Annotated in this window: 51 protein-coding genes and 1 pseudogene (2 of these 52 cut by a window edge); 23 read left to right on the top strand and 29 right to left on the bottom strand. The window is 60.7% G+C overall.

Going from position 1 to position 57,310, the window contains the following annotated elements; translation table 11 throughout:
* Positions 1–313: the 3' portion of a YbhB/YbcL family Raf kinase inhibitor-like protein gene (locus tag AFK65_RS11320; RefSeq protein WP_038857000.1), read on the top strand. Its footprint begins 236 nt before the window's first position; the window shows 313 of its 549 coding nt (coding positions 237–549); its start codon lies beyond the left edge, outside the window; the stop codon is at positions 311–313.
* Here AFK65_RS11320 and AFK65_RS11325 read toward each other — a convergent pair.
* From AFK65_RS11325 to AFK65_RS11350, 6 genes are all read right to left on the bottom strand, one after another.
* Positions 209–2,911 (bottom strand): nitrate reductase, encoded by a 2,703-nt coding sequence (locus AFK65_RS11325; protein WP_038856999.1) that lies wholly within the window; start codon positions 2,909–2,911, stop codon positions 209–211. The two genes, AFK65_RS11320 and AFK65_RS11325, sit on opposite strands and share 105 nt — an antisense overlap.
* Positions 2,908–6,975 carry a nitrite reductase large subunit NirB gene (gene nirB / locus AFK65_RS11330; RefSeq protein WP_081639380.1) on the bottom strand — a complete coding sequence of 1,356 codons (4,068 nt, stop codon included), beginning with the start codon at positions 6,973–6,975 and terminating at the stop codon, positions 2,908–2,910. The genes AFK65_RS11325 and nirB overlap by 4 nt, the downstream gene beginning before the upstream one ends.
* 9 nt (positions 6,976–6,984) lie before the next feature.
* The gene (locus AFK65_RS11335; protein WP_007794137.1) at positions 6,985–7,773 is read right to left on the bottom strand and encodes an ABC transporter ATP-binding protein; all 789 of its coding nucleotides are present in this window, start codon (positions 7,771–7,773) and stop codon (positions 6,985–6,987) included.
* A 9-nt stretch (positions 7,774–7,782) separates the two neighbouring features.
* On the bottom strand, positions 7,783–8,664 hold the full coding sequence (gene ntrB / locus AFK65_RS11340; RefSeq protein WP_038856997.1) for a nitrate ABC transporter permease: 882 nt from the start codon (positions 8,662–8,664) through the stop codon (positions 7,783–7,785).
* Positions 8,665–8,673: 9 nt separating this feature from the next.
* Positions 8,674–9,924 carry a CmpA/NrtA family ABC transporter substrate-binding protein gene (locus tag AFK65_RS11345; protein ID WP_038856995.1) on the bottom strand — a complete coding sequence of 417 codons (1,251 nt, stop codon included), beginning with the start codon at positions 9,922–9,924 and terminating at the stop codon, positions 8,674–8,676.
* A 701-nt stretch (positions 9,925–10,625) separates the two neighbouring features.
* Positions 10,626–11,831, bottom strand: coding sequence for a nitrate regulatory protein (locus AFK65_RS11350; RefSeq protein WP_038856994.1), 1,206 nt, complete (start codon positions 11,829–11,831; stop codon positions 10,626–10,628).
* Positions 11,832–11,902: 71 nt separating this feature from the next.
* Here AFK65_RS11350 and AFK65_RS11355 point away from each other — a divergent pair, with 71 nt between their 5' ends.
* The 3 genes from AFK65_RS11355 to AFK65_RS11365 all read left to right on the top strand — a co-directional run bounded on the left by AFK65_RS11355 (position 11,903) and on the right by AFK65_RS11365 (position 14,648).
* A complete protein-coding gene (locus AFK65_RS11355) occupies positions 11,903–12,256 on the top strand; it encodes a DsrE/DsrF/TusD sulfur relay family protein (RefSeq protein ID WP_007698555.1) in 354 nt (117 codons plus the stop codon).
* Between the two features lie 148 nt (positions 12,257–12,404).
* On the top strand, positions 12,405–14,192 hold the full coding sequence (locus tag AFK65_RS11360) for a methyl-accepting chemotaxis protein (protein ID WP_038856992.1): 1,788 nt from the start codon (positions 12,405–12,407) through the stop codon (positions 14,190–14,192).
* Positions 14,193–14,402: 210 nt separating this feature from the next.
* Positions 14,403–14,648, top strand: coding sequence for a DUF1883 domain-containing protein (locus tag AFK65_RS11365; RefSeq protein WP_007698561.1), 246 nt, complete (start codon positions 14,403–14,405; stop codon positions 14,646–14,648).
* Positions 14,649–14,678: 30 nt separating this feature from the next.
* On the opposite strand, the gene AFK65_RS11370 is transcribed toward AFK65_RS11365, so the two are convergent.
* Both AFK65_RS11370 and chaB read right to left on the bottom strand, forming a co-directional pair.
* Complete coding sequence (locus AFK65_RS11370) at positions 14,679–15,377, bottom strand: gamma-glutamylcyclotransferase (protein ID WP_038856989.1); 699 nt, start codon at positions 15,375–15,377, stop codon at positions 14,679–14,681.
* Between the two features lie 217 nt (positions 15,378–15,594).
* On the bottom strand, positions 15,595–15,825 hold the full coding sequence (gene chaB, locus AFK65_RS11375) for a putative cation transport regulator ChaB (RefSeq protein ID WP_007698566.1): 231 nt from the start codon (positions 15,823–15,825) through the stop codon (positions 15,595–15,597).
* Between the two features lie 298 nt (positions 15,826–16,123).
* On the opposite strand from chaB, the gene chaA reads away from it, so the two are divergent.
* Positions 16,124–17,203, top strand: a complete 1,080-nt coding sequence (gene chaA / locus AFK65_RS11380) for a sodium-potassium/proton antiporter ChaA (protein ID WP_236612727.1) — start codon at positions 16,124–16,126, stop codon at positions 17,201–17,203.
* 165 nt (positions 17,204–17,368) lie between these two features.
* Here chaA and kdsA read toward each other — a convergent pair whose 3' ends face one another.
* From kdsA to hemA, 6 genes are read right to left on the bottom strand one after another with little or no spacing between them, the layout of a single operon-like run.
* Positions 17,369–18,223 (bottom strand): 3-deoxy-8-phosphooctulonate synthase, encoded by an 855-nt coding sequence (kdsA, locus tag AFK65_RS11385; protein WP_038856988.1) that lies wholly within the window; start codon positions 18,221–18,223, stop codon positions 17,369–17,371.
* 40 nt (positions 18,224–18,263) lie between these two features.
* Positions 18,264–19,073, bottom strand: coding sequence for an invasion regulator SirB1 (gene sirB1, locus AFK65_RS11390; RefSeq protein WP_032804688.1), 810 nt, complete (start codon positions 19,071–19,073; stop codon positions 18,264–18,266).
* Positions 19,070–19,465 (bottom strand): invasion regulator SirB2, encoded by a 396-nt coding sequence (gene sirB2 / locus AFK65_RS11395; protein WP_004388050.1) that lies wholly within the window; start codon positions 19,463–19,465, stop codon positions 19,070–19,072. Before sirB2 ends, sirB1 begins: the two co-directional genes overlap by 4 nt.
* Before the next feature lie 6 nt (positions 19,466–19,471).
* The gene (prmC, locus tag AFK65_RS11400) at positions 19,472–20,329 is read right to left on the bottom strand and encodes a peptide chain release factor N(5)-glutamine methyltransferase (RefSeq protein WP_038856987.1); all 858 of its coding nucleotides are present in this window, start codon (positions 20,327–20,329) and stop codon (positions 19,472–19,474) included.
* Positions 20,329–21,411 (bottom strand): peptide chain release factor 1, encoded by a 1,083-nt coding sequence (prfA, locus tag AFK65_RS11405; protein ID WP_007762113.1) that lies wholly within the window; start codon positions 21,409–21,411, stop codon positions 20,329–20,331. Before prfA ends, prmC begins: the two co-directional genes overlap by 1 nt.
* Positions 21,412–21,448: 37 nt before the next feature.
* Positions 21,449–22,705, bottom strand: coding sequence for a glutamyl-tRNA reductase (gene hemA, locus AFK65_RS11410; RefSeq protein ID WP_032973751.1), 1,257 nt, complete (start codon positions 22,703–22,705; stop codon positions 21,449–21,451).
* Positions 22,706–22,904: 199 nt separating this feature from the next.
* Here hemA and lolB point away from each other — a divergent pair, with 199 nt between their 5' ends.
* The 4 genes from lolB to dauA all read left to right on the top strand — a co-directional run bounded on the left by lolB (position 22,905) and on the right by dauA (position 27,270).
* The gene (gene lolB, locus AFK65_RS11415) at positions 22,905–23,528 is read left to right on the top strand and encodes a lipoprotein insertase outer membrane protein LolB (protein ID WP_007698582.1); all 624 of its coding nucleotides are present in this window, start codon (positions 22,905–22,907) and stop codon (positions 23,526–23,528) included.
* Positions 23,525–24,394: a 4-(cytidine 5'-diphospho)-2-C-methyl-D-erythritol kinase gene (gene ispE, locus AFK65_RS11420; protein ID WP_032804689.1), complete on the top strand. Its 870-nt coding sequence runs from the start codon at positions 23,525–23,527 to the stop codon at positions 24,392–24,394. The genes lolB and ispE overlap by 4 nt, the downstream gene beginning before the upstream one ends.
* Before the next feature lie 127 nt (positions 24,395–24,521).
* Positions 24,522–25,469, top strand: a complete 948-nt coding sequence (gene prs / locus AFK65_RS11425) for a ribose-phosphate diphosphokinase (RefSeq protein WP_007698587.1) — start codon at positions 24,522–24,524, stop codon at positions 25,467–25,469.
* A 121-nt stretch (positions 25,470–25,590) separates the two neighbouring features.
* A complete protein-coding gene (gene dauA / locus AFK65_RS11430) occupies positions 25,591–27,270 on the top strand; it encodes a C4-dicarboxylic acid transporter DauA (protein WP_007698589.1) in 1,680 nt (559 codons plus the stop codon).
* A 1-nt stretch (position 27,271) separates the two neighbouring features.
* On the opposite strand, the gene AFK65_RS11435 is transcribed toward dauA, so the two are convergent.
* Positions 27,272–28,318 (bottom strand): MerR family transcriptional regulator, encoded by a 1,047-nt coding sequence (locus AFK65_RS11435; RefSeq protein WP_007698594.1) that lies wholly within the window; start codon positions 28,316–28,318, stop codon positions 27,272–27,274.
* A gap of 117 nt (positions 28,319–28,435) precedes the next feature.
* Positions 28,436–28,708, bottom strand: coding sequence for a stress-induced protein YchH (gene ychH, locus AFK65_RS11440; RefSeq protein ID WP_007698598.1), 273 nt, complete (start codon positions 28,706–28,708; stop codon positions 28,436–28,438).
* A gap of 267 nt (positions 28,709–28,975) precedes the next feature.
* Here ychH and pth point away from each other — a divergent pair, with 267 nt between their 5' ends.
* From pth to AFK65_RS11455, 3 genes are all read left to right on the top strand, one after another.
* The gene (gene pth / locus AFK65_RS11445) at positions 28,976–29,560 is read left to right on the top strand and encodes an aminoacyl-tRNA hydrolase (RefSeq protein WP_007698601.1); all 585 of its coding nucleotides are present in this window, start codon (positions 28,976–28,978) and stop codon (positions 29,558–29,560) included.
* Positions 29,561–29,699: 139 nt separating this feature from the next.
* Entirely contained in the window at positions 29,700–30,791 is a 1,092-nt protein-coding gene (ychF, locus tag AFK65_RS11450) for a redox-regulated ATPase YchF (protein WP_007698603.1), read from the top strand.
* 201 nt (positions 30,792–30,992) lie between these two features.
* Positions 30,993–31,661, top strand: a complete 669-nt coding sequence (locus AFK65_RS11455; protein WP_032805461.1) for a YecA/YgfB family protein — start codon at positions 30,993–30,995, stop codon at positions 31,659–31,661.
* Positions 31,662–31,773: 112 nt separating this feature from the next.
* Here AFK65_RS11455 and AFK65_RS11460 read toward each other — a convergent pair whose 3' ends face one another.
* Both AFK65_RS11460 and AFK65_RS11465 read right to left on the bottom strand, forming a co-directional pair.
* Positions 31,774–32,559, bottom strand: coding sequence for a DUF3750 domain-containing protein (locus AFK65_RS11460; protein WP_007698607.1), 786 nt, complete (start codon positions 32,557–32,559; stop codon positions 31,774–31,776).
* A gap of 162 nt (positions 32,560–32,721) precedes the next feature.
* Positions 32,722–33,309, bottom strand: coding sequence for a TetR/AcrR family transcriptional regulator (locus AFK65_RS11465; protein WP_007698609.1), 588 nt, complete (start codon positions 33,307–33,309; stop codon positions 32,722–32,724).
* A gap of 113 nt (positions 33,310–33,422) precedes the next feature.
* Here AFK65_RS11465 and AFK65_RS11470 point away from each other — a divergent pair, with 113 nt between their 5' ends.
* Positions 33,423–34,019, top strand: coding sequence for an NADPH-quinone reductase (locus AFK65_RS11470; protein ID WP_007698611.1), 597 nt, complete (start codon positions 33,423–33,425; stop codon positions 34,017–34,019).
* A 162-nt stretch (positions 34,020–34,181) separates the two neighbouring features.
* On the opposite strand, the gene AFK65_RS11475 is transcribed toward AFK65_RS11470, so the two are convergent.
* Entirely contained in the window at positions 34,182–34,889 is a 708-nt protein-coding gene (locus AFK65_RS11475) for a phage antirepressor KilAC domain-containing protein (RefSeq protein WP_038856985.1), read from the bottom strand.
* A 257-nt stretch (positions 34,890–35,146) separates the two neighbouring features.
* Complete coding sequence (locus tag AFK65_RS11480; protein ID WP_007698613.1) at positions 35,147–35,626, bottom strand: carboxymuconolactone decarboxylase family protein; 480 nt, start codon at positions 35,624–35,626, stop codon at positions 35,147–35,149.
* Between the two features lie 124 nt (positions 35,627–35,750).
* Here AFK65_RS11480 and pdxR point away from each other — a divergent pair, with 124 nt between their 5' ends.
* Complete coding sequence (gene pdxR / locus AFK65_RS11485; protein WP_038856982.1) at positions 35,751–37,148, top strand: MocR-like pyridoxine biosynthesis transcription factor PdxR; 1,398 nt, start codon at positions 35,751–35,753, stop codon at positions 37,146–37,148.
* A gap of 3 nt (positions 37,149–37,151) precedes the next feature.
* Here the strand turns inward: pdxR and AFK65_RS11490 are convergent, their stop codons facing one another.
* From AFK65_RS11490 to AFK65_RS11505, 4 genes are read right to left on the bottom strand one after another with little or no spacing between them, the layout of a single operon-like run.
* Positions 37,152–38,003: an ABC transporter permease gene (locus tag AFK65_RS11490; protein ID WP_369835004.1), complete on the bottom strand. Its 852-nt coding sequence runs from the start codon at positions 38,001–38,003 to the stop codon at positions 37,152–37,154.
* Between the two features lie 5 nt (positions 38,004–38,008).
* The gene (locus AFK65_RS11495) at positions 38,009–38,842 is read right to left on the bottom strand and encodes an ABC transporter permease (protein WP_007698618.1); all 834 of its coding nucleotides are present in this window, start codon (positions 38,840–38,842) and stop codon (positions 38,009–38,011) included.
* Between the two features lie 56 nt (positions 38,843–38,898).
* A complete protein-coding gene (locus AFK65_RS11500) occupies positions 38,899–40,044 on the bottom strand; it encodes an ABC transporter substrate-binding protein (protein WP_007698620.1) in 1,146 nt (381 codons plus the stop codon).
* A gap of 29 nt (positions 40,045–40,073) precedes the next feature.
* Positions 40,074–41,045: an ABC transporter ATP-binding protein gene (locus AFK65_RS11505; protein ID WP_038856981.1), complete on the bottom strand. Its 972-nt coding sequence runs from the start codon at positions 41,043–41,045 to the stop codon at positions 40,074–40,076.
* 154 nt (positions 41,046–41,199) lie between these two features.
* Between AFK65_RS11505 and AFK65_RS11510 the strand changes: the two genes are divergently transcribed.
* The 4 genes from AFK65_RS11510 (at position 41,200) to AFK65_RS11525 (ending at position 47,354) form a co-directional block, all read left to right on the top strand.
* Positions 41,200–41,937 (top strand): MBL fold metallo-hydrolase, encoded by a 738-nt coding sequence (locus tag AFK65_RS11510; protein ID WP_038856979.1) that lies wholly within the window; start codon positions 41,200–41,202, stop codon positions 41,935–41,937.
* Positions 41,934–42,953 (top strand): LacI family DNA-binding transcriptional regulator, encoded by a 1,020-nt coding sequence (locus AFK65_RS11515; protein ID WP_038856978.1) that lies wholly within the window; start codon positions 41,934–41,936, stop codon positions 42,951–42,953. Before AFK65_RS11510 ends, AFK65_RS11515 begins: the two co-directional genes overlap by 4 nt.
* Before the next feature lie 132 nt (positions 42,954–43,085).
* Positions 43,086–44,990: an alpha,alpha-trehalase gene (locus tag AFK65_RS11520; RefSeq protein WP_038856977.1), complete on the top strand. Its 1,905-nt coding sequence runs from the start codon at positions 43,086–43,088 to the stop codon at positions 44,988–44,990.
* 186 nt (positions 44,991–45,176) lie between these two features.
* On the top strand, positions 45,177–47,354 hold the full coding sequence (locus tag AFK65_RS11525; protein ID WP_007698634.1) for a TonB-dependent siderophore receptor: 2,178 nt from the start codon (positions 45,177–45,179) through the stop codon (positions 47,352–47,354).
* Between the two features lie 72 nt (positions 47,355–47,426).
* Here the strand turns inward: AFK65_RS11525 and AFK65_RS11530 are convergent, their stop codons facing one another.
* A complete protein-coding gene (locus tag AFK65_RS11530) occupies positions 47,427–47,681 on the bottom strand; it encodes a GlsB/YeaQ/YmgE family stress response membrane protein (protein WP_007698637.1) in 255 nt (84 codons plus the stop codon).
* 217 nt (positions 47,682–47,898) lie between these two features.
* On the opposite strand from AFK65_RS11530, the gene ycgR reads away from it, so the two are divergent.
* Positions 47,899–48,630 carry a flagellar brake protein YcgR gene (gene ycgR / locus AFK65_RS11535; protein WP_007698640.1) on the top strand — a complete coding sequence of 244 codons (732 nt, stop codon included), beginning with the start codon at positions 47,899–47,901 and terminating at the stop codon, positions 48,628–48,630.
* Here the strand turns inward: ycgR and emtA are convergent, their stop codons facing one another.
* Complete coding sequence (gene emtA / locus AFK65_RS11540; RefSeq protein WP_007698642.1) at positions 48,631–49,242, bottom strand: membrane-bound lytic murein transglycosylase EmtA; 612 nt, start codon at positions 49,240–49,242, stop codon at positions 48,631–48,633.
* A 129-nt stretch (positions 49,243–49,371) separates the two neighbouring features.
* Here emtA and ldcA point away from each other — a divergent pair, with 129 nt between their 5' ends.
* Both ldcA and AFK65_RS22370 read left to right on the top strand, forming a co-directional pair.
* Positions 49,372–50,304 carry a muramoyltetrapeptide carboxypeptidase gene (ldcA, locus tag AFK65_RS11545; protein ID WP_038856974.1) on the top strand — a complete coding sequence of 311 codons (933 nt, stop codon included), beginning with the start codon at positions 49,372–49,374 and terminating at the stop codon, positions 50,302–50,304.
* 855 nt (positions 50,305–51,159) lie between these two features.
* Positions 51,160–52,710 (top strand): methyl-accepting chemotaxis protein, encoded by a 1,551-nt coding sequence (locus AFK65_RS22370; protein WP_050569306.1) that lies wholly within the window; start codon positions 51,160–51,162, stop codon positions 52,708–52,710.
* A gap of 72 nt (positions 52,711–52,782) precedes the next feature.
* Here the strand turns inward: AFK65_RS22370 and AFK65_RS11555 are convergent, their stop codons facing one another.
* The 3 genes and pseudogenes from AFK65_RS11555 to AFK65_RS11565 all read right to left on the bottom strand — a co-directional run bounded on the left by AFK65_RS11555 (position 52,783) and on the right by AFK65_RS11565 (position 54,838).
* Positions 52,783–53,076 (bottom strand): DUF1330 domain-containing protein, encoded by a 294-nt coding sequence (locus tag AFK65_RS11555; RefSeq protein WP_007698648.1) that lies wholly within the window; start codon positions 53,074–53,076, stop codon positions 52,783–52,785.
* 69 nt (positions 53,077–53,145) lie between these two features.
* Positions 53,146–54,184 (bottom strand): annotated as a pseudogene (locus AFK65_RS11560) (aldo/keto reductase).
* Positions 54,185–54,247: 63 nt separating this feature from the next.
* Positions 54,248–54,838 (bottom strand): flavodoxin family protein, encoded by a 591-nt coding sequence (locus tag AFK65_RS11565; RefSeq protein WP_007698654.1) that lies wholly within the window; start codon positions 54,836–54,838, stop codon positions 54,248–54,250.
* A 115-nt stretch (positions 54,839–54,953) separates the two neighbouring features.
* Here AFK65_RS11565 and AFK65_RS11570 point away from each other — a divergent pair, with 115 nt between their 5' ends.
* Positions 54,954–55,859, top strand: coding sequence for a LysR substrate-binding domain-containing protein (locus tag AFK65_RS11570; protein ID WP_007698658.1), 906 nt, complete (start codon positions 54,954–54,956; stop codon positions 55,857–55,859).
* Positions 55,860–56,110: 251 nt separating this feature from the next.
* Positions 56,111–57,310, top strand: the 5' portion of a protein-coding gene (locus tag AFK65_RS11575; RefSeq protein WP_038856972.1) for a potassium/proton antiporter. Its footprint extends 531 nt past the window's final position; the window shows 1,200 of its 1,731 coding nt (coding positions 1–1,200); the start codon lies at positions 56,111–56,113; the stop codon falls past the right edge of the window.

The raw sequence follows: 57,310 nt of genomic DNA on the forward strand, positions 1-57,310 counted from the left end.
TCCGGAAGGCGCGAAGGGACTCGGCGTGACGCACCTGGTGGCCTATAACATTCCCGCCAGCACCACCGGCCTCGCCGCCAATGCGCTGACAGAGGGCAAAGGCTTCACCGGCGGGAAAAATACGCCGGGTACCCGCCTCTGGCACGGCCCCTGCCCGCCGCCCGGCAGCGGCGCGCACCATTATACTTTCACGCTTATCGCGACCGACCTACCGGCCGATCTCCCGCCCGGCCTGACGCGCGAGGAACTCTTCACGAAACTCAAGGGCCACGCGCTCGCCGCCACCGGTCTGATTGGCCGCTTCGGGCAGTGACGCCGTCTGCGCCAGCAGCGCTTTCAGCTCCGGAATGCACGAGCCGCAGTTCGTGCCGCAGCGCAGCGCATCGCCAAGCTTTCCGGGGCTGTCGCACCCGGCGCGAATAGCGGCACGGATGGCGTTTTCATCCACCCCAAAGCAGCTACAGATCGCGCGCCCCTTCGCGGGCGCATGGCGCGCGCCTTTTCCGGCCAGCAGCGCATGGCGCGCGGCGGCGCTGGCGGGCGGTTCGGCGAAGGCCGCCGCGATCGCCTCGCGCTGAACCGCCGGGCGTCGCGCCGCGCTGTAAAACGCCAGCATCAGCGCGCCGTCGCGCCACGCCAGCAGATGAAAGAATCCTTCGCCCTGCGCATACTGCAGTTGCCAGCTTTCGCGGGCGGCCAGCTCGCGCAGCCAGCGCTGCGGCGGTTCATCGCCCGCCAGCGTGAAGTGCAGACACCCGTCCAGCGCCCTGCGCCACCACAGCAGATCGGGCGCAAGCGTCAGAGGATCGCGGCAGAACAGTTCGCCCTGCCACCCGGTGCGGCGCGGTTGCAGGCGCACCGCGGTCTGTTTGCTTTCCGGCTGGCCGGAGTGCGGGCAGCAGACCGGGGCCACCAGCGTATTGACGCGTCCGTGGCTCGCGAACTGCGCGTTCCAGTGCATCGGGGCGAACAGCGCGCCGGGCGCCTGGGCGTCATCGAGCGCCGCCCAGCCCACCATAAAGCCTTGCGTGGAGGACACTTCCACCAGATCGCCTTCGCGCAAACCGTAGCGCGCCGCATCGTCAGGATGCATCGCCACCTGCGGCAGCGGCTGGTGCTGCATCAGCCGCGCCACGCGGCCGGTGCGGGTCATGGTGTGCCACTGATCGCGGATGCGCCCGGTATTGAGCCACAGCGGGTAACGCGCCTCGGGCCGCGCCTGCGGCAGCGCCGGAGAAACAGCAACCATATTCAGCCTGCCGCCGCGCCAGCCCGCGCCCGTCTCCAGCAGGCGCGGCGTGCCCTGCGGCTGTTTGACCGTTACCGGCCACTGCACCGGCGCGAGCGCGTCATACGCCTCGCGGGTGAGAGAGGCCAGCGCGCTGATATCAAACGCCCGCGCGCCGTCGTTCTCAAAGCCCGACAGCGCCGCGTGCTCGCAGAAAATCTCGTGCGCATTTTGCCAGCTAAACGCCTCGCCAAAGCCCAGGCGGCGCGCCATCTGCGCGACTATCCACCAGTCAGGGCGCGCTTCGCCGGGCGCGGGCAGAAAGGCGCGCTGGCGCGAGATCCGCCGCTCTGAATTGGTGACCGTGCCGTTTTTCTCCCCCCAGCCCAGCGCCGGAAAACGAAAATGCGCAAAACCGGCCGTGTCGGTCTGCGCGGTAATGTCGGACACCATCACCAGTTCGCAGCGCGCCAGCGCCTGGCGCACCGCGTCGCTGTCCGGCAGCGACACCGCCGGGTTGGTGCCCATTACCCAGACGGCTTTCACCTCGCCGCGCCCGATGGCGTCAAAGAGTTCCACCGCCATCAGGCCGGGCGTCTGCGCGATGCGCTCGCTGCCCCAGAACCGCCCGAGACGGGCGATATCCGCCGGATCAAAACCCATATGACAGGCGAGCTGATTAGCCAGCCCGCCCACTTCGCGACCGCCCATCGCGTTCGGCTGACCGGTCAGCGAAAACGGCCCGCAGCCGGGCCGGCCGATTTTTCCGCTCGCCAGATGCACGTTAATGATGGCGTTGCACTTATCGCTGCCGCTGGAGGACTGGTTAATGCCCATGGTGTAGAGCGTCATCGCCCTGGGCGCGCGCAAAAACCAGTCGTAAAAGCGCGTCACTTCCGCTTCTGACAGCCCGCAGAACTGCGCCACGCGCGCCACATTCCACGCCTGCGCGGCCGCGAGCGCCTGCCCCTGGCCGTCAAAGGTTTCGGGCGCGAGCGACGCTGAAAGCGCGTTCAGCAGCCCGACAAACAGCCCGGCGTCGCTGCCGGGCGCCAGCGCCAGATGGAGATCGGCGATATCGCAGGTCGCGGTACGCCGCGGATCGACGACGACGATTTTCATCGCCGGGCGCGCCTGTTTCGCGGCCGCGATGCGTTGATACAGCACCGGGTGCGCCCAGGCGGCGTTCGATCCGACGAAAACCAGCAGATCGGTCTGCTCCAGATCCGCATAGCTGCACGGCACCGCGTCAGCGCCAAAGGCCCGCTTGTAGCCCACCACGGCGGAAGACATGCAGAGCCGCGAGTTAGTATCGATATTCGCCGCGCCGATAAACCCTTTCATCAGCTTATTGGCGGCGTAGTAATCCTCGGTAAGCAACTGCCCGGAAGCGTAAAACGCCACCGCCTGCGGGCCATGTTGTTCGATAATCGCGCCAAGCCGCGAGGCCGCCGCGTCGAGCGCCGCTTCCCAGCTCGCCCGCTCGCCGTCGATTTCCGGGTAGAGCAGCCGTCCGTCATGGCCGGTCGTCTCGCCGAGCGCCGCGCCTTTAACGCACAGCCGCCCGACATTCGCCGGATGATTTTCATCGCCCCGCACGCTCACCGCGCCGCTGGCGTCGCGCTGCGCCACCACCCCGCAGCCGACCCCGCAATAGGGGCAGGTGGTCTTCACAGTGTTCATGACGCCTGCGCCTGTAACAGCAGCGCCTGACCGGCCACCCACACCTTCCCGCCCTCCACTTTCACCGGCCAGGCGCGCACCGCCTCGGCGAGCCCTTCCGCGAGCCGCCCGTCGCGCAGCCGGATGCGCTGTTTGTAGAGCGGTGAAATCACCACCGGTTCGCCGCCGACATCTCCCACCAGCCCGCGCGACAGCACGTTGGCGTCGCTGCCCGGCTCCAGATTGTCGAGCGCGTAAACGCGATCGCCGAAGCGGAACAGCGCAATCTGCATCTCGCCAAGCCGCGCGCCGATGCCCGCCTGCGGCGGAATATCATTGACCTCGCACACGGGCTGCCACGGGCGCTCCGGCGCGCGCGGCGTCACCGGCTGCACGACCTCCACCGGCTGCGGCTGGCCCCTCAGCTCGCGGCGCTGCACGGCTTCATCCGGTTTATCGCTGTTGACATAGGAGCGGAACAGCGCCAGCCGGTCGGGGCTCGCCAGCGTGGTCTGCCATTCGCACTGGTAGCTTTCGACCACCTGCGCCATTTCGCGCTCCAGCTCCTCGCCGATTCCGAGCGAATCCTCAAGAATGACCTCGCGCAGATACTCAATGCCGCCCTCCAGGTTATCCATCCAGGTGCTGGTGCGTTGCAGGCGGTCGGCGGTGCGGATGTAAAACATCAGAAAGCGGTCGATGGTGCGCAGCAGCGTCTCCCGGTCGAGATCGCTTGCGAAGAGATCCGCGTGGCGCGGCTTCATGCCGCCGTTGCCGCAGACGTAGAGATTCCAGCCTTTGTCAGTGGCGATAACGCCCACATCCTTGCCCTGCGCCTCGGCGCATTCGCGGGTGCAACCGGAGACCGCCATTTTAATTTTGTGCGGCGCGCGCAGCCCCTTGTAGCGGTTCTCAAGATCCACCGCGAGCCCCGTTGAATCCTGCACGCCGTAGCGGCACCAGGTGGAGCCGACGCACGATTTCACGGTACGCAGCGATTTCCCGTAGGCGTGGCCGGTTTCAAAGCCCGCCGCCACCAGCTCGGCCCAGATTGCAGGCAGTTGTTCAAGCCGCGCGCCGAAGAGATCGATGCGCTGGCCGCCGGTGATTTTGCTGTAGAGCTGATAGCGTTTGGCTATTTGCCCGATGGCGATAAGCCCGTCCGGCGTCACTTCGCCCGCCGCCATCCGCGGGACGATCGAGTAGGTGCCGTCTTTCTGGATATTGGCGAAGTAGCGATCGTTGGTGTCCTGGAGCGGCAGATGCGCCGGTTTCAGCAGATATTCGTTCCAGCACGACGCCAGCACCGAGCCCACCAGCGGCTTGCAGATTTCGCAGCCGTGGCCCTGGCCGTAGCGGCTGATGAGCTGGTCAAACGTGCGGATATGGTTGACGCGCACCAGGTGGTAAATCTCCTGGCGCGAATACGCAAAGTGCTCGCAGATATCTTTTTTGACCGTCACGCCCTGCTGTTCGAGCTGATATTCCATCACCTGTTTGACCAGCGCGCTACAGCCGCCGCAGCCGGTCGCCGCTTTGGTGCAGCTTTTCACCGCGCCCATATCGCCTGCGCCCCCCGACACCGCCGCGCAGATATCCGCCTTGCTGACGTTGTGGCACGAACAGATCTGCGCGCTTTCCGGCAGCGCCGCCACGCCGAGCCCTTTCGCGGGCGCGCCGCTGCTGGCGGGCAGGATCAGCGTCTCCGGCTCGGCGGGAAGCGCCATGCCGTTGAGCATCATCTGTAGCAGCGTGGCGTATTCGCTGCTGTCGCCCACCAGCACGCCGCCGAGCAGCGTTTTGCCGTCCGCCGAGACGACGATTTTCTTGTAGATCCGCTTCGGTCCGTGGGTCCACTGATAGCTCTGACTGCCCGGCGTGCGCCCGTGCGCGTCGCCAAACGACGCGACCTCGACGCCAAGCAGCTTCAGTTTGGTGCTCATGTCCGCGCCGCGGAATGCCGCCGTCTCGCCCGCAAGCGTCGCCGCGACGACCCGCGCCATCTGATAGCCCGGCGCCACCAGCCCGAAAATTTTGTTCTCCCACAGCGCGCATTCGCCGATGGCGAAAATATGCGCGTCGCTGGTGCGGCACTGGTCGTCAATGACGATGCCGCCGCGCTCGCCAGTCATGAGCCCCGCCGACGTCGCAAGACTGTCCTGCGGGCGAATGCCCGCCGAAAAGACAATCAGATCGGTATGCAGGCTGTCGCCATCGGCGAACTGCATGGTCAGACCGCCATTTTCTTCGACAATCGCGGTGGTGGATTTACTGGTATGCACGCTGACGTCCAGCGCCTCGATTTTCTCGCGCAGCATCGCAGCGCCTGGCGCATCAAGCTGCACCGCCATCAGCCCCGGCGCAAACTCCACGACATGCGTTTTCAGCCCCAGTTGTTTAAGCGCGTTCGCCGCCTCAAGCCCCAGCAGGCCGCCGCCCACCACCACGCCGCGCGTGGCGTGCTGCGCGCGTTCGCGGATGGCGTCGAGATCGTCAAGCGTGCGGTAGACGAAACAGCCCGGCAGGTCGCGCCCCGGCACCGGCGGCACGAACGGCCAGGAGCCGGTGGCGAGCACCAGCTGGTCGAAATGCGTTTCATGGCCCTGCGCGTCGCGCACGATCTGCCGCGCGCGATCCAGCGCCACAATCTGACAGCCGGTGCGCAGTTCAATGCCCGTCTGCGTGAAAAAATCGCCCTGCACCATCGAGAGCGACTGCGCGCTGCGCCCGGCGAAATACTCCGAGAGATGCACGCGATCGTAGGCCGCGTGGCGCTCTTCGCCAAAGACGATGATATGAAAGCGCTCATGCAGCCCGGCGCTGACGCACTGCTCCAGAAAATGGTGCCCTACCATGCCGTGGCCCACGACCACCAGAGTTTGTTTTGTCATCGTGTCATATCCTGCAGCCGCGGGCTGCGTTTCATCGGTTTCATCAAACAGCAGCCCGGCGCTGGCGCGCAGCGGCTGCCCGAAGTGATTCATCAGCGCGCCGGCGCTGTCGGTATCGCCATACAGCAGCACGCCGGTGAGCCTGCCGCGCTCGATAATCAGGCGGCGGTAGTGGCGGGCTAGTGGGTCGAGGCTTATCAGCGTCTGCGCCTGCGGGCCGGGCGTCACCACGCCCGCGCTGAAGACGGCGATACCGGTGACCTTGAGGCGTGTGCCCTTCTCCTCGTAACAAAAACGCGTCGTCTCGCCGCAGAGCCTCGCCGCCAGCGCGTCCGCCTGTTGCAGACAGGGCGCCACCAGCCCCCAGGTCTGCGCGTCGATTTCGCAGCACTCGCCGATGGCGCTCACCGCCGGGTGCGAGGCGCGAAGCGCGTCATCAACGACAATGCCGCGCCGGCAAGCGAGCCCGGCGGACTGCGCCAGCGTAATGGCCGGACGCACGCCGGTGGCGATCACCACCCGCCGCGCCGCGACGGTTTCGCCGCAGGCGAGCGTGACGTTATCTGGCGTGATGCGCATGATGCCGCTGCCGGTCACCACGCGGATGCGGCGCGCGCGCAGGCTTTCGGCGAGCCACTCGCCCGCCTGCGCATCCAGCTGCTGCTCCATCAGCCACGGGTGACGATGCACCAGCGTCACCGCCGCGCCCTGACGGGCGAGCGCCGCGGCGGCTTCCACGCCGAGCAGGCCGCCGCCCAGCACCACGGCGGGGCCGGAAGCCGCGAGAAGCGCCCCGACATCCGCCAGCGTGCGAAAGGCGCGCACATGCGGCAGGTCGCTGCCTTCAATCGGCGGGATAAACGGCGTCGAGCCGGTGGCGAACACCAGCTCATCCCAGGGCAGCGTGCGCGCGGCGGTGGTCACGGTGCGCGCGGTCAGATCCACCGCCAGCGCCCGCTCGCCGGTCAGCAACGTGACACCGTAACGTGAATACCATGACGCGTCGTGAAGCTGCGTCTGCGCGGCGGACATTTCGCCCCCCAGCACCGGCGAGAGCAGGATGCGGTTATAGGCGGGCTGCGGTTCATCGCCGATAAGCGTGATGGCGAAGCGCTCCGGCGCGCGCGCCAGCAGTTGCTCCACCAGACGCACCGCCGCCATGCCGTTGCCGATAATCACCAGTCGTTGCGCCATCGCCGCTCCTTACGCCGCTTTCGGCTGCTTTTCGTAGAGGAAATGCAGGATCTGCTGACGCATCTGGTGATAGCGGCTGTCGTCGGCGAGCTGCACCCGGTTGCGCGGGCGCGGCAGATTCACCTCCAGCGTCTCGCCCACCGTCGCCGCCGGGCCGTTGGTCATCATCAGCACGCGGTCGGAGAGCAGCACCGCCTCGTCCACGTCATGCGTAATCAGCACAATGGTGGTGTTGAGCTCCTGCTGGATGTGCATCACGGCATCCTGTAAATGCGCGCGGGTCAGCGCATCGAGCGCGCCGAACGGTTCGTCCATCAGCAGCACTTTCGGTTTCATCGCCAGCGCGCGGGCAATGCCGACGCGCTGCTTCATGCCGCCGGAGATCTCGCCGGGGCGTTTGTTGAGCGCGTGTCCCATCTGCACCCGCTCCAGGTTGTGAATAATCCACTCCCGTCGCTGCGCTTTATCCATGGTTTTGCGAAACACCTGATCCACCGCCAGCGCCACATTGTCAAAGCAGGTGAGCCAGGGCAGCAGCGAGTGGTTCTGAAACACCACGGCGCGCTCCGGGCCCGGCCCGGCGATTTCGCGGTTATCGCACAGCAGCCCGCCCTCGCTCGGCAGCGTGATGCCCGCGATGAGATTGAGCAGCGTCGATTTGCCGCAGCCGGAGTGGCCGATAAGACTCACGGTTTCGCCCGCGTTGATGTCGAAACTGACGTTCTGCAGCGCCAGGAACTCGCCGCTGGCGGTGTTGAAGCGCTGACTGACGTTCTGTACCTGAATGATCGGTTTCATGTTCGCTCCTTATTTGTCCTGCCAGCTAAAACGGCGGGCGATAAGCATCAGCCCCTGCTCCAGCAACAGCCCCACCACGCCGATAATGACGATGGCGATGAGAATGTTTTCCACGTTGAGGTTGTTCCACTCGTTCCAGATCCAGAAGCCGATGCCGAGGCCGCCGGTGAGCATTTCGGCGGCGACGATCACCAGCCACGCGATGCCGATGGAGAGCCGCACGCCGGTAAGCACCGCAGGCAGCACCGCCGGAAAGAGAATGCGGCGCATGACGGTCCACTCAGAGAGTTGTAATACGCGCGCCACGTTGAGGTAGTCCTCCGGGATGCGCTTCACCCCTTCGGCGGTGTTGATGACCATCGGCCAGATAGAGCAGATGAAAATGGTCCAGCTGGAGGCAGGCTCGGCCTTCTGAAACAGCAGCAGGCCGATGGGCAGCCAGGCGAGCGGGCTGACCGGGCGCAGGAGCGCGATGAGCGGGTTGAACATCCGCCCGAGAAAGGTAAAGCGGCCAATCAGAAAGCCGAGCGGAATGCCCACCAGCGCCGCCAGCCCGAAGCCCACCGCCACGCGGCTGAGCGAGGCCAGCACATTCCAGCCGATGCCCTGATCGTTCGGCCCTTCGTTGTAGAACGGGTCGGCGAACAGCGTCAGCGCCGAGTCGAGCGTGCTGAGCGGCGTCGGAAAGCCTTTACTGCTGACGGCCGCGATTTGCCAGGCGATCACCAGCAGCGCCAGGCCAAGAATGGCCGGCACCACGCGGGCCAGCAGCGCGTTCACCGTGGCCGCAAGGGGCGTGCGGCGTTTACGCACCGCCACGCGGGGCATCACTATCACTTCACCGGCGGGCTGTTCAGGCGCCGCGCTCACGGTCTGTTTAAGCTCTTTCATGGTTTCCCCTTAACGTTTCATGGCAAAACGGGCGGCATACGCGGCGGGATCGCGCCCGTCCCAGACGCTGCCGTCCATCAGACGACTGGCGCGACGCGTCGACGCGGGCAGCGCAATCCCGCCCACCGCCTCTGCGGCCTGTTGATAGATGTCGGTGCGGTTGATGCGGGCGGCGATGGCCGCGTAGTCCGGATCGGTTTTCAGCAACCCCCAGCGGCGGAACTGGGTTAGGAACCACATGCCGTCGGAGTGCCAGGGGTAGCTCACTTCGCCGTCCCGGAAGAAGCGCATACCGTGCGGGTCCTGCCAGCGCTTTCCGGCGCCGTCGTCGTACTCGCCGAGCATGCGCGGCGTGAGGTATTGCGCTTTGGTATTGAGGTACGCGCGTTTCGCCAGCACCTGCGCGGTTTCGCGGCGGTTATCGTCCGAGGCGTCTATCCAGCGGGCGGCCTCCAGCACGGCGGCGGTGAGCGCGCGGGCGGTATTGGGGTTCTGCTCCACCCACAGGCGGCGGGTGCCGAGCACTTTTTCCGGGTGATCCGGGAAGATGGACTGCGACGTGGCGGCGGTGAACCCGATGCGGTCATTGATGGCGCGGGCGTTCCACGGCTCGCCGACGCAGAAGCCGACCATATTGCCGATGCGCATGTTCATCACCATCTGCGGCGGCGGCACCACCACGGTGCGCACATCGTTGAAAGGATGAATGCCCGCCGCCGCCAGCCAGTAGTAGAGCCACATGGCGTGGGTGCCGGTCGGAAAGGTATGGGCGAAGGTGTAAGCGCCTGGCTCGCTTGCGGCAATCATTTTTTTCAGCGCGTCGGGCGTGGTGACGCCTTTTTCCAGCAGATCGGCGCTGAGCGTAATCGCCTGGCCGTTCTGGTTGAGCGTCATCAGGGTCGCCATCGGCTGCGCTTTACCGGCGATGCCGAGTTCCAGCCCGTAGATGAGCCCGTAGAGCGCATGGGCGGCGTCGAGCTCGCCGGAGACCAGCTTGTCGCGCACCGCCGCCCAGCTCGCCTCTTTGCTGGGCAGGATGCGAATGCCATATTTTTTATCGAAGCCCTTCAGGGCAGCCATGACCACCGGCGCGCAGTCGGTGAGCGGAATAAAACCGACGCGCACGGTCTCAAGCTCGGGTTTGTCCGAGCCCGCGGCCCACACGCTGCCCATCAGCCCCGGTAACAGCATCGCGCCGCCTAACGCGGCCCCGGCCTGCAACAGGCGGCGACGGGTAAGAGAAAAGGATGAATCGCTCATGGCTGCTCCTGAAAATAAAAAAGGCGTCCGCCAATGTCCGAAGACAGTGCAGGACGCCTTTATCCTTTCCGGTCTGCCCGCCGCCGTTGGCGAGCCGCCGGGAAATGTTTGTCAGGATTTATTAAGCAAGGGGTGTGCCAGGTTTTAGGGTGGGTACCGTGGCGGGTGCGCTTCGCTTACCCGCCCTACACAGGAGATATGGTCAAATCCGGTGGTTTGCTCCGGCTAAAAAAAATCGGCCTTGCCGTTTCGCCGCAGGCCGGGGCGCACCGGAGGGACCCGGTGCGAGGGCATGACAATACAGCCTTCGTAGGGCGGGTAAGCGCAGCGCACCCGCCGTCCGGTTTTCGCGGCCAGGCTGAGGGGAAATATACCATGCCGGTGAACACGTTCCGTTCGCCATAACGCCTTTTTCATAGGGACGCATCCCTCACGCGAACGTGCAAAGGGGGCTCGCCGCCGCCCCCTTTGCAATCCCGGCTCCCGGCGGAAAATCGGCCTCATGGGCCGATTTTTTTTAGCCGGAGCAAAACCCTCTCCTCCGGCCTTCTTTTCCTGTTTATCGGGAGGCGGTGGGTGCGCTTCGCTTACCCACCCTACAAAAACGTGATTGGTTATCCCCGTGGCATCCCCCTAAACGCCCCGCGCAATTCGCCTGCTCTGCCCCATTTCCATGCATACAATGCCCGCTCGCTGTGCAGCTACTCCTTTGGGGTTACGGTCCAGAGCTGGGCGACCGCCAGCATCGCTTCGGCGATCTCCACCATCCGTTTATTCTGATCCATCGCGAGCTTACGCAACTGGTGCCACGCCTGCTCCTCGCTGAGTTGCTGATGACTCATCAACAAACTTTTGGCGCGATCGATAAGCTTACGTTCCTCAAGATTCGTCTGCAGCGAGGCGAGCTGGCGCGTCAGCGATTCCACCTCGCGGGCCTGCTGGCGCACCAGCGGCAGAAGATGACGCTCAAGCGCCGGCGTCTCCTGCTCGTCACGCAAAGACGCGCGGCGCGCCAGCGCCGCTTCCGGCGATTCATTGCCGGCCTCTTGCGCCAGCAGCCTGCGGGCCTCCGCCAGCAGCGCGGCGATCAGCGCCTCTTCGATATCGCGCAGCGCGTCCAGCCGCGTGGTTTGCAGCGCAAACCAGCGCACCGCCCGCGCGCGGTTGTCATCATCGGCTGGCAGCCGCGTACAGGCGAGACGCCGCAACCGCTCAAGCTCGCGCGTGGCTTCGCCGTGGCGGTAGAAACGCTCGCGGATCGCGGCGCTGGCGAGCGATAAAAACGTCTCGAAACAGCGCTGCTGGGCGTCGATGCGATCCGCCAGCCGCTGGCGCAGCGGCTCGCTGAACGCGCCCTGCGTAAAACCGATAGCCCCGGTGGCGCGCTCCTGGCCCGCTAGCTCTTTACCCTGCATAAAGCTGTAGAGCGCCGTCAGCGCGCGGGCGAGCGAGGCTTCATCGACGCTTTCGCTCGCCTCCGGCACCAGATCCAGCAGATGCCGGATAGTAAGATTAAAATGATCCATCGCCTCGCCGGGCTCTACCTCACGGGCGAGAATACGCGCGCGAAGCGCAGGCAACTGCTCAAGCTGCCAGAGCGCGCAGGCCATGCGCCAGGAAAGCAGGCTGCCTGCGGCGGCAAGCGGCACAGGCACGGCGCGAAATTGCGCCGCGCGCTGGTCGGTCTCTCTGACGCAAAAGGCGCGCTCGCGCGCGAAAAGCTGACCGCCGGAACAGAGCCAGATGTTGGACGCGCCGCGCTCGCGCTGTAGCATATGCACCAGATGGCTTATCTGGCTGACCCAGTCGCCGACGCCCGACCACGCCTCCAGCTGGCTGCGTTTTCTCTCCCGGGCGAAACGAAACCATGCCTGCGCGTCCTGCAAGGATGTCGCGGGTGTTGCCATCGCTCATTCTCCTGTTATCGCCTTTACAGGAATCAAGCAATAACTATGCCGTCATGGCAAAGGAGTTCCGGATGCAAAAAATCGTGATTATCGCCAACGGCGCGGCTTACGGCAGTGAATCGCTGTTTAACAGCCTGCGTCTTGCCATCGCGCTGCGCGACCAGCCGCAGGCCCCCGAGCTGAAGCTGTTTTTGATGTCGGATGCCGTCACCGCAGGGCTGCGCGGCCAGAAGCCCGCAGAAGGCTATAACGTGCAGCAGATGCTGGAGATCCTCACCGCGCAGAATGTGCCGGTGAGGCTGTGCAAGACCTGCGCCGACGGGCGCGGCGTGAGCGCGCTGCCGCTGATTGACGGCGTGGAGATCGGTACGCTGGTAGAGCTTGCCGGGTGGACGCTGGACGCCGACAAAGTCCTGACCTTCTGATAATCACGCAGGTGTAATAATATTTACTTATTCACCTGCGTCGCCCATCAAGTCCCTGCCTCGTGTGCCGATATTTTACTTAAAACCCATAACAATACGCTCGTCCCGACACACAACACTTACACAACACACAGCAGGGTAAACGCCTATGTTAACGTCCATTCGCGCGCGCATCATCGCAGCCACCGCCGGCTGCCTGGTCGGTGCGCTGTTACTGAACACCATCATGAACTACCAGGTCACCCGGCTGGATAATCAGCAGGCGAGCCTGAATACGCTGCGTAGCACCAGCGCCAGCCATAATCTCGCCATCAGTGACTGGGTGAACAGCAAAACGGCGATGATCCAGTCGCTGGATACCGTCGCGCTGAGCGCCGATCCGGTGCCGGTCTTTACGCAGATGGCGAAAGCGGGCGGCTTTATGAACGTCTACGCCGGTTACGCCACCAGAACCGCGAAATTCTCCAACCCGGAAGGCGTGCCGGCGGATTACGATCCGACCATTCGCCCCTGGTATCAGCAGGCGGTAAAGGCTGACGCGCCGGTGGTGACCGCGCCTTACGTGGACGCCGGCACCGGCAAGCTGGTCGTGACGTTCGCGGTGCCGGTGAAGCAAAACGGCGCGATTGCGGCGGTGGTCGCGGGCGATCTCTCTATGGAGAGCGTGATTGCTAACGTGCGCAGCATTCACCCGACGGAAAACAGCAGCGGGCTGCTGGTGAACGAGGACGGTACGCTGATTGCCGCGAAAGACCCGGCGCTGACGTCAAAACCCTTTGATAAGGCGGCGTCAGGCGTCGCGTTCAGCGCGCTGAAAACGAGCGATACGGCGCTGGAGGGCGAGATCGGCGGCGCGCAAAAAGAGCTGCTGGCCACGCGCGTACCGGGCACCCAGTGGTACCTGGTGGTCGCGCTTGATGAAAACGACGCGACGTCCGGCATGCGCGCCCTGCTCAATACCTCGGCCATTTCGGTACTGGTGCTGCTGCTCATCACCGGCGCGCTGATGCATTTCCTGGTCACAAAACTGTTAAAACGCCTGCTGATGATCCGCGACGCGCTGGTGGCTATCAGCAGCGGCACCAACGATCTTTCACAGCGCCTGCCGGAAGATGGCCGTGACGAAGTGGCGCAGATCGCCCATGCCTTTAACGCCTTCTGCGACAAACTCGCGGGCGTGATGGGCCAGCTGCGCGACGCCAGCGCCTCGGTGAAAGTGGCGGCGAATGAAATCGCGGCCGGGAACCAGGATCTCTCCGGGCGCACCGAGCAGGCCGCCTCCAGCCTGCGCGAAACCGCGAGCGCCGTCGAAGAAATAACCGCGTCGGTCGCCAACTCCACCGATGCGGCGGCGCAGGCCAACAGCCAGGCGCAGAGCGCGACGGATGCCGCATCGCGCGGCGGTGAAGTGGTGTCCAAAGCGATCTCCACCATGCAGCTGATTGAAAGCGCCTCGGCGAAAATCGGCGATATCACCAGCGTCATCGACGGTATCGCGTTCCAGACCAACATCCTGGCGCTGAACGCCTCGGTGGAAGCCGCGCGCGCCGGCGAACAGGGCCGCGGCTTCGCGGTGGTGGCGGGTGAAGTGCGTAACCTCGCCAGCCGTAGCGCCCAGGCGGCGAAAGAGATCAAATCGCTTATCGATTCCACCACGGAAAGCGTCGCGACCGGCTCGCGCTACGTACGCCTCGCGGGTGAATCGATGGAAGAGATCGTTAGCAGCATCAGCAATGTTTCCGGGATCATGCGTGAAATCACGGTCGCCACCAGCGAGCAGATGAAAGGCATCCAGGAGATTAACCACGCGGTGTTGCAGCTCGATCAGATGGTGCAGCAGAACGCCGAACTGGTGGTGCAGTCCGCCGCCGCCGCGGGCGCGTTGCAGGGCCAGGCGGGAGAACTCGCCCAGACCGCCGGCCATTTCCGCATTTAATCAGGCGCAGGCGCGCATTCAGACATTTTCCGCGCGCCTGCTCCCCGCTTTAGCGAACAATGTGATGAATATCGTGTTGTGGCCGCATTTTTTGATCAAAATCAGCATTCCCCGCCTCCCTCTTTGGTGTTATTTCCGACAGGTTTTGTGAACAGCCTCACGTACGAAAGGCTGTCCTGACAGGTTTTATCATTGACAGAGGGGTTAAAAATGGCGCGGGTAAAAGCAAGCCTGAAATTGTTTGGCGGAGACACGGTAGTGGTGCGCTGTTCAGCGAACTGCCACATCCATTTAATGAACGCCGGCGAGCGCGCTAAGCGTGCCGGTGCGGATATTCTGAGCGTCCAGAACCGCAACAGCGCGTATATCAGCGTGCCTTACAGCGGTCTCTGGGATGTGCTTATCGACAGTCACAGCCAGACGCTGGAGCACTCCATCAGCTACGTTCCGGCCTGACTATTCTCCCCGGCGCCCGCCGGGGTTTTTTCAGGCGAAATGCGGTTGCAGATCGCCGCTCTCATCATCATCCTGCGCCTGACAGGCGCGCACTTCAGACGCCAGCTCATCGAGCGACGCTTCGCACATGCCGAGCTTTTTCAGCTCCTGCTCCAGCGAGAAGAGATATTGCGCGTTGGTGCCGAGCGGGCCGCTCGCGCGGGCGATTAGCGGCGCTATGGTCGCGGGACGGGTGTCGGCTTCATACAGCGGGTGGCTCGGATCCATGATAAAGACCAGCGCGTGGACGGTGCGGCCATCGTCAAGCGTGAGTTTGCACCAGCCTGGCAGATAACAGCCGGTGATCATCTCGCGCTTCCACAGCAGCGTCAGCTCGGTTTCAAGCTCCGCCTCGGGCAGACGATACGCGACGCCGGTCGTGGCGCCGCCCTCTTTCAGCGCCAGCATGCGCCCTGGCTTGCAGGCGCTGCCGCGCCCGGCGGTGAGCCGCAGGCAGAACGCGCGGTGCCAGCCGCTGAGGGTCGCGGCGCAGCGCTCTTCAAACACCATTGCCGGGTTCCACATCAGGGACCCGTAACCAAAAATCCAGACCGGTTCGTTTTCAGGACGACAGGCGAGCGTGGCGGCCAGTGACGCCGCCCGCTGCTCTGGCGTCCACAGTAACGATTCCTCAATGGCTCCGAAAGCCGTCTTACAGTCTGCTGTCATTAAGAAATCTCGTGTTAACACCTTCTACCTCCACCACGGCTGCTTCCCTGCGATTTTAAGCGCTTTCAGAATCTTTTTATCGCTCAATCAGAAAGCAATTACGGGGTGACGATAGGGGATTAACGCGCCGCTGACAAGACCGCAGCGGCGTTTTCAACCGACAAAAAACTTATCTGTCCCCGCGCAGGGCGCGAGGATAAAGGTAAAGATGGAGAGGAATCAGACGATTAACGAGGCATTATTTTTTCTTATGCCATTTGTCGTCATCGCCCTTTTCGTACTCATGTTTGACGGCGGCCCACGCGACCCGATGCGCCGTCTCTTCCCGGCTGGCGTCGCCGCGCCGGTCGTCCTCGTCTTTATATTGATCCCAGGCGCTGTTAAACGCTTCTTTGTAGATATCCTGCGCGTGCGCCGGGAGCACGTTTCGCACGTTATCCGGTAATTCGTTTCTGGAGGAATAGGGCATCGCTACGCTCCTTTATTTCATAAAAAGATAAGTGTGGAACACAATCGGCAAGCGCGCCAGCCGTAAGCGAAGCGTGAAGTAAGGACTTCACAATGCCTTGTTTGATAAATGGATCCTCAACGAGATTAGGATTTTTAGCGCGCTTAGTGAAAAGTCAGGCCATAGCCGTAAAAAAGCGTAAATAACCCCGCGTAACCGCGCATTTTTTGGTAGTTTTACGGTCAGCCTTACTCCTCACTATAATGATTATCACCTGCTTCTCTGGAGAATTAACGTGACCAAAACAAGCCATGAGGCGATGAAGACCCGCCATAAGGAGTCTTCTCTCATTTTCCCGGTATTAGCGCTGGCGGTGCTGGCGTTCTGGGGTTCCAGCCAGTCGCTGCCAGTGATTGTCGGCATCAACGCGCTGGCGCTCGTCGCTATCCTGAGCAGCGCGTTTAGCGTGGTGCGCCACGCGGATGTGCTGGCGCACCGCCTCGGCGAGCCATACGGATCGCTGATTCTGAGTCTTTCAGTCGTTATCCTCGAAGTGAGTCTGATCTCCGCGTTAATGGCCACCGGCGACGCCGCGCCGACGCTGATGCGCGATACGCTGTATTCGATCATTATGATTGTCACCGGGGGGCTGGTGGGCGTGGCGCTGCTGCTGGGCGGGCGTAAGTTCGCCACGCAGTATGTGAATCTCTTCGGCATTAAACAGTATCTGATCGCCCTCTTCCCGCTGGCGGTGATTGTGCTGGTGTTTCCGATGGCGCTGCCGGGCGGCAATTTCTCTACCGGCCAGTCGCTGCTGGTGGCGGCTATCTCGGCGGCGATGTACGGCGTGTTTTTGCTGATCCAGACCAAAACGCACCAGAGCCTGTTTGTCTACGAGCATGAAGACGAAGGCGACGACGACGACCCGCACCACGGTAAACCGTCTGCTCACAGCAGCCTGTGGCACGCCGTCTGGCTGATTGTGCATCTGATTGCGGTCATTGCGGTAACCAAAATGAACGCCAGCCCGCTGGAAGCGCTGTTAAGCCATCTTAACGCGCCGGTGTCGTTTACCGGTTTCCTGGTGGCGCTGCTGATCCTCTCGCCGGAAGGCCTGGGCGCGCTGAAAGCGGTATTGAATAATCAGGTGCAGCGCGCTATGAATCTCTTTTTCGGCTCGGTGCTGGCGACGATTTCGCTGACGGTGCCGACGGTGACGATTATCGCGATTCTGACCGGCAACGATCTTCACTTCGCGCTCGGCGCGCCGGAGATGGTGGTGATGCTCGCCGCGCTGATGCTGTGCCAGATTTCGTTTTCCACCGGGCGCACGAATGTGCTGAACGGCAGCGCGCATCTGGCGCTGTTCGCGGCCTACCTGATGACGATTTTCGCGTAGAGGTTTTGGTGGGTGCGCTGCGCTGGGACGGTGGGTGCGCTTCGCTTACCCACCCTACGAAAACAGGCAAGCAGCAATGTAGGGCGGGTAAGCGAAGCGCACCCGCCTTATTACCCCAATAAAAAACCCCGCATCGCGGGGTTTTTCTTTGTACGGCCGGGTCGATTAATGCTCGGTATCGAGTTCCGGGAAGCTTTTCACCAGATCATCGATAGCTTTAATCTGCGTGAGGAACGCTTCCAGCTTCGCCAGCGGCAGCGCGGACGGGCCGTCGCATTTCGCGTGTTCCGGATCCGGGTGCGCTTCGATAAACAGACCCGCGATGCCGGTCGCCATACCGGCGCGGGCAAGCTCCGTCACCTGGGCGCGACGACCGCTGGACGCGGCGCCGAACGGGTCGCGGCACTGCAGCGCGTGGGTCACGTCAAAAATCACCGGCGCGTTGCCAGACACTTTCTTCATCACGCCAAAGCCCAGCATGTCGACTACCAGGTTGTCATAACCAAAGTTGGTGCCGCGATCGCACAGGATCACCTGCTCGTTGCCGCCCTCTTTGAACTTATCGACGATGTTGCCGATCTGGCCGGGGCTGATGAACTGCGGTTTCTTCACGTTGATAACCGCGCCGGTTTTCGCCATCGCTTCCACCAGATCGGTCTGGCGCGCCAGGAAAGCCGGCAGCTGGATAACGTCCACCACATCCGCAACCGGCTGGGCCTGTTCGGCGGTGTGGACGTCGGTGATGATTTTCACGCCAAAGGTCTGCTTCAGCTCCTGGAAGATTTTCATCCCTTCTTCGAGGCCCGGGCCGCGGTAGGAGTGAATGGAGGAGCGGTTGGCTTTATCAAAAGACGCTTTGAAAACGTAAGGAATGCCGAGCTTCTGGGTCACCGTGACGTAGTGCTCACAGATGCGCATCGCCAGGTCGCGCGACTCCAGCACGTTCATGCCGCCAAACAAGACGAACGGCAGATCGTTCGCTACGTTGATATCGCCAATGCTAACCACTTTTTGTTTCATATTATCGCCTTTATCCTGTGTAAATCGGTACACGCCGCGCTTAGTGCAGGGTAATCTGCTTGTGCGAAATCGAGTTAATCTGCGCCCGAATCATCTCGCTGATCGGATCTTCCGGGCACTGCTCCACAAAATAGCTTAAATCATTGAGCGCCACGTGTTCGCAGTCGAGCTGGGCGTAAATCAGGCCGCGGTCGCGGATTTCATACGGATCTTCCGGGTTGAACTCCAGCAGCGCTTCGCTGGCGCGCAGCGCAAGCTCCATCTGCCGCTCTTCCATCAGCGCCGATTTCAGCGTGTCGAGCAGCTTGCGGATAACCAGACTGTGTTCAGACTCTTCCAGATCGTCCATATAGAGCTCGGCCACCGGGCTGACGTTGCCTTTGAGCCACACTTCGAGCGTATGTTCATCCAGCGTTTCGCCGTTAAACGGATTGATGAGCCACATTTCGCCATCCATCCAGTCGGCGCGCAGAATAAGCTGCGTCGGGAAAATCACCGGCATCAGCGGAATATCAAGACGCCCGGCTATCCACAGCAGAATAGCCCCGAGCGACACCGCGCTGCCCTGGCGCTTTTTCAGCACTTTATCCAGCCACAGCGCGTCAGAGAGGCGGTAAACGCCGCGCGCGTCGCTAAAGCCCCACTCGCCGTAAAACAGCTCCAGCAGGCGCTCAAGCTGCGTATCCTGATGCGAGCCTTCGCAGATCTCTTCACGGGCGAGACGCACCAGGCTTTCGAGCTGGTCGTAGACGTCCTGCGCCGGAAAATCGTCGCGAATATGCTGTGAAACCAAAATCATGCCGTCACAGAGCGGCGCGTTGTTAAACTGGAAATCGGCCAACGACTTCATATCAACCCCAATAGCGGTACTTTAGTGGTGGCGAGTTTCACGATGATGTAAAGCACCACCAGCCCAAGCAGGAAGGCAATCCAGCGGACCTGCTGGCTGCGCGGGCGACGCCCGAGCGCGATAAAGCCTAAAACGATATAGATGATAACGCCAAAGAGCTTTTCAGTCAGCCATGCGCCCTGTGGGGTAAAAGGATAAAAATGCGTGATAAGCACCAGCGCGACGCCGCTGCCGAGCAGTACGGTGTCGTTGACGTGCGGCACGATGCGCACCCAGCGCTTTGAGGACATCGGCGAGCTGCGGTACTGCCACCAGTAGCGCAAAATAAACAAACTGATGGAAATCACCACCGTCAGAATATGTAAGTGTTTTACTGCAAAATAAGCGGCCATGCTGCCTTACTCCTGTGTGTTGCGATCCTGCGTGTCGCGATAGTGTCCCAGCGTCAGACGTTCATTACCGCCGTAATCGCGGCAGGTTTCAACGCCCTGATAACCTGCGCGCTCAAAAAGTTCGCGCACCGCCCCGCCCTGCCGCCAGCCATGCTCCAGCAATAGCCCGCCGCCATCCTCAAGAAAGCGCCGCGCCCCGACAATCAGGGTTTCAAGATCCGCCAGCCCGGCGTTGTCCGCCACCAGCGCGCTTTTCGGTTCAAAACGCACGTCGCCCTGTGAAAGATGTGGGTCATCGCCGTCAATATACGGCGGATTGCTGACGATAAGCGAAAAACGCGCGTCCGTCAGCGCGGAAAACCAGTGGCTTTGCAAAACCGTGACGTTATCGATGCCGAGCCGCTGCGCGTTGCGTTTCGCAAGCTCGACGGCCTCAGGGATAACATCAAGCGCGGTGACGTGGCAGTCAGGCCGCTCGGAGGCGAGCGCCAGCGCAATCGCGCCGGTGCCGGTGCCGAGATCGAGAATGCGGCACGGCGTGGCCGGCAGACGCGCCAGCGCCTGCTCCACCAGACATTCGGTATCGGGACGGGGGATAAGCGTTGCCGGGGAAACTTCCAGCGGCAGCGACCAGAATTCACGCTGGCCGATGAGATAGGCCACCGGCTCGCCCGCGGCGCGGCGCGCCAGCAGGGCATCGAGCCGCGCGCATTCATCCTCACTCAGCGTAGTTTCGCCGAAGGCGAGAATAAACGTGCGCGTCCTGCCGGTCACAAACCCCAGCAGGATCTCCGCGTCGCGGCGTGGCGATTCGCTTTCAGTGAGACGGTGGATGGCCTGTTTCAGCCACTGCTGATATTCCATTACTCCTGCTCAGCCAGCGCCGCCAGCTGATCCGCCTGATGCTCCTGGATGATCGGCTCGATGAGCGCGTCCAGTTTGCCTTCCATCACTTCGTCAAGACGGTAAAGCGTCAGGTTGATGCGGTGATCGGTCACGCGGCCCTGCGGGAAGTTGTAGGTGCGGTTGCGGTCAGAGCGATCGCCGCTGCCCAGCAGGTTGCGGCGCGTGGACGCTTCCGCCTGCTGGCGTTTGGCCGCTTCCGCGGCGTGGATGCGCGCGCCCAGCACCGCCAGCGCTTTGGCTTTGTTTTTATGCTGCGAACGCTCGTCCTGGCACTCCACTACGATGCCGGTCGGCAGATGGGTGATACGAATGGCGGAATCGGTGGTGTTAACGTGCTGACCGCCCGCGCCGGAGGAGCGGAAGGTGTCGATACGCAGATCCGCCGGGTTGATGTCCGGCAGCTCGGCTTCCGGCAGCTCGGGCATCACCGCCACGGTGCAGGCGGAGGTATGAATACGGCCCTGGGATTCGGTCGCCGGGACGCGCTGTACGCGATGCCCGCCGGATTCAAACTTGAGACGCCCGTAAACGCCCTCGCCGCTGATTTTGGCAATCACTTCTTTATAGCCGCCATGCTCGCCTTCGCTGGCGCTCATGATCTCCACACGCCAGCGGCGCGATTCAGCGTAACGGCTGTACATACGGAACAGATCGCCTGCGAACAGCGCGGCTTCATCGCCTCCGGTGCCCGCGCGCACTTCCACATACGCGTTACGCTCATCGTCAGGATCTTTGGGCAGCAGCAGTAACTGGAGCTCCTGCTCCAGCGCTTCGCCCTTCGCTTTTGCTTCCAGCAGCTCATCCTGCGCCATATCGCGCATCTCCGGGTCGCTTAGCATCAGACGGGCGGTTTCCATATCTTCCTGGACCTGACGCCATTCAAGAAAACAGCGCGAAACGTCGCTCAGCTGGGCATACTCGCGCGACAGCGCGCGAAAACGCTCCTGATCGGCAAGCGTACCCGCATCGCCCAGCAGAGCCTGAACTTCTTCATGACGCTCCTGCAAGGCTTCCAGTTTGGCAACGATAGAAGGCTTCATAGGCGGTAAATCACCCTGTAATTAGAATTGTGTTGTGCTACTCCAGCCCGAGGCTGTTGCGCAGAATATGCAGGCGTTCATCATCCCCGTCACGGGCAGCCTGCTGAAGAGATTTGGTTGGGGTGTGGATCAGGCGGTTGGTCAGCTTGCGCGCCAGATCCTGCATGATGGCTTCGGCGTCGCCGCCGGTGCGCAGCGCCGCCAGGGCTTTGCTGGTGAGCTCTTCGCGCACCTGATCGGCCTGGGCGCGATACTCGCGAATGGTCTCGCTGACGCTCTGGGCGCGCAGCCAGGCCATAAATTCGCAGGCTTCCTGCTCGACGATAGACTCCGCCTGCACCGCCGCCGCTTTACGCTGCGCCAGGTTGTGCTGGATGATGCTCTGGAGATCGTCGACGCTGTAGAGATAGGCGTTGGCAAGCTTGCCCACTTCCGGCTCGACATCGCGCGGCACGGCGATATCCACCAGCAGCATCGGCTGGTTGCGACGGGCCTTCAGCGCGCGCTCCATCATGCCTTTGCCGATAATCGGCAGCGGGCTTGCGGTGGAGCTGATGATAATATCCGCGTCTTTTAAACGCTCGTCGATCTCGCCAAGCCCGATGACCTCCGCGCCGACTTCATCCGCCAGGCGCTGGGCGCGCTCGCGGGTGCGGTTGGCGATGATCATTTTCTGCACGTTGTGTTCGCGCAGATGGCGGGCCGCAAGCTCGATGGTTTCCCCCGCGCCGACCAGCATCACGGTGACCGTCGAGAGCGATTCGAAGATCTGCCGCGCCAGCGTACAGGCGGCGAACGCTACTGATACCGCGCTGGCGCCGATATCCGTTTCAGTGCGCACGCGTTTGGCGACAGAGAAGGATTTCTGGAACATGCGCTCCAGCTCGCTGGCGTTCGCGTGGCCGCGACCGGAATCGGCAAAGGCTTTTTTCACCTGGCCTAAAATTTGCGGCTCGCCCAGCACCAGCGAATCGAGACCGCTGGCGACGCGCATCAGATGGCTGACGGCGTCGTTATCGTGGTGCCAGTAGAGGCTGTTGCGCACTTCTTCTTCATCGAGATGATGGTAGTCGCACAGCCAGCGCACGAGTTTGTCGTGCAGATTGTCCTGCTCCTCAACGCTCAGGTAAAGCTCGGTGCGGTTGCACGTCGAGAGCACCACGCCGCCCTGCACCATCGGCTGCGACAGCAGGCTTTCCAGCGCCTGGTCGAGCGTATCCGGCGAAAACGTCACGCGTTCTCGCAGCGAAACAGGAGCCGTCTTGTGGTTGATGCCGAGAGCTAACAGGGTCATGGAGCGGGAATAGTACCAGCGTTGATAAGGTTTGCTGTGCGCATCATACAGGATGCGTAAGGTCAATAAAAGAGAACCGCCTCTTTTGGAGTAATAGACAGATACATGATTTAAGACAACTTGACCATAGACGCCCTCAGCCCCTGACGCTAGCATGAAGGGTTATAACCTCAATCAACATCAAGGATTTGTTCCTGTTATGGCGATTTCTTCTGTGCGTTTATGGTCTCTCGCCCCGCTGGCGAGCCTGGTGCTGACCGCCTGCGTCAGCCATGCCCCGCAAGGCCCGGGCAAAAGCCCCGACTCCCCTCAGTGGCGACAGCATCAGCAGCAGGTGCAAAACCTCGCTCAGTTCCAGACCCGCGGCGCCTTCGCCTATCTTTCCGACCAGCAGAAAGTCTACGCGCGTTTCTTCTGGCAGCAGACCGGCAAAGAAAACTATCGCCTGCTGCTCACCAACCCGCTCGGCAGCACCGAGCTTGAGCTGAACGCGAAGCCGGGCACGGTGGAGCTGGTCGATAACAAAGGCAAGCACTACCAGGCGACGGACGCCGAAGAGATGATCGGCAAACTGACCGGTATGCCGATTCCGCTCAACAGCCTGCGCCAGTGGATTGTCGGCCTGCCGGGCGACGCGACTGACTACTCGCTCGACGACCAGTACCGCTTACGTGAAGTGAACTACACCCAGAACGGCAAGACCTGGAAAGTGGTGTACGGCGGCTATGACACCAAAACCCAGCCTGCTATGCCATCGAACCTGGAGCTGCGCGAAGGCGACCAGCGCATTAAGCTCAAAATGGATAACTGGATTGTTAAATAATGACCCGTTGGCCCTCTCCGGCGAAGCTTAATCTTTTCTTGTATATCACTGGCCGTCGTGACGACGGCTACCACAATCTACAGACGCTGTTTCAGTTTCTCGACTATGGCGACACAGTGCTGATTGCGCCGCGCCAGGACGGCCTGCTTCGGCTGGTGACGCCGGTCGAGGGCGTAGCGCAAGAAGACAATCTCATCGTGCGCGCAGCAAGGCTACTGATGGCGCGCGCCCGTGAAACCGGACGACTGCCGGAAGGCGCGGGCGCCGATCTGGGCGTGGAGAAGCGCTTACCGATGGGCGGCGGGCTGGGCGGCGGTTCGTCTAACGCCGCGACGGTGCTGGTGGCGCTCAATCACCTCTGGCAGACCGGCTTTAGCGAAGATGAACTGGCGCGCCTCGGCGTGCAACTTGGTGCCGACGTGCCGGTGTTCGTGCGTGGTCGCGCGGCCTTCGCCGAAGGCGTAGGCGAGCTGCTGACGCCTGCAAGCCCTGCGGAGAAATGGTATCTGGTGGCGCACCCTGGCGTGAGCATTCCGACGCCGGTGATTTTCGGCGATCCGGAGCTCACGCGCGATACGCCTGTCCGGTCAATGGAAACGTTGCTGAAATGTGAATTTCACAACGATTGCGAGCATATCGCAAGAAAACGTTTTCGTGAGGTTGATGCCGCGCTTTCCTGGCTGTTAGAATACGCGCCGTCGCGCCTGACCGGCACCGGAGCTTGTGTGTTTGCTGAATTTGACACCGAATCCGAGGCCCGCCGGGTGCTTGAGCAAGCCCCGGAATGGCTGAAGGGTTTTGTTGCGCGAGGCGTTAACCACTCCCCGTTACAGCAAGCCATCGCCGGGCAAACTGAGTCCTGGTGACAACGTCACCCCTGTTCCAGACGTTGCGCCATGCTCTTTAAATACACCGCCTGGATGGCGAACCTGCTTCCTGTCGCGTTTTGCGGCGCCGCCATCCACCACTGGACGCATGCCTGAGGTTCTTCTCGTGCCTGATATGAAGCTTTTTGCTGGTAACGCCACCCCGGAACTAGCACAACGTATTGCCAACCGCCTGTACACTTCCCTCGGCGACGCTGCTGTCGGTCGCTTTAGCGACGGCGAAGTCAGCGTACAAATTAATGAAAATGTACGCGGTGGTGATATTTTCATCATCCAGTCCACTTGTGCCCCCACCAACGACAACCTGATGGAACTGGTTGTTATGGTCGACGCCCTGCGCCGCGCTTCCGCAGGTCGTATCACCGCCGTTATCCCTTACTTTGGTTATGCCCGTCAGGACCGTCGCGTGCGTTCCGCGCGTGTGCCTATCACCGCGAAAGTGGTGGCGGATTTCCTGTCCAGCGTAGGGGTTGACCGCGTTCTCACTGTGGACCTGCACGCAGAACAGATTCAGGGCTTCTTCGATGTGCCGGTAGATAACGTCTTCGGCAGCCCGATTCTGCTGGAAGATATGCTGCAGCAGAACCTGGATAACCCGATTGTGGTTTCCCCGGACATCGGCGGCGTGGTGCGCGCCCGCGCCATCGCTAAACTGCTCAACGATACCGACATGGCGATTATCGACAAACGCCGCCCTCGCGCTAACGTTTCTCAGGTGATGCACATCATCGGTGACGTCGCAGGCCGCGACTGCGTGCTGGTCGACGACATGATCGATACCGGCGGCACGCTGTGCAAAGCGGCTGAAGCGCTGAAAGAGCGCGGCGCGAAACGCGTCTTCGCCTATGCCACTCACCCGATCTTCTCCGGCAACGCGCTGAACAACCTGCGCAACTCCGTGATTGATGAAGTGGTCGTCTGCGACACCATCCCGCTGGCTGACGAGATCAAAGCGCTGCCGAACGTGCGCACGCTGACCCTCTCCGGCATGCTGGCCGAAGCGATTCGTCGTATCAGCAACGAAGAATCTATCTCCGCCATGTTCGAACATTAATCGGACTGCGCTTAAAAACCCGCCCCGGCGGGTTTTTTTATTCTTTTGTTTTATTTGTATGATTTATGTATTCACCGTCATATATTTAATCTCATGATGGTGAGCTCATGGATGAAATATCGTGAACACACAGTATCTCTCGCAAATCCTGCCTTTCCGCGCGCTGGTGGAAGCCTGCTGGCGTGAAAAATATACCGTTTCCCGGCTGAGCCGCGATCTGATTGCCGGTATTACCGTCGGCATTATCGCTATTCCGCTCGCGATGGCGCTGGCTATCGGCAGCGGCGTGCCGCCGCAATACGGTCTTTATACCTCCGCCATCGCAGGCATCGTCATCGCACTCAGCGGCGGCTCGCGCTATAGCGTCTCGGGGCCGACCGCCGCCTTTGTGGTCATCCTCTACCCCGTCGCGCAGCAGTTCGGGCTCTCGGGACTGCTGGTAGCGACGCTGCTCTCCGGCGTCTTTCTGGTGCTGTTCGGCCTGGCGCGCTTCGGGCGGCTGATCGAATACATTCCGCTGCCGGTTACGCTGGGCTTTACCTCCGGGATCGGCATCACCATCGCCACCATGCAGATCAAGGATTTCTTCGGCCTCGACATCGCGCATATGCCGGAGCACTACCTGCCGAAAGTGGCGGCGCTGGCGATGGCCCTGCCCGGCCTGAACCCTGGCGATGCGGCGATCGGTATCGTCACGCTGGGCGTACTGATTATCTGGCCGCGTCTGGGCATTCGCCTGCCGGGGCATTTGCCGGCGCTGCTGGCGGGCTGCGCGGTAATGGGCGTCGTCCATCTGCTGGGCGGCAATGTCACGACCATCGGCTCGCGTTTTCACTGGTTGCTGGCGGACGGCACCCAGGGAAGCGGTATTCCGCCGCTCCTGCCGCAACTGGTGCTGCCCTGGGATCTGCCGGGGTCGTCGTTTACGCTGAGCCTTGATGCGCTGCGCGCGCTGCTGCCCGCCGCGTTTTCCATGGCGATGCTGGGCGCCATCGAATCCCTGCTGTGCGCCGTGGTGCTGGACGGCATGACCGGCACGCGCCACAACGCCAACAGCGAGCTTATCGGCCAGGGGCTCGGTAATTTGATTGCGCCTTTCTTTGGCGGCATTACCGCCACCGCCGCCATTGCCCGTTCGGCAGCCAACGTGCGCGCGGGCGCGACATCGCCTGTCGCCGCCGTGTTTCATGCGTTGCTGGTATTGCTGGCGCTGTTGGCGCTGGCCCCGCTGCTCTCCTGGCTGCCGCTCTCAGCGATGGCGGCCCTGCTGCTGATAGTGGCGTGGAACATGAGCGAGGCGCATAAAGTCATCGGCCTCCTGCGCCGCGCGCCAAAGGATGACATCGTCGTGATGCTTATCTGCATGTCGCTGACGGTGCTGTTTGATATGGTGATTGCCATCAGCGTTGGGGTGGTGCTGGCTTCGCTGCTTTTTATGCGCCGGGTGGCGCGCATGACGCGGCTCGCGCCGCTGAATGTGTCGGTGCCGGAGGATGTGCTGGCCGTGCGGGTAACGGGGCCGCTGTTCTTCGCTGCCGCGGAAGGCGTCTTCACACCGCTGCTGACGCAGGCGGCAGGAAAACGCGTTATCGTGATGCAGTGGGACGCGGTGCCGGTGCTGGACGCCGGCGGCCTCGACGCCCTGCAACGCTTTATTGAACGCCTGCCGGACGGCTGCGAGCTGCGCATCTGTCATCTCGAATTCCAGCCGCTGCGCACGCTGGCGCGCGCAGGCGTACAGCCCATCCCTGGGCGTCTTGCTTTCTTCCCGGATCGCGACGCAGCCTTAGCGGCCCTCTGAATCAACGCGCAGGCGCAGCCCCCTGCGCCTGCATCAACGCGCCAAACGCCTGCTGCAGCCAGCCGAGCGTTTCGGGCGTCATCCAGGTGCCTTTCGAGAGATGCGGCTCCCGCATCATCGCCTCACGAAATTTCTGCTGGGTCTGCGGGTTTTCGCCAGCGAACGAGGTAAACAGCGTCAGCCAGTGCGTCGCAATCCCGCGCGCTTCTTCGCTTGATGGCGAGAGCTGCGTCTTCACCGCCGCATGCAGCTTCGCCACCAGCGGCGGCCATTCCATCATGCGATCGAAATAGTGCTCGCGGGTGAAAGCATACTCTTCAGGCGTCAGATAACGCTGATAAATGGCGAGTTTGCTTTCGGCAAACGCGTGCGTTATCCAGTCGATTAACGCCGGAGTGATACCGGTTTTATCGCGCAACGCTGGCTCCGTGGCGTGCATCTCATTGAGGCGCGTCAGAAACTCGGGGTTGCCCGCGGTATCCCGCTCCAGCGTTTCCATCCAGCGCGTGGCGAGCGCCTGCGCAGCCGGGTCGCTGACCGGCATTCCCTGCGCCATCGCGTCGTTAACGTCCTGGACAAGCGCGGCCCATTGCGTCTCGCGCTCGGTACTTTCCTGCGCAAACGGCAGCTGTTTCAGCTCTTCCTGTGAAAACCATTTCTCATACATCATCATTAGCTCCAGTGTTTTCAGCCACTCCTGAAGATCCGGCTCATCGCCTGCCAGAAGCCCTTCACGCAGCGCCACCAGCCGGTCGCGCAGTATCGCGGTACGGGCAAGCTGGGCGTTAAGCTGTGTGATCTGCGTGTCGATGACTTCCGGCAGCGTCATGCTGCCGCTCTCCAGGCACTCCCGCACCTGCGCCAGGCTCAGCCCCATCCGCGTCAGCGCCTGAATATGATGCAGGCGCTGAATATCGTCGCGGTTATAGAGCCGGTAGCCGGCGGCCGTGCGGCCGGAGGGAATGAGCAGTCCAAGGCTTTCATAATGATGCAGCGTGCGAACCGTCAGACCAGACCGTTTCGCGAGTTCACCTACCTGCAACAACATAACGCCTCTCCTCTTCCCTTGCGAAGCCCACTGTGAGCCCTGACGTAACGTAAGGGTCAAGAGCGTATCATAAAAAAAGCTCCCGACCGGCGGGAGCTTTTTTCACAGCGTTTAGCATTAGCTGGAGTGATGATTGCGCTTACAGCGTTTGTCATAGTGGCGCACCCACCAGTAGCGGTCGCATACCTGTTCATGACCGCCGACGCGGGCGCCAGCGAGCCACAGCACCGCGCCGACAAAAATACTGAATATCGCGCCATGCGCGAAAAACTGCGGCAGGTTAAGCTGCGGCAGCTGGTTGAGAATGGAGTAACTGACACCGACAACCATGACCACTAACCCCAGCCCCATCAGAAAGTTGCCAAGCAACGACGCGTTTTTGCGTTTCATAGTCACCTCCGGAACAGTGGGTGGGAAAGTATCCCTGCGATTTATGTGTAAAGTATAGGCAACGCTTATATATAAGGGTTGCGCCAGGGATCACATTTATGAACATTCTGAGGACGAAACTTTACAAATAACCCAATGAATTACATGAATATCTAATGATTCATGATAGTGATTATTGTTTTTCTCCCAGCGAGGCGACGCGGTTTTGTGATCTGCGCGACACCACAGTAAACTACGCCGCAAACAGAGGTTTTCAGGAACAGTAACGTGACGATTAAACTGATTGTGGGGCTGGCGAACCCGGGCGCGGAATACGCCGCCACCCGCCATAACGCGGGCGCGTGGTATGTGGATCTGCTGGCGGATCGCTTTCGCGCGCCGCTGAAAGAGGAAGCCAAATTTTTCGGCTATACCTCGCGTATCAACGTGAACGGCAACGATGTGCGTCTGCTGGTGCCGACCACTTTTATGAACCTGAGCGGCAAAGCCGTGGCGGCGATGACCACCTTTTACCGTATCGCGCCGGATGAAATTCTGGTGGCGCATGATGAGCTGGATCTCCCGCCGGGCGTGGCGAAGTTCAAGCTGGGCGGCGGTCATGGCGGGCATAACGGCCTGAAAGACATCATCAGCAAGCTGGGCAATAACCCTAATTTTCACCGTTTACGCCTCGGTATCGGGCATCCGGGCGATAAAAACAAAGTTGTCGGATTTGTGCTCGGCAAACCGCCGGTAAGCGAGCAAAAGCTGATTGACGACGCCGTGGACGAAGCGGCGCGATGCACCGAAATCTGGCTGCAGGACGGCTTAACCAAAGCCACTAATCGTCTGCACAGTTTTAAAGCGCAATAAACCGCGCGGCGGCGCGGCGCGAGGGCGATTTCTCCCCCGTTGCGCGCCTGTTACGTGTATAATAGCCAAATAACATCATTTCTCATCATCGGGTTAATTTTAACCCCCTGATAAACAAGCAATTAAGGTAATGTAAACCATGGGATTCAAATGCGGTATCGTCGGCTTGCCGAACGTCGGTAAATCCACTCTGTTCAATGCGCTGACCAAAGCAGGTATTGAGGCGGCGAACTTCCCGTTCTGTACCATTGAGCCGAACACCGGCGTCGTGCCTATGCCCGATCCGCGTCTGGATAAAATCGCCGAGATCGTGAAGCCGCAGCGTATTCTGCCGACCACGATGGAATTCGTGGATATCGCCGGTCTGGTGAAAGGCGCGTCCAAAGGCGAAGGTCTGGGCAACCAGTTCCTGACCAACATCCGCGAAACCGAAGCTATCGGTCACGTAGTGCGCTGCTTTGAAAACGACAACATTATTCACGTCGCGGGCAAAGTTAACCCGGCGGAAGATATTGATACCATCAATACCGAGCTGGCGCTCTCCGATCTCGACGCCTGCGAGCGCGCGATCCACCGTATCTCCAAGAAAGCGAAAGGCGGCGATAAAGACGCCAAAGCCGAGCTGGCCGTGCTGGAAAAATGCCTGCCGCAGCTTGAGAACGCCGGTATGCTGCGCGCGCTGGATCTGAGCAAAGAAGAGAAAGAACTCATTAAATACCTGAGCTTCCTGACGCTTAAGCCGACCATGTACATCGCGAACGTCAACGAAGACGGTTTTGAGAACAACCCATTCCTGGACCAGGTGCGTGAAATCGCCGCGAAAGAAGGCTCTGTCGTGGTGCCGGTGTGCGCCGCGGTGGAATCCGATATCGCCGAGCTCGACGACGAAGATCGCGATGAGTTCATGAAAGAGCTGGGCCTTGAAGAGCCGGGCCTGAACCGCGTGATCCGCGCAGGCTACGCGCTGCTGAACCTGCAAACTTACTTCACCGCTGGCGTGAAAGAAGTGCGCGCCTGGACTATCCCTGTCGGCGCGACCGCCCCGCAGGCGGCCGGTAAGATCCACACTGATTTCGAGAAAGGCTTTATCCGCGCGCAAACCATCGCCTATGACGATTTCATTACCTACAAAGGCGAACAGGGCGCGAAAGAAGCGGGCAAAATGCGCGCCGAAGGGAAAGAGTACATCGTCAAAGACGGCGACATCATGAACTTCCTGTTTAACGTCTGACGGTTACTTTTGCCTTATGAGGTGGGATTCTCCTCATGATCTCACGTTATTCAAATCCACGCTCCGGCGTGGATTTTCTTTTTTAATTTGATGTTTTTAACGTATTGAAATCGTCACGGATAACGCCGCTTTTACCAGGTTTATGGCTAAAAGCGTGTACACTGCTGCGGTTTTGCAACTAAGCGCCCAGGAGGCAACATGATGAAAGAAGGCCCGCTGACAGAGAAAGAGCTGGAATGGCTTGACGAGATGCTGGAAAAATATGGCAGCGAGGATTCGATTGTCGATGTCGCCGAACTGGATGGCCTGCTGACCGCCGTGCTTTCCGGTCCCAAAACCATTGAGCCGAGCGAATGGCTGGTGGCGCTGTGGGGCGGACAGAACCGCATTCCCCGCTGGAGCAACGAGCGTGAGATGAACCGCTTTATGGATCTCTGCTTCCAGCATATGAACGATATCGCCGATCGTCTTGCGGAGTTCCCCGATCAGTTCGACCCGCTGTTTGGCGTGCGCGAGACTGAAGGCCAGGAGTTTACCGTAGTGGAAGAGTGGTGCTTTGGCTACCTGCGCGGCGTGGCGCTTTGCGACTGGTCATCACTGCCGCAAGCGTTGCAGCCCTCGCTGGACGCTATCGCCCTGCATGGCAAGGAAGAAAACTTCCCGCAGCTGGAATCGCTCTCCCCGGAAGAACTTGAGGCGAGTTTCGCCGCTATCCGCCCCGCCGCGCTGGCGCTGCACGATTACTGGATAGCCCAGCCGGAAGCGGTGCCGGAACCGCAGCAGCCGGTGGTGGCCGAACTGAAGCCGGGCCGCAACGATCCCTGCTTTTGCGGCAGCGGTAAAAAGTATAAGCACTGCTGCCTGCACTAAACGCGATGCGCCTGCGGGCGCATTTTTCAGGCTGCGTGCGGCGGGCGCCGAAAGCCGGGTAAAAGATCGCCAGAACGCTTTCTTACATATTCGCCATTGAGCAGGCGTCCGTTTATTCCTCGCCGCCTTCCCTGTTCTTCTGCAAATTATCCCTTCCCACCCCGCCGATAAAGGGCAGCCGAAGTTTAAGCGGCGACAGATCCACGCCCATACTCAGCCCCAGGATGTTGACCTCAATCCCCTCTTCCACGCCCAGCGTGATCCCTGCAACGCCCAGAACAGACACCTGAACGCCGCGTCCTGACGGCGGCAAGCCGACGACATGGCGCAGAGAGCGGAAATCCTTACCGATAGCGTTGGCGGGCAGATCCAGCTTCAGCGCCGGCACTTCCCGGCCAATGTGAGCGATAAACGTATTACTGTTTGGGCCAGGCCAGACGCGATAGGTATCTGGCCACGGCCAGGAGGCGATAGCCGCTTCAATCTGCGGGATCATGGCTTCGGCTTCCGCGCCCCGGTGCTCTACAAGCAGACGGGGTTTCGAACCGTACCAGTAGCCATCCGGCGCGTTCTGGTTGCGTCGCACTTTCTTGCCCGCGCCCCAGCTAATCACTTCATAGCGGCTATAGTGCGTTTCCCCGGCGCGCTTATAGATTATCCACGGATGCACCGCGACCACGCCTTTCCAGCCCCAGGTCGGGGCGGCGTATACCTGCACCACCGCCAGTCCGGCGTTTTTCCGGGGATCGGGGGCCAGTCCGGCGGAATCGCTGCGGGCGGCCCACCATCCCCGCTGCGCCTGCGGATCGTGGTGATATAACGCCCGCCCGACGCTCGCGGCAAGCGACAGTAGGGTGATACAAAGAAAACTTAATGAAAGCGTTTTGATAAGCAACATGCGGGGCCAGTTACGGTTAAAAATACGTCATGACATGACGCTATCCTAACGCTGTATTTATATCCAGCATAGTCCGTTTTGTGCTACGGATGGCGCGGTAGCTGACGACTGGCGAGTGAAAACGCACAGCAGCGACAGGGCGCTCTTTTCGTCACTTGCGGCTTATTCCCTTTCCACCATCCCGACAATCGCGTCGCGCAACTCCGCTTTCGCCTGATCGGCATCAATCGCGCCAATCGTCACGGCCCAGGAGAGCCCTTCGGCGGCGCCGAACATCGCCCACAGCGCGGCGTCCCGCAGCGCCTTATCCGCCCGCAGCGGCGCAAACAACGCGCGGCATTTCGCGATAAAATCGACCGCGTAATCCTGACGCAGTTTTTCAAGTTCCGGCGTACCGGTGAGCGCCGCCATCACGTTCGGCATCTCGCGTCCCTGCAACAGCGCGCAGTCGATATAGGCATCGGCAATCACCACGGCCAGCGGCGACAGTTCAGGTTCCGCGCGCGCGATCGCCTCGTCCATTTTGCGGTTCTGGCGCACCTCATACTCGTGATAAAGCGCCGCCAGCAGGCCGGAGCGGCTGGTGAAATGATCGTAGACCACCGGTTTCGTAACGCCCGCCCGTTCCGCCAGTCTGCCGAGCGTCAGCGCCTCGGTGCCTTCTTCACGAATAATCCGCCAGGCCACTTCGACAAGCTGGGTGTGACGCGCATCGCGGCTCAGCCGCTGACGCGTGCGGTTTTCGGACATACGTATTCTCCTTGACAGTATTACCTACTAAAAGTAACTTACTAATGGTAGGTTACCTTTGGTATATCAGATTACGTCTGTCATCGGCTGATGGCAACGCAGGAGGAGTGAATATGCACGCATTAATCGTCGTTTCCCATCCGTTAACGTCATCCCTGACCCACCGCGTGGCGCACGCGCTGGCTGAAGGTATTACCAGTACCCACCGCGGAAACAGCGCCGAAATTGCCGATCTCACCCGCGAGGGCTTCAGTCCGGTCTTTAATGAGAACGACTACGCCGCGTTTATGAAAACCGCGCCGCTGCCGCCGGATGTCGCCCGCGAGCAGGCACGCATCGATAACGCCGACGCGCTGGCGCTGGTGTTTCCGGTGTACTGGTGGTCGATGCCGGGGCTGCTGAAAGGCTGGATCGATCGCGTATTCGCGAACGGCTGGGCGTATGAAGAGAGCCCGGAAGGAAAGGTAGTCAAAAAACTGGGACACCTGCCGGTGCACCTGGTGAGCATCGGCGGCGCGGATCGCAAAACCTTCGATAAACACGGCTATCACCAGGCCTGGGACACGCAAATTGCCCACGGGATTTTCGATTACTGCGGCGCGCCGGTGGTAACCAACGAGACGCTGTTTCTGCCGGATCTCAGCACGCCGGACGTCGCCCTGGAACAGGCCCGCGCGCTGGGCGCAAGGGTTTTTGCCGCGCCAGTGTAACGCGCATCAGACAGGGTGGTTTGCAGAACGGAGCGGCGGGGAAAAACATAGCGGGAGAAAAATAGTCCCGCCGCGTCGCGCTTATGCCGACTGCGCCTGCGGATAACCGCAGGCGGAAAGCATAAGGAAGACGCCGCCGGGCGTTCACGGTGCGCCGGGCCGTCAGGCCGCGGCGCCGTTGGTCTGTGCGGCGATGTGCGCGGCCCAGAGGCTCGCCACCCATTTCACGCCGCGCGCCGTAAAGCGCGGTTGAGCGAACGTATGCAGGTTTTCGCCCACCCCTGAGCGCAGCGTAAAGTAACCCGCCTGCAGATGGTGATGCTGCGGCACCAGCGTGCCGTTAGCGCGCTGCATGATGTTGCGCTCCAGCAGGAACTGGCGGAACTCCGGCTCTTTTACCTTGAGCATTTTGCACAGCTGGCGAAAACCAAGCGACTCGTCGACCTGTACGAAACGGTCGAAAAACTCGGCTTTAGGGGCGAAGAGAGCCAGCTGCTGCTCCGCCCGCTGACGCTTTTCATACTGCTCGGCCCAGGCGCGTGCGGCGGCGGCCGGGTTGGTAAAGTCCGGCAGGCTGGCGTTACGTTCGCGCTCCTGCCAGCGATCGAGCATTTCGGCGGTAAACGCAGGCGAAATGCGCGCCACCGTGAGCAACGAGTCGCGTTTATTCAACAAGAACTCCTGACGCATCTCCCCTTCCCGCTCGTACAGATTAATACCGATGGGCTGGGACAGACGCTGCGCCGTTTCCAGGCTTTTAATCATGCGCTTCACTTCACTGTGGGCAATACCTGTCAACGTCGCGATTTCACGGCTGCTCATTGTGACCGATTGATCCTGAGCATTAAGATTTTCCAGCGGAATCATCATAGGTTTCACCACTCATTCACTGACTCAATTACAACAACACCTGGTGCTTTGTAGAAATAGTATACAGTGACCTGGTTAAATATCCAGTAGATTTTTTAATCGGTTTTACTTAAGTTTCAGGCGAGACGCGGGCTGCGGCCGGTGGTCTGCTATGTGATTAAAAAGTAAGCCCTTGCGGAAAGCGCGATGCTCAGTCTGCCGCCAGCGCCCATAAAAAAAGCCCGCGCAGGCGGGCTTTTCAGAAGTTAAAAACGGATTTATTCGAGGCCGGCGCGCTGCAGGCCAAACGCCGCATCCTGACTGCCGGGCGCCATTTGCGATACTAATTGCAGACGGTTCCAGCTATTGATGATGGCAATGGCAAACGCGATCTCCGCGATCTCCGTTTCGGAAAAATGCGCGCGCGCCTCACGGTAGATCGCCTCGCTGACGCCTTCCGCGCCGATATGCGTTATGGCTTCCGTTAAGGCCAGCGCCGCTTTCTCCTTCGCGCTGAACAGCGGCGATTCGCGCCACACCGGCAGATGATACAGACGCAGTTCACGCTCGCCCGCCATCTTCGCCTCTTTCACATGCATATCGACACAAAACGCGCAGCCGTTGAGTTGCGAAGCGCGCAGATCGATCAATTGTTTAAGTGTCGGCGTCAGGCTGCTTTTTTTCAGCGCCGCGCTGGCGTTGATCAGCGTGTTCACCAGCGCCGGAATGGCCTGGTAATGGTTTACGCGCGTACTCATGGAAGCTCCTTACATCACAAGAGAAATCACCCCGCGTGGTGCGGAGTGCGTCAGATTCTTCTCGTCTATCATACGGAGCCATGACATAGTCAAAAGGGTCAAGAAACGTGAAATAAGGCAGGACATGAAACCAGGCTATCGCGAAATCTACCAGCGCTACCGCCAGAATATCCACGACGGGCTTCTGAAACCGGGCGATCGCGTACCGTCCATCCGCGTGCTGGCGCAGGAATTACAGGTGGCGAAGAAAACCGTGGAGGCGGCCTACGCGGTGCTGGTGGGCGAAGGGTATCTGGTGAGCCGCGGCCCGCAGGGTACGCAGGTCAATCCGGCGCTCACGGTGCCCCCGCGCCCGGCAGAGACAACGCCTGCGGTGACGGGCGACAATGACGCCCTGCTGACGCCTGACGAACACGACGGATTTCTGCGCCCCGGCCTTCCTTCGCTGGATCAGTTTCCTTATAAAAAGTGGCTATTGCTGAGCGCGAGAGCGACGCGCGCCATGCGCCCGGACGAGATGGTGAACCCGCCGGTCGCGGGTTACGCGCCGCTGCGGGCCGCTGTCGCGAGTTACCTGGCGCTGTCTCGCGGCGTGGCGTGCACCGCCGACGATATTTTCATTACAAACGGCTATCGCGGCAATCTGCTGCTCACGGTCCAGGCGCTGCTGGGCCGCGAAGGACGCGTGGCGATGGAAGACCCGGCCTATTTTCTGGGCCAGCGGCTGCTGAAAACGCTCACGCCGACCCTGCACGCCGTGCCGGTGGATAACGAAGGCTTACAGGTGGATTATCTGCAACGCCACCACCCGGACGCGCGGCTCGCGATTGTCACGCCGACGCACCACAGCCCGCTTGGCGTGTCGCTGTCGCTGCCGCGTAAACAGCAGTTGCTGGCGTGGGCGTCGCGCCATAACGCATGGATTGTGGAAGATGATTACGACGGCGAATTTCACTTCGCCCGCAACGTGCTGCCGTCGCTCAAAAGCCTCGACACTGACGATCGCGTGATTTACTTCGGCACCTTCAGTAAAACCATTATGCCGTCGGTGCGTATCGGGTATCTGGTGATGCCGCGCGCGGCGCGCCACGCGTTTCTGGAAAGCGGCGCGCTGCTGACGGGCGGCCAGCCGCTGCTGATGCAAAAGATCCTCGCGGCGTTTCTCACCGGGGGCGAATTCTATACGCACCTGCGGAAAATGCGCGCGCTTTACCAGCAGCGGCGCGCGATGGCTATCACGGCGCTGCACGCCGTTTATCCCGGCCTGTTTGAGACGCCGCTGGAGGATGGCGGGATGCATGTAGTGGCGTATCTGAAAACCGCGACCTGCGACGAAGCGCTCGCCCGCCTCTGGCAGCAGAACCAGTTGCAGGTCAGCGCGCTGTCGTCCTGGTACCGGCGGCCCGACAAACGCTACGGGCTGATTATCGGCTACGCTAATCTGCGTTCGGCAGACGAAGCCGTCGCCCTGCTCACGCGCGCCCGCCCAGGGACGCTGACGCTGCTCGGCGCAAGCGCATAAAGGCTACTTGCCGAGCTTTGAGAGCATCTCCGGGCGCATAAATTTATTCACCACCAGCATAAACACGACTGACGGCGCCAGCAGGATCAGCGCGGTAATCGATGAGATCTGATAGTTGCCGGACATGCTGGCGTTATAGAGCAGCAGCGGCAGCGTGCTGATATCCGGCGCGCCGACGAAAAACGCGCCGGTAAACTCATCCAGCGACTCCAGAAACACAAAAATACTGGCGGCGATAATACCGGGCGCCGCCTGGGGCAGCACGATGCGAAAAAAGGTGTACGTCGCGCTCGCGCCGAGATTGCGCGCGGCGCGGGCGAGCAGCGGATCGACGCTGCTGAAGGCCGCCACGCTTATCCAGATGGCGTACATCATGCCGTGAACGCTGTGCACCAGCACCACGCCCGTCACCGTCCCGTTCAGCCCCCACTGGTAAAAAAGCCGCGCCACGTTCATGTAAACCGTGAGCCCCGGAAACGCCTGCGGGATGAGAAACAGCAGCATAAAGAAGAAGCGCAGCGGCATTCCCCGGCGCGAGAGCGCATAGCCGGCGGGCACCGCCACCGCCAGACACACCGCCACGGTGAGCAGCGCGACGCCGATACTGGTGAGGAGCGAGCCGGAGACATCGCTGTACGGGCTGAACACCTGCGACCAGTATTTCATCCCCCACTGCGCGGGCAGCGCATGCGGAAAGTACCAGCTCTCGGCCACCGACCAGATAAGCAGGTTCAGCACCGGGCCGAGCAGGATAAGCATCAGTAAAACCAGCAGCAGCGTCTGCCAGAACAGCCCTGCGCGAAACGGCGTCAGGCGCGCGCGCCGCGCCGGGACCACCAGCGTATTGTCAGCCATCGGGCTCATGCGTGGGCTCCTTTTTCTTTCAACGAATGGCGCAGGTAAAACCACGACAGCAGCGCGCATATCAGGTACGAAATAACGCCCAGCGCGTTCGCGACGTGGTAATCGCCGTAGGAACTGACGCGAAACGCCATATCGACGGTCATCATGGTGGGCGTGCCGGTGCCTATCATCAGCGGCACCGACAGCACCGAGAGCATCGTGACGGTGGAGAGCACCAGCGCCACGCCAAGCGTCGGCAGCGCCTGCGGCAGTAGCACCTGCAACAGAATTCTTATTCGCGAGGCGCCGAGATTTTTCGCCGCCTGGATCTGCGCCGGCTCCACCGAGGCCATCGCCCCGCAGGTCAGCAGCGTCACAAACGCCATTTGTTTCCAGACGAACGTAATAAGGATGCCTTTCCAGCCGAGCCACGAGACGGTTTCCAGCGGCGTAAAGAGCCCGCCTGCTACCAGCGCGTTATTCATCAGGCCGTTTTTGGCGAGAAACGTGCGCATCATCTGCGCCGTCACGATAAACGGAATAAACAGCGGCAGCCGGTAGAGCAGCCCAAAAGCGCGCGCCAGCCCGCGGTATGGCGAGAGCACAATCACGCCGGAGAGCGCCACGGCAATCAGCGCCAGCACGGCCACCGAGACCAGCACAATCACCAGCGAGAACAGTATGTCCTGCGAATAGAGGTCAAAGACTTTGGTAAAGTGCGCAAGCGTAAACGCCGGGGCATCGGTGATAAACGCCGAGGCCAGCGAGAAGCCCAGCGGGTATAAAAACAGCACGGCGGTCAGCAGCGCGGCAGGCGCCACCAGCAGGCCGTAACGAAGGGAGTGTCTCATCGGCAGTTCCGCATAGTCACCGGAAAGCGCCCGACGTAGCCGCCGGGCGCGCGGGATCAGTTTGATACCTGGCTTTCGTAGCCTTCTTTGATGTCGTCAAAGTACGGGGCTATCGGGAAGCTCTTGCCATAACGGGCCAGCGTCTGCGGCGAAATTTCGGCAAACAGTTTCCGCCAGGTCGGGGCATCGAGCTGCGCTTTGACATACTGCGCGTCGATGCCCGGATACCAGTTGAACTGCTTCACGATGCCCTGCGCCTGCACCTCGGGGCTGGTCGCGAGCGCGATAAATTCTCTGGCGAGTTTTGCCTGCGCCGCTTTGGCGGGCACCACGTAATACATCGGCTGGCCCGGCATTCCCGGCGCGATCAGCGCGAGCTTCAGCGATGGCGGCACCTTGCCCTGATCTTTCCAGCTGTAAAACATATCCACCCACACCGGGCCCATGGCGATTTCACCGCGGCTTAGCATATCGAGCGTCCCGGCGTTGCCTGGCGTAAAAGTCACGTTCTGGTTAAAGGCTTTGAGTTTTTCGAACGCGGGCGCCCAGCTTTTCTCAACGCTTTTGTCGTACGGCTGCGCGCTGAGACGCGCCGCGTCGGTGCCGTAAGCGTAGATCCAGCCCACCACGAAGCTCACGCCGGACATGCCGTTTTTGATGCCGTTATAGCCAAACGCCTTCGGGTTTTTCTGCGCCCACTGCACCAGTTCGTCATACGAGGCGGGCGGCGTTTTCACCAGATCGCTGTTATACGCCAGCGCCGTCTGGCTCAGGAACATCGGCATCACGTAGCCGTCCACGTTAACGCCAAGCGCATTGCGCGCGCTCTCCAGGGAGACCATTTTTCCGGTGGGGATCTGGTCGCGAAACGCGGCCAGCAACCCTTTTTGCACCAGCTCTCCGCCCGCTTTCTGGTGCACTACCGCCACATCCATATCCCACTGCGCGGCCCCGCTCTGCTGCTGCGCGGTCAGTTTTTCGATAATTTTGTTCGAGCCCGCGTCCCCCGGCCCCGTGCCGACCACGCGAATGTTGACGCCCGGATGGGTCGCCTCAAAACGGGGCGCCAGGAACGTTTTAACGTAATCGACCATATTCTGGTCGCCCGCCGTCGCCACGTTCAGTACCGTTTCCGCCTGCGCGCTGGCCGCCGTCCCGAAAGAAAGCGCCGCCATAAGCGCGAGAGTGGTTTTCGCAAACATGAGATATCCCCGACTGTGTGAGTAAAAAATTACGAATGAAAACGGTGCAGCGCCTGCGCCGGAACATGCAGCGCGACGGCGGCGTTGACGGGCCAGCACTGCGGGCTGTCCGCCTGAATTAACTGCTGACTGACCCGCACGCTGTGGCGATACTGATGGCCCATAAACGCGCTCTGCTCAATCACGCCGTCAAGCGTCAGTCCGGCGCACGGCGCAGCCGCTTGCGCGGCGCTTATCGTCACGTCGCTGCTTCGAAAACACAGCGTCTCCGTCTGCGCCTGCAGGCGGTTGGTCGCGCCCATGAAGTCAGCCACGAAGGGCGTCGCCGGCTGCCGCCAGATGGCCTGCGGCGTGCCGGTCTGCTCAATGCGCCCCTGGTTTAGCACCGCCACGCGATCCGCCATAACCAGCGCCTCTTCCTGATCGTGGGTGACGATAAGCGAGGTAAAGCCGAGCTGCTGTTGCAGGGTTTTGATTTCGTGGCGCACGCTGAGACGTACGCGGGCGTCGAGGTTAGAGAGCGGCTCGTCGAGCACCAGGACATCCGGCTCCACCGCCAGCGCCCGGGCCAGCGCCACGCGCTGCCGCTGGCCGCCCGAAAGCGCGCCGATTTTGCGTTCTTCAAAGCCGGTTAATTTCACCAGCGCCAGCATTTTTCTGATACGCGCCTGAATATCGGCCTTCGGTAATTTACGCACCGTTAGTCCAAAACCGATATTTTGCGCCACCGTTAAATGCGGCCATAAGGCGTAACTCTGAAAGACCATAATAATATTGCGGCGCTCGGGCGGCAGCGTGGTGATATTTCTGCCCGCGAGGAAAATATCGCCGCTATTCACCTCGGCAAATCCGCACAGCGCATTTAACAGCGAGGTTTTCCCGCAGCCCGAGGGGCCGAGCAGCGCAATCATCTCGCCGCGATCCACTGATAAATCAATCCCATGCAGTACGGTATTGTCGCCGTAGCGCAGCGTTAATTGCGACATCTGTAAATAACTCATTCTTTCCACCTGCGTTCCGGCGCGATTTTTTTATCGATGAACACGTGTTCATTGCGCTGTAAAAAAATTGCAACCTCGCCCCGACATGATAGGCGCCTACTTTGTCGCGCCTTTGTGACAATTTAATTAAGTGAGCGATAAAACAGGTGAGAAAATGATTATCGATGTGCTCGGCAGCGGCAGCGCTTTCGCCACGCAGCAAAATACCTCCGCGATATTAATTAAGGGCGACGGACAGTGGCTGGTTGACTGCGGCCCGACTATTCCGCGCGCGCTCTGGCAGCGACAGACCGATATTAACGCCATCGATGTCATCTGGTTTACCCATGTGCATCCCGACCACTGCGCCGGGCTGGCGCCGCTGCTGAACCAGTGGAAAAGCGTCGGACGCGTTAAGCCGCTCGCCATTTACTGTCAGCCCGCCCAGCGCGCGGTGTTGCAGCAGCAGGCGCTGCTGGCGGTCTGGCCGCAGACGACGTTCTGTTTTGCCATCGACTGGCGGGATATTACCGACGACATGGCGTGGCGCGGCTGGCGCATCCGCAGCGCGCCGACCCAGCATGAGATCCCGTGCCGGGCGCTGCGCATCGACGCGGGCGACGCGGCGCTGTTCTACAGCGGCGACGGCAGGCCGACGCCCGACAGCCTGGCGCTGATGGCGGGCGCGACGCTCGCGTTTCAGGAGTGCGCCTCCTGGCAGGCGCTGGACGATGACGCCTCCCACGGCGATTTCCCCTCCTGCCTGACGGTGTGCGAATGCCTGCAACTGCCCGCGCTGGGGCTTTATCACTGCCGGGAGGCGGATATTCCGGCTATCCGCGACGCCTGCGCGCGCCATCCGGCGCTGTTTTTCGTTGAAGAGGGTCAGCAACACACGCTGGCGCGCGCATGAAGCCGCGCCAGACGCGGGGAGCCGTTACGGCGCAGGATGTCGCCGCCCTTGCGGGCGTCTCGCGCGCCGTGGTGTCGCGGGCGTTCAGCGACAGCGGCAGCATCTCGCCCGACACCAAAACGCGGGTGCTGGCCGCCGCCGCCGAGCTCGGGTATCAGGTCAATTTTCTGGCGCAGGGGCTCAACCGCCAGCGCAGCCAGCTTATCGGCGTGGTGGTCGCGCGCATCGGCGATCCGTTTCGCAGCGCGCTGCTGGAGGCGCTGCTTGGGGCGATTTCGCAGCGCGGTTATCAGGCGCTGGTGACCGAGCTTTCCGACGCGAGCGGCCTTGAAACCACGCTGCGCCGCTTTATGCAGTACCGCGTCTCAGGCGTCGTGGTGACCTCCGGCCAGCCGCCGGAGGCTATCGTCAAGGAGTGCGTACAGCATCAGATCCCGGTCGTGGGCATCAACCGTCCGCCTGTCTGCGCCGCGGTGGATACGGTCTGCTCCGACAACGCGCAGGGCGCGGCGCTTGCCGCCGCCCAGTTGTGCGACGCGGGCTGTCAGCGCTTCGGCTGGCTTAACTATCAACACTCGACCTGGGCCGGGCAGCAACGCGGCGCGGCGTTTCTGGCAGCGCTTGGCGCGCGCGGCGTCAGCGTGGCGACGCATGTGACGCGGCTTCTCGCGCCGCAGGAGGGTTACGAGGGCGGGCTGGCGGCGGCGCTCAGCCTGGAAACCCTGCCGGACGGCATTTTCTGCGCCAACGCCCAGCTCGCCTGCGGGTTTCTCGATGGGATGCGGCGGCTGGGGAAAACCGCGCCGCGGGATTTTCATCTGATCGGATTCGATAACACGCCGCAAACGGCTTATGAGGCTTACCAGCTCACCACGCTCGATCAGGATGTGGCGACGCTTGCCGCGCGGGCGCTGGCGGCGCTGGCCGCGCGCGCGCAGCAACCTGGAAGCCCGGCGCGCGTCGACCGCGTGCCCGTGACGCTCCTGCACCGGCGCACGTCGCCACGGGTAACGTAAACCACGGCTTAACCGGAGGCGAAAAACAGAAATTTCCCCTTTACGCGCTCTCGAAACGGGAATATTCGTCTAAGGTTTTCATATGGTTGATTCGCAGTGGTGTGCGCTGCGCCCCTTAAGGAGAATTCATTGATGTCACAATCCGTCACGCGCCGTCCCCGGACGCTGTTTTTCGCCATTCAGGTCGCCCTTAGCGGCGCGCTGCTGGCTTTCTCCACCCTCCCCGCCAGCGCGGAAGAGGCGTCGGGCGCAGAACGCCCCGCCCCGCAATCACCGGACCAGCTTCTCGGCCCGCTGTTTACGGATGTGCAGAGCGCCAAACTCTTCCCCGATCAGAAAACGTTCGCCGACGCGGTGCCCAACAGCGATCCTTTGATGATCCTGGCCGACTACCGTATGCAGCGTAACCAGTCGGGCTTCGACCTGCGCCATTTCGTTGAGCTTAACTTTACCCTGCCGCAGAAAGGCGAAGCCTATGTTCCGCCAGCCGGACAAAGCCTGCGCGAGCATATCGACGGCCTGTGGCCGGTGCTGACGCGCTCGACCGATTCCGCCAGCAAATGGGATTCCCTGCTGCCGCTGCCGAAGCCTTACGTGGTGCCGGGCGGGCGTTTCCGCGAGGTCTACTACTGGGACACCTACTTCACCATGCTGGGGCTCGCCGAGAGCAATCACTGGGATAAAGTGCAGGATATGGTCGATAACTTCGCCCATGAAATCGACGCCTGGGGCCATATCCCGAACGGCAACCGTAGCTACTATTTAAGCCGCTCCCAGCCGCCGTTCTTTTCTTTCATGGTGGAACTGCTGGCGACCCATGACGGCGGCGACGAGACGCTGAAAAAATACCTGCCGCAGTTGCAGAAAGAGTACGCGTACTGGATGGAAGGCAGCGAAAACCTGGCGCCCGGCGATGCTCACGAGCGCGTGGTGAAACTGAAAGATGGCGCGGTGCTGAACCGCTACTGGGACGATCGCGACGCGCCGCGTACCGAATCCTGGCTTGATGACGTGACCACCGCCAAAAATAACCCGGATCGTCCGGCGACCGACATCTATCGCGATCTGCGCGCGGGCGCGGCGTCCGGCTGGGATTTCAGCTCGCGTTGGATGGATAATCCGCAGCAGCTTGGCTCTATCCGCACCACCAGCATCGTGCCTGTCGATCTCAACGCCCTGCTGTTCCAGATGGAAAAAACCCTGGCGCGCGCCAGCAAAGCCGCAGGCGACAGCGCCGGCGCCGCCCGCTATGAATCGCTCGCCAGCCAGCGTCAGCAGGCGATAGAAACCCATCTGTGGAACGCGAAACATGGCTGGTACGCGGATTACGATCTGAAAACCAACAAGGTGCGCGATCAGCTGACCGCCGCCGCGCTCTACCCGCTGTATGTGAAAGCCGCCGCGCAGGATCGCGCCGAGAAAGTGGCGGCCGCGACCCGCGCGCAGCTGCTGAAACCGGGCGGCCTTGTCACCACTACCGAGAAGACCGGGCAGCAGTGGGATGCGCCGAACGGCTGGGCGCCGCTCCAGTGGGTGGCGACCGAAGGTCTGATGAATTACGGGCAGAAAGATCTGGCGATGGACGTCACCTGGCGGTTCCTGACCAACGTTCAGCACACCTATAACCGTGAGCAGAAACTGGTGGAGAAATATGACGTCTCTTCCACCGGCACGGGCGGCGGCGGCGGCGAATACCCGCTCCAGGACGGCTTTGGCTGGACTAACGGCGTGACGCTGAAAATGCTCGACCTGCTGTGCGGCACGGAAAAGCCGTGCGACGACGTGCCGCAGACCCGTCCGGGCAGCGATCGCGCGCCGCAGCAGAAGCAGGAAGGCAAAATGCTGAGCAAACCGGCGGAAACCTCAGCGCCAGCAAAAGCCGACGCCCCGGCTCCGGCAAAAACGGAAACGTCTGCCCCGGCGAAAACCGACACCGCTGCGCCCGCCAGCAATAGCGCCCCTGCTGATAACGCACCGGCCGCGCCGAACAGCAGCGCGCAGGATAACGCCGCTGCGCAACCCGCGCCTGCCCAGTAATTCACACGCTCCACACCACTGCCCTCTGCGGAGGGCAGTTTTTTACTTCCCCCAGCCCGAATATATCCTCCCTGCCAATTCTGCTAGTTGTATCTCTTGTTGTTAACGATAATAATTCGCATTCTTTATTACATCTCGTTACGTCCCTGTCACGCAGGGAGCAGCTGGCAACCAGAGAAGACAACAATGACAATGGCTTTAACCCTGAAACGCTCCGCCGCGCTGTGCGCGCTGGCGCTGGCCGCGCCTCACGCCGCGTTCGCTGAAGACACTATCACCGTAAGCGCCGCCCCCGCGCAAACCGCTACGTCCCCCACCGAAGGCTATACGGTGAAAACCAGCACGGGGGCGACTAAAACCGATCGGCCGCTTAACACCACCGCCCAGTCGGTTTCCGTGGTCACGCGCCAGCAGATAGAAGACCAGGGGGCGCTGTCGGTTAACAGCGCGCTGAATTACACCGCAGGCGCGTTTACCGGGTTCTCCGGCGGGGCAACCCGTTACGACACCATTTCATTGCGCGGCTTCCACGGCGGCGACGTCAATAACACGTTTTTAGACGGTCTGCGTCTGATGAGCGACGGCGGCAGCTATAACGTTTTACAGGTCGATCCGTGGTTCCTTGAGCGTATCGATGTGATTAAAGGCCCCTCTTCCGCGCTCTACGGCCAGACCATTCCCGGCGGCGTGGTGATGGAAAGCTCAAAGCGCCCGCTCTTTAGCCCGGAAGGCCATCTGCGCGCCTCGGTCGGCAATCACAACACCCGCAACACCGCCTTTGATTACACCGACGCCATTAACGACGAGTGGGCTTACCGCATTACCGGCCTGACGAAATACACCGACACGCAGTATGAAAAAACGCGTGACGAACGCTACGCGATTTCTCCGCAGCTGCTGTGGCAGCCGGGCGAATCCACGTCGCTGCTGCTGCGCGCGTATCTGGAAAAAGATCCGTCCGGCGGCTATCACGGCTCGGTACCGGCAAGCGGCAGCCTCGACGCCACCTCGCACGGCAAGCTCGACACAGGCTTCTCGGACGTCGAGCCGGGCAACGACGAATTCAAACGCTACCAGCAGCTCTACAGCTACGCGTTTTCGCACGACTTCAACGACACCTGGTCGTTCCGCTCGAACGGCAGCTACACGCACTCGAATCTGGATCTAAAGCAGGCTTACCAGATCGGCTGGGCCGATGCATCGAAGAACGAGCTGACCCGCTACTACAGCGGCGAACACTCTTCGCTGAACGCCTGGGCTATGGACAATCAGTTAGAGGCGCGCTTTAACACGGGCGACCTCGCGCATACCGTGGTGTTGGGCGGCGAATACCATAAATTCACCAACAATCTCTCCGACGACGCGGGCTACACCACCAGTCTCAACCCGTGGACCGGCGTCTCCGGCGGCGCGGGCGGCTTCTGGTATTACGATCCGCTCGACCCGACCTTCGCCACCCGTCTGCAGGGCCTGCAACGCAAGGATATGAAGCGCGTCTATGAGCAAACCGGCGTTTATCTGCAGGATGAGATGGTCTGGAACCGCTGGCATATGGATCTGTCCGGGCGTTTTGACCACCTGGAAACCAAAAACCGCGTGATCACGCCGTCGGCGGGCACCGATACCACCGATCACCGCAAGGATGATCATTTCAGCGGTCGCGCCTCGCTGCTTTACGCGTTTGAAAACGGCCTGTCGCCGTACCTGAGCTACAGCACGGCGGTGACGCCGCAGGTGCTGACCGACGCCCGCGGCAAGCTGCTCAAGCCCACCACCAGCGAGCAGTATGAAGGCGGCCTGAAATATCAGCCGCCAGGCACGTCCGATCTCTACAGCATCGCCATCTATGATCTGATGCAGAAAGATGTCGGCAACCGCGTCGTGGTCGGCAGCTATTTCGAACCGGCAGGCAAAGTGCATTCGCAGGGCGTAGAGCTGGAGGCGCACACGCAGCTGACGTCGCGTTTCTCCGCTATCGCCAACTACACCTGGAACCATGTGCGCTTTGAAGACGCTATCGACGGCAACAACAAGAACACGCCATACGTAACGCCGGATCAGATGGCGAACCTGTGGGGCCATTATCAGTTCGATTACGGCTTAAGCGCGGGCGCGGGCGTGCGCTACATCGGCAAACAGTGGGCGGATAACGAAAACACGCGTCGCGTGCCTTCCGTCACGCTGGTGGACGCGATGGTTAAAGCCGATTTGGGGGCGTGGAATAGCGCGCTGAAAGGCGCGTTTGTTCAGGTTAATGCGAATAACCTGACCGGACGTGACTACGTGGCGGGCTGCTACGGCACCGGCTACTGCTACTGGGGCGCGGAGCGCAGCGTGACCGCCACGGTCGGCTACGATTTCTGATTCAGACGTAAAAAAACGGCCCCTCGGGGCCGTTTTTTCTGGCAGATTCAGACGGTCCGTATGGACCGTTTTTTAATCCCTGCGTAGCATACGGAAGATCAGCAACACCACAATGGCGCCGACCACCGCGACCAGGAAGCTTGGCAGGTTAAAGCCCGTCACGCTGCCGCCAATACCGAAGAACGTCGCCAGCCAGCCGCCGACCACCGCGCCGACAATACCGAGCACGCAGGTCAGGATAAAACCGCCGCCATCGCGGCCCGGCATGATCAGTTTGGCAATGATGCCCGCAATAAGTCCAAATACGATCCAGGACAAAATACCCATAGTCTCCACCCTCTTGTTTAAGTGTCACAGAATAGCTGGCCGCAACGCGCGGCAAACCGAAGTGGTTCAAGTATAGGTAATAAAAAAGGATTCTTCCGGTAAGCTCGGATTATCCTCATACCAAAATAAATATATTTTAGGATAAATCTTAAGTTTCGGGCGGGCGGGCCGATAACCGTTCACATCTCTCTGTCAGTCATTTGAGGAATCACGCGACGTGAGCAATTACAGTGAGCAGTTTCTGAAGCAAAATCCGCTGGCCGTACTGGGGATTTTACGCGATTTGCAAAAAAGCCAGGCGCCGATCCGCCTCTCCTGGGGCGGCTGGCAGTTTATCAGCCGCATACTTGAGGCGTCGCCGGAACAGCTGGTGCTGGATTTCGGCAGCCAGACGGGCGAAAACCAGGCCGTGCAAAAAGCGAAAAATATCCAGTTCAGCGCTGAAGCCCAGGGCGCCAAGGTGGAGTTTAATCTGCCTGCGCTGAACGTCGGGGAGTTTCAGGATCTGCCTGCCTTTGTCGCCCCGCTGCCGGAAGCCGTCTGGTTTGTGCAGCGCCGCGAGCATTTTCGCATCACCGCGCCGGTGCAGCCGCAGTTCTACAGCCTGGCGCGGATGCCGGACGGCAAACTGTTTCGCGGCCGCCTGCAGGATCTGTCGCTCGGCGGGATGGGCACGCTGCTGGAAGGCGCGATGCCGGAAGGGCTGGAAGCGGGTATGCAGTTCTCGCCGCTGGAGCTGGATCTGCTGGAGTGGGGAAAATTTCGTGTCGACGCGCAGCTGTTAACCATCAGCGAGCGCAAAGTGGTGGACAGTAAAAACGAGACTATCGCCACGCCGCGCCTGAGCTTTCGCTTTTTAAACGTAAGCCCAGGCACTGAGCGCGAGCTCCAGCGCATTATCTTCGCGCTGGAGCGTATCGCCCGGGAAAAAGCCAGCCGGGTGCGCTGATTACATGGCGTTCATCGCCTGCTGCACTTTCCAGATATAACGCGGGGCCTGCGGCGCCGGATGATTTTTCGCGACATGTTCGACAAACTCATCCGGGCTCAGGTCGTTTATCTTCTCAATCGCCGCTTTGCGGTCTGAAGAGAACGTGCGCAGCAGCGCGCCCGCGCCATTCACATAAGAGACCACCAGCGCATATTGCATGGTTTCCGGCGCTTCAATGCCTTTCAGCACGCCATGCTCAAGAATGCTTAAATACGCGGTGCCGAGCGAAATATTGCGCTCCGGGTTTTTCAGCTCGCTGGTCGACGGCTGGCCGCTCCAGCCCATATAGCGGTAGACTTCGCGCCCGGCGGTGGACGCTTTAATCTGCATCAGGCCAACGGCGTTAGATTTACTCACCAGAGTCGGGTTGCCGCCGGACTCCACCGCGATAATCGCCGTCACCAGACGCGGGCTCACGCCCCAGGCGTTGCCGGCTTTTTCCGTAATCGGCATCCACTGCATTGCGCGTTTCACCGGCACCTCGGGGTTCCAGGGCGGATTTTTATAATCCGGCGTGGAAGAACACCCGGCGAGGAACACCACTAACCACATTAACCATCTTAATTTCACGCAACTTTCCTTTCGATATCAGTGCCAAACGACGTATCACATCGGCTGGCCGCGCGGGCAGCCGGATGACAACCGCTAAGGTTAGCGGCATGATAGCGGTTTCGCCTGGTATGTCAGCAAGGATTTGTCATGGTCTCTGTTCATCTCATCGCCCCGTCGGGTTACTGCATTAATCAGGACGCCGCCTGGCGCGGCGTACGCCGCCTCGAAGAGGCCGGAATAGCGGTAAAAAATCAGCAGGTTATCACGCGCCGGATGCAGCGTTTCGCCGGGCGCGACGATGAGCGTCTTGGCGATTTACAGGCGTTAAGCGCATTGTCTGAAAATGCCCCGATCGTGATGCCGGTACGCGGCGGCTACGGGATGACGCGCCTGCTGGAGCGTTTTGATCCGAAGCCCTTGATTGCCCGCCAGCGGGAAAACCCGCTGCTGATTTGCGGCCACAGCGATTTCACGGCGCTACAGATGCTCCTGCTGGCGCGCGGCGACACGGTTACCTTCAGCGGGCCGATGCTGGCCGGTAATTTCGGCGCGCCGGCGATGAATGATTTTACCTGGCGACACTTCTGGCAGGCGCTCACCGAACCGCAATTTACGCTGGCGTGGCGCAGCGACGGCGCGCCCTGTGAAACCGCAGGCACCGTCTGGGGCGGCAATCTGGCGATGCTGGCGTCCATCACCGGCACGCCGTGGATGCCGGTCATCGACGGCGGCATTCTGGTAGTGGAGGACATCAATGAACACCCGTTCCGCGTTGAACGTATGCTGCTGCAACTGCACGCGGCCGGGATTCTGGCGCGCCAGAAGGCGCTGATCCTGGGGAGCTTCACCGCCGCCGCCGTCAACGATTACGACGACGGCTACAATCTTGAAAGCGTCGCCGCCCTTCTGCGCGAGCGGCTCGCAATCCCGGTACTGACCGGCCTGGCGTTCGGCCATGAGCAGGAGACCGTTACGCTGCCGCTCGGCGCGCATGGCGAACTGCGCCACGACGGCGAACGCGCGCAGCTACGCCTCAGCGGTCATCCGGTGTTGCCTGTTGCGGCGCCCGTGGGGTTATGAGGTGAAGGCTACGCCTGAGCAACCCGGCGGCTCAGGGTGAAATGGTGAGCGTGCTGTTTAAGCGGGCCCTCACGCGCAAAGCGGACGCTGGCCCTGCTGCTATTTTGCAAAACAGGGCGCATTAACCTGTTGCTGTCCGCTGTAATGCTTCGTGGCTCCCGAAAAAAGCGGATAAATCGCACCTCGCATTATCGTAGCGCGCACTCTCCGCCATGAAAAAAATCCATCATAAAGCAAGGTGTTATTGAGTTTATTATTTTTGGCCGTATCGTTTAATAATGCTGCATTAACTCAATGGTTTTACTCATCTGTATAGTCTCAGCTAATGAGGATCATCATATTTGAGTTCTTATTTAAACTTCTCATCACAAACGAAATATTTACGCGCCTGTGCAGTGGGATCTGCCGAGTAAATATCTCTGCCGGACTGTTTGCCTGTAATGGCCAAAGCGGCTGCTGTGCGCGGACAGTCAGTGGCGATAGGGTTCAGCGCGGCGCGAAGGATATTAACTCACTTCATTATCGCCTGAGCCTGGCCGCGTGAGGAACCCGCACCTGCCCCGTTTTGCACCGCAGGAAGAAGATCCCCGGCTGATTTCGCTGGCTCGTAAAGGCTCTCCTTTCATTTTTGGGGCCGCAGAAACGCCGCAACGAATAGATGCTGGCAGCGGCGCCCGCCTTTATAGCGCGCTATCCGTTTGAATATACCCACAAAACAAAAAAGCCGGAAAGGATATATTCTCCGCCGTCTCTGCGTTTATCAATTTCAGTTAAAGCCAGAAAAGCCCGTGCCGATAACTTATCTGTTTACGGCGCTTCACGCGGCTCTGTCACCTTATTCAGGACGAGGTTTAAATGTTCAGGAATTTACCTATCAAGAAAAAGTTCTTTTTTGCCTTTGGCGCTGTTTTAGCATTGCTGCTGTTATTGTGCGCGACCTTCTACAATAACTTTTCCAGCATCGTTAATACCAACGCCTGGAACATTCATAGCTGGCGCGTCATTGATAAAAGCCGTGCCCTGACGCAAAGCCTGGTGAATATGGAAACCGGTCTGCGTGGCTATGCGATTAATGGCAAAGAGGAAATGCTGGCTCCCTGGAATTCAGGCAAAGAGGATTTTGGTAAACTCTTGCAGGAAACGAAAGGCTTAACGGCGGATAACCCGGCGCAGCAAAAGCGTCTGAATGATTTGCTTAAGCAGGAGCAAGAGTGGCGGGAAAAGTTTGTCGCTGAATTGCTCGAAAATCGTCGCGCGCTCAATGCCGGGTCAATGTCGCAGGCGGATTTCAACGCGGCCTTTGAAGCCAACACGGGCAAGCCGCAGATGGATCAAATGCGTAAAACCATTGATGACATCGTCAATGACGAAAAAAATCTGCTCAGCGAACGCCAGCATTCTGTCGATTCCGTTGAAACGCAGACCCAGCTGACCTTGTTTATCGGCGCGTTGTCAGGTGTCCTCGTCGCTTCCGCTTTAGGCTATGTCCTTGCCCGTTCCATTACCCTTCCGCTCGGGGAAGCGGTAAAAGCGGCCCAGGCGATTGCCGCAGGCGATCTCTCGACCCGTCTGGTGGCGCATTCAAAAGATGAAACCGGTGTGCTTATCGACACCCTGACCGCCATGCAGGAGCAGCTCAAAAAGGTGGTCGCTGATATTCAGACCGCCGCGTCCTCTATCGACAACGCCTCTAAAGAGGTCGCGATGGGCAATACCGATCTCTCTGCACGAACGGAACAGCAGGCCGCCTCGCTGGAAGAAACCTCAGCCAGCATGGAGCAACTGACGGCGACCGTGAGGCAAAACGCTTCTAACGCGCAAAGCGCCAGCAGCCTGGCGTCCGACGCGTCCGAGGTCGCGAAACAGGGAGGCGAAGTGGTGGATAAAGTCGTCGTCACCATGGCGTCCATTTTCGACAGTTCGAAAAGCGTGGTCGATATTATCGGCACCATTGAAAGCATCGCTTTCCAGACCAATATCCTGGCGCTCAACGCCGCCGTGGAAGCGGCTCGCGCCGGCGAGCAGGGCCGCGGTTTCGCCGTGGTGGCAAGCGAAGTGCGCGCGCTCGCGCAGCGCAGTTCGACCGCGGCGAAAGAGATTAAAGCGCTGATTGAAACATCGAACCAGCGCATATCGGAGGGCACCGACCTGGTCGCGCAGGCGGGCAAAACCATGACCGGGATCGTCACGGCGATCGGCAACGTCTCGACAATTATGTCTGAGATCTATACCGCTTCCGGCGAGCAGGTTAACGGTATTGAGCATGTGGGCATCGCTATCAACCAGATGGATGAAGTGACCCAGCAAAACGCCGCGCTGGTTCAGGAGGCCGCCGCGGCTGCCGCGTCGCTGGAAGATCAGGCGGCGCAGCTAAACCGCTCCACGGCGATTTTTAAACTCGCCTGATATACGGATGCCGTAACGGGATAAGGTTGATGTCCGCTTCCTTCACGACGCGGACATTCAACCTTCAGCAGATCACACTTCCGGCCCTTCCACTAACACCAGCGTGCCTGTCGAGGCGCGGACGCGCATGGCTCTGGCTGCCTGATACGCCGGACTGTCGTAAAAGCGCTTTGCGTCGTCAAACGAATCAAATTCCAGAACGATGTGTTTTTCATGCGCCTCTCCCTCCAGGTTTTCATACTGCCCTGACCAGGCCACGATTTTCGGGTTAAAGGGCTGCATGGCCTGTGCGGCGGCCTCGGCATATTCCGCGTAGGCAGCCGGATCGGTGATAGTCACATGAGCGACCAGATAGCCTTTCTTCATTTTCTTTTCCTTTATCAACAATGGGTTTTACACACGTTAAGCCAGGTGGCTGAACACGCGCAGAACGGGTCAAAGATGCTCTGTATGAACGCCAGCGGGTTGCGGATAGCGCATGGCTTCCTGTCGCTCAATCATCCAGGCCGGGTAATGCGGCGGCAGCGCGCTTACCGCATCCAGACGCGCCAGTTCGTCGGCGGTGAGCGTAATGTTGCTCGCGCCCAGATTATCGGTGAGCTGCTCCCGCCGTTTTACCCCGATAATGACGCTGGTGACCGCGGGGCGGGCAAGAAGCCAGGCGAGCGCTATCTGGCTGACCGATACCGCACGCGCCTCTGCGATAACCCGCATTTCGGCGACGCATTGCCAGGCCCGGTCGCGGTCGACAGGCGGGAAATCGAATGTGCTGCGGCGCGCCCGGTCCGAATTTGCCGGACAGCAAGCCGCCCGCGAGCGGCGACCAGACGAGAAGCCCCAGTTTTTCTTCATTGACCAGCGGCACCAGTTCACGTTCCACGTCGCGGCTGGCAATGGAGTAATAGGCCTGCAATGTTTCAAAGCGCGTGGCATGAAGCGCCTCGCTCAGGCCCAGCGCTTTGCCGAGCCGGCCGGCGGCCCAGTTGGAGACGCCGACATAGCGAACCAGCCCCTGGCGGGTCAGATCGTCAAGCGCGCGCAGCGTCTCCTCAACCGGCGTGACGCTGTCGCTGGCGTGGATCTGGTATAAATCGATATGGTCAACCTGCAACCGCTCAAGGCTCCTTTGCACGGAATCCATAATGTGTCCGCGCGAGGCGCCCCGATCGTTAGGCCCTTTCCCCATCACGCCGCCGGTTTTGGTCGCGAGAACAATGTCGCTGCGCGCCACGCCAAGCGCTTTTAGCGCGATCCCCGTAATACGCTCCGACTGGCCGAAAGAGTAAATATCGGCGGTATCAATGAAGTTAATGCCGCCCGCCAGCGCCTGCGCGATAAGCTGGTTGGCCTCCTCCTGCGCGACCGCGCCGATGGAGGACCACATGCCCGCATCGGCGTTACCGCCGAGCGTCATTGTGCCGAGGCACAGTTCCGATACGAACATGCCTGTCCGTCCGAGTTGTTTATATTTCACGGGATCCCCTTGTTGCGTCAGCGTGTGACGCCCTGGTTATGTGTGGCTTTAACCGGCTGTGGTTCAGCGGGCAGAGGCATTCACCGACGAGAACTGCGCGGCAATCTTCGCCACGCGCGCGCCATAGAGCCGTGCCGTTTCGAGATCCCCTGAAGACATCTCTTCGGGCGATGCATCGGCCGGGGTCTGCGCCATAGGGCCGATATTGGAGCCCATTCGGTTCAGATCGTCGCGCTGCGACGCTTTGGTGTTTGAGGATTTGATATCCATGTTGACCCAGATACCGCCGTGCTGACCGGCCAGCAGAAAGAAATAGGCCAGCGTATTGAGCTTGTCGCCATTGATGCTGGCGCTGTTGGTAAAGCCGCCGAAAATCTTGTTGTTCCACTCGCCCTTAAACCAGGGCTTTGACGAGGCATCGGCAAACTTCTTGAACTGCCAGCTCGGCCCGCCCATATAGGTCGGCGAACCGAACAGAATCACCGCTGCCTCGCGAAGTGTCGCCCAGGCGTTCTCAGGAATATTGCCTTCAGAATCGATAGCGATAAGCGTGGCGCCAGCGCCTTTCGCTACCGCAGCGGCCATCCGTTCCGTATGCCCATAGCCGGAGTGGTAGATAACCACGGCGTTAATCGTGTTGAGGGGATGCGTCATAGTGTCTGCCTTTCATAAAAGTATGCGGATTACGCGGTGTGAAAGTAGTCTATTAAGTATTAATATGGGTATAAATGACCCAAAAAAGAACACACTGTTTCTTTCAGGAATAACAATGAAAAACCTTGAGCCGCTGATGATTTTCGCGCGCGTGGCGGAAATGAAGAGCTTTACGCAGGCCGCGGAAAGCCTCGGGATCCAGAAAGGCCGCGCCTCTGTGGTGGTGCGCGAACTTGAGCAGGAGATAGGCGCCACGCTTTTAAACCGAACCACGCGCACCGTGCAGCTGACCGAAGAGGGGCGGGCGTTTTATAGCCGCGCGCGCGATCTGCTCTCGGAAGCCGATGAACTGAAATCGATGTTTTCTCAGAGCGAGACAGCGCTACGGGGACGCTTACGCGTCGATATGCCGGCGGTGCTAGCGGAGAATGTGGTGATCCCTGCCCTGCCGCAACTGCTGGAGGCCCACCCGGAACTGGAGCTGGAGCTCTCCAGCACCGACCGCCGCGTCGATCTGATTCAGGAAGGATTTGACTGCGTCATCCGCCTGGGGCCGATCGTGGATGAAACGCTGGTGGCCCGCCCGCTCGGAAAATTACGCATGATCAATGCCGCAAGCCCGGATTATCTCGCGCGCGTCGGCGTGCCGCAGACGCTGGATGACCTGACTCGCCAGGGGCACCGGATGGTGCATTACACGCGCAATTTTGGCTCAAAGCCCTATGGGTGGGAGTATCCGACAAAAGAGGGCTATGCCTCGCTGATGCTGCCGGGCGCGGTAAGCGTCAACAGCGTCCAGTCCTATCACCGGGCGGGGCTTGCGGGCCTGGGCCTGATCCAGGGCGGCTATTCCACCCTCGCGCCCTGGATTGCGCGCGGCGCGCTGGTTGAAGTGCTGCCTGATTTGCGTCCAGAGCCGCTGGATGCGTCTTTCGTCATAGCGCACCGGCGCAATTTATCGCAGCGCGTCAGAGCCTTTATGCGCTGGACGGAAGAGATCCTGCAACCGTATTTTGCCTGACGCCCCGGCGCCTGCTCGTTCAGGCGCCGCAGAGACGTAAGACAAATCCCGAACTGTCGCCGGAACACGGCTTTTAGTTCAATACGTTGCAAAATGGTAACCGGATGGACCCTGCCATCTGCTACCCTGACTTTGCACTTGCTCAACGGAAAACCCCGGAAAAGGTCATTCACCATGCTAATTAAACCGATTGATTCATAATTAGTATGGTAAGTTTTTAAAAAACCCATCAGCAGAGGAGATCGCGCACGTTGGACGCCGGGACGATAATTAGTCTTTTTATTCTGGGTTCGGTACTGGTCACCTGCAGTATCCTGTTAAGTTCATTCTCGTCACGTCTTGGTATCCCCATCCTGGTGATTTTCCTGGCTATCGGCATGCTTGCGGGCGTGGATGGCGTGGGCGGCATTCCGTTTGACAACTACCCTTTCGCATATCTGGTGAGTAACCTGGCGCTGGCGGTGATCCTGCTTGATGGCGGGATGCGCACCCAGGCAAGTTCCTTTAAAGTGGCCCTCGGCCCTGCGCTGTCGCTCGCGACCGTCGGAGTGCTGATTACCTCCGGGCTGACCGGCATGGCCGCCGCGTGGCTGTTCCATCTGGACATCATGGAAGGGCTGCTGATAGGCGCGATAGTCGGCTCCACCGACGCCGCGGCGGTCTTCTCGCTGCTTGGCGGCAAAGGCCTGAACGAGCGCGTGAGTTCCACGCTTGAGATTGAATCCGGCAGCAACGATCCGATGGCGGTATTTCTCACCATCACGCTGATTTCAATGATTCAGGAGCATCAGACCGCGCTGAGCTGGCTGTTCCTGGTGCACATTGTTCAGCAGTTCGGGCTCGGGATACTCATCGGCCTGGGCGGCGGCTGGCTGCTGCTGAAAACCATCAACCGTATTCCGCTGCCCTCCGGGCTCTACCCGCTGCTGGCGTTAAGCGGCGGCATCATGGTGTTCTCCGTGACCACGGCGCTCGATGGCAGCGGCATTCTGGCGGTCTATCTGTGCGGTTTTGTGCTCGGCAATAAACCGATTCGCAACCGCTACGGCATTCAGCAAACCTTTGACGGCCTGGCCTGGCTTGCGCAGATTGGCATGTTCCTGGTGCTTGGTCTTCTGGTGACACCGTCACATCTGCTGCCGATCGCCATTCCGGCGCTGCTGCTCTCGCTGTGGATGATTTTCATCGCCCGCCCGCTCTCTATCTTTACCGGCCTGCTGCCGTTTCGCGGGTTTACGCTTCGCGAGCGCGTGTTTATCAGCTGGGTGGGTCTGCGCGGCGCGGTGCCGATTATCCTCGCCGTCTTCCCGATGATGGCCGGGCTGGAACGCGCGAATCTGTTCTTCGACGTGGCGTTTTTCGTGGTGCTGGTCTCGCTGCTCTTTCAGGGCACGACGCTGGGCTGGGCCGCGAAAAAGGCCAAAGTGGTGGTGCCGGAAGTCGGCCGCCCG

The sequence above is a fragment of the Cronobacter universalis NCTC 9529 genome (assembly GCF_001277175.1).
Lineage (GTDB): Bacteria > Pseudomonadota > Gammaproteobacteria > Enterobacterales > Enterobacteriaceae > Cronobacter > Cronobacter universalis.

Excerpts from the sequence above, each read along its gene's own strand:
- AFK65_RS11525 (WP_007698634.1), top strand. The coding sequence starts at position 45,177 with ATGACAATGGCTTTAACCCTGAAACGCTCCGCCGCGCTGTGCGCGCTG.
- sirB2 (WP_004388050.1), bottom strand. The coding sequence starts at position 19,465 with ATGGCCGCTTATTTTGCAGTAAAACACTTACATATTCTGACGGTGGTG.
- AFK65_RS11510 (WP_038856979.1), top strand. The coding sequence starts at position 41,200 with ATGATTATCGATGTGCTCGGCAGCGGCAGCGCTTTCGCCACGCAGCAA.
- AFK65_RS11465 (WP_007698609.1), bottom strand. The coding sequence starts at position 33,309 with ATGTCCGAAAACCGCACGCGTCAGCGGCTGAGCCGCGATGCGCGTCAC.
- sirB1 (WP_032804688.1), bottom strand. The coding sequence starts at position 19,073 with ATGAAGTCGTTGGCCGATTTCCAGTTTAACAACGCGCCGCTCTGTGAC.
- AFK65_RS11565 (WP_007698654.1), bottom strand. The coding sequence starts at position 54,838 with ATGACGCATCCCCTCAACACGATTAACGCCGTGGTTATCTACCACTCC.
- AFK65_RS11500 (WP_007698620.1), bottom strand. The coding sequence starts at position 40,044 with ATGTTTGCGAAAACCACTCTCGCGCTTATGGCGGCGCTTTCTTTCGGG.
- AFK65_RS11570 (WP_007698658.1), top strand. The coding sequence starts at position 54,954 with ATGAAAAACCTTGAGCCGCTGATGATTTTCGCGCGCGTGGCGGAAATG.
- AFK65_RS11475 (WP_038856985.1), bottom strand. The coding sequence starts at position 34,889 with ATGATGATTCCGCTGGAAAATCTTAATGCTCAGGATCAATCGGTCACA.
- chaA (WP_236612727.1), top strand. The coding sequence starts at position 16,124 with ATGAAGACCCGCCATAAGGAGTCTTCTCTCATTTTCCCGGTATTAGCG.
- AFK65_RS11365 (WP_007698561.1), top strand. The coding sequence starts at position 14,403 with ATGGCGCGGGTAAAAGCAAGCCTGAAATTGTTTGGCGGAGACACGGTA.
- AFK65_RS11495 (WP_007698618.1), bottom strand. The coding sequence starts at position 38,842 with ATGAGACACTCCCTTCGTTACGGCCTGCTGGTGGCGCCTGCCGCGCTG.
- AFK65_RS11335 (WP_007794137.1), bottom strand. The coding sequence starts at position 7,773 with ATGAAACCGATCATTCAGGTACAGAACGTCAGTCAGCGCTTCAACACC.
- AFK65_RS11470 (WP_007698611.1), top strand. The coding sequence starts at position 33,423 with ATGCACGCATTAATCGTCGTTTCCCATCCGTTAACGTCATCCCTGACC.
- lolB (WP_007698582.1), top strand. The coding sequence starts at position 22,905 with ATGGCGATTTCTTCTGTGCGTTTATGGTCTCTCGCCCCGCTGGCGAGC.
- AFK65_RS11515 (WP_038856978.1), top strand. The coding sequence starts at position 41,934 with ATGAAGCCGCGCCAGACGCGGGGAGCCGTTACGGCGCAGGATGTCGCC.
- AFK65_RS11480 (WP_007698613.1), bottom strand. The coding sequence starts at position 35,626 with ATGAGTACGCGCGTAAACCATTACCAGGCCATTCCGGCGCTGGTGAAC.
- AFK65_RS11325 (WP_038856999.1), bottom strand. The coding sequence starts at position 2,911 with ATGAACACTGTGAAGACCACCTGCCCCTATTGCGGGGTCGGCTGCGGG.
- ldcA (WP_038856974.1), top strand. The coding sequence starts at position 49,372 with ATGGTCTCTGTTCATCTCATCGCCCCGTCGGGTTACTGCATTAATCAG.
- AFK65_RS11350 (WP_038856994.1), bottom strand. The coding sequence starts at position 11,831 with ATGGCAACACCCGCGACATCCTTGCAGGACGCGCAGGCATGGTTTCGT.
- AFK65_RS11345 (WP_038856995.1), bottom strand. The coding sequence starts at position 9,924 with ATGAGCGATTCATCCTTTTCTCTTACCCGTCGCCGCCTGTTGCAGGCC.
- pdxR (WP_038856982.1), top strand. The coding sequence starts at position 35,751 with ATGAAACCAGGCTATCGCGAAATCTACCAGCGCTACCGCCAGAATATC.
- AFK65_RS11555 (WP_007698648.1), bottom strand. The coding sequence starts at position 53,076 with ATGAAGAAAGGCTATCTGGTCGCTCATGTGACTATCACCGATCCGGCT.
- AFK65_RS11530 (WP_007698637.1), bottom strand. The coding sequence starts at position 47,681 with ATGGGTATTTTGTCCTGGATCGTATTTGGACTTATTGCGGGCATCATT.
- ychH (WP_007698598.1), bottom strand. The coding sequence starts at position 28,708 with ATGAAACGCAAAAACGCGTCGTTGCTTGGCAACTTTCTGATGGGGCTG.
- AFK65_RS11505 (WP_038856981.1), bottom strand. The coding sequence starts at position 41,045 with ATGAGTTATTTACAGATGTCGCAATTAACGCTGCGCTACGGCGACAAT.
- ychF (WP_007698603.1), top strand. The coding sequence starts at position 29,700 with ATGGGATTCAAATGCGGTATCGTCGGCTTGCCGAACGTCGGTAAATCC.
- AFK65_RS11360 (WP_038856992.1), top strand. The coding sequence starts at position 12,405 with ATGTTAACGTCCATTCGCGCGCGCATCATCGCAGCCACCGCCGGCTGC.
- AFK65_RS22370 (WP_050569306.1), top strand. The coding sequence starts at position 51,160 with ATGTTCAGGAATTTACCTATCAAGAAAAAGTTCTTTTTTGCCTTTGGC.
- chaB (WP_007698566.1), bottom strand. The coding sequence starts at position 15,825 with ATGCCCTATTCCTCCAGAAACGAATTACCGGATAACGTGCGAAACGTG.
- AFK65_RS11460 (WP_007698607.1), bottom strand. The coding sequence starts at position 32,559 with ATGTTGCTTATCAAAACGCTTTCATTAAGTTTTCTTTGTATCACCCTA.
- hemA (WP_032973751.1), bottom strand. The coding sequence starts at position 22,705 with ATGACCCTGTTAGCTCTCGGCATCAACCACAAGACGGCTCCTGTTTCG.
- AFK65_RS11490 (WP_369835004.1), bottom strand. The coding sequence starts at position 38,003 with ATGGCTGACAATACGCTGGTGGTCCCGGCGCGGCGCGCGCGCCTGACG.
- AFK65_RS11455 (WP_032805461.1), top strand. The coding sequence starts at position 30,993 with ATGAAAGAAGGCCCGCTGACAGAGAAAGAGCTGGAATGGCTTGACGAG.
- AFK65_RS11435 (WP_007698594.1), bottom strand. The coding sequence starts at position 28,318 with ATGTTGTTGCAGGTAGGTGAACTCGCGAAACGGTCTGGTCTGACGGTT.
- AFK65_RS11355 (WP_007698555.1), top strand. The coding sequence starts at position 11,903 with ATGCAAAAAATCGTGATTATCGCCAACGGCGCGGCTTACGGCAGTGAA.
- ntrB (WP_038856997.1), bottom strand. The coding sequence starts at position 8,664 with ATGAAAGAGCTTAAACAGACCGTGAGCGCGGCGCCTGAACAGCCCGCC.
- prmC (WP_038856987.1), bottom strand. The coding sequence starts at position 20,329 with ATGGAATATCAGCAGTGGCTGAAACAGGCCATCCACCGTCTCACTGAA.
- nirB (WP_081639380.1), bottom strand. The coding sequence starts at position 6,975 with ATGGCGCAACGACTGGTGATTATCGGCAACGGCATGGCGGCGGTGCGT.
- kdsA (WP_038856988.1), bottom strand. The coding sequence starts at position 18,223 with ATGAAACAAAAAGTGGTTAGCATTGGCGATATCAACGTAGCGAACGAT.
- prfA (WP_007762113.1), bottom strand. The coding sequence starts at position 21,411 with ATGAAGCCTTCTATCGTTGCCAAACTGGAAGCCTTGCAGGAGCGTCAT.
- AFK65_RS11520 (WP_038856977.1), top strand. The coding sequence starts at position 43,086 with ATGTCACAATCCGTCACGCGCCGTCCCCGGACGCTGTTTTTCGCCATT.